This is a genomic window from Mesorhizobium sp. M0514, assembly GCF_040321145.1.
Taxonomy (GTDB): Bacteria; Pseudomonadota; Alphaproteobacteria; order Rhizobiales; family Rhizobiaceae; genus Mesorhizobium.
Genome location: NZ_JAMYQZ010000047.1, coordinates 1 through 48,182 on the forward strand (window position 1 = coordinate 1; position 48,182 = coordinate 48,182).

Here is a 48,182-nt window from a genome sequence, read left to right on the forward strand (position 1 = left end):
CGTCTGCTCGCCGGATTCGCCCCGGAGCTTTCCAGATATGCACGTCTGCGCCTTGAAAGCCTGGGCGTCGAGGTCGCGCTCGGCAACCGGGTCGAGGCGATCGAAGCGCATCAGATCACCGTCGGCGGCCAGGTGATCCCGGTGGCCTTGACGCTCTGGGCCGCCGGGGTGGCGGCTTCTCCGCTGGTCGCCCAGCTTGGTGTCGGGCTCGACCGCGGCGGTCGGGTGAAGGTCGAATCCGACCTGCAGGTCGTTGGCCATCCCGATGTCTTCGCGCTTGGCGACGTCGCACTGGCCCTCGATGGGAATGGCCAGCCATTGCCGGGTCTTGCCCAGGTCGCCAAGCAGCAGGGCGAGCACCTCGGCAAGGCACTGGCACGCCGGATAGATGCTGGCGATACGCTGCCCGCTTTTGTCTTCAGCAATCGAGGCAACACGGCCATTGTCGGCCGCCACGCTGCCGTGTTCGAATCGGGTAGGCTGAAACTGAAAGGCTGGTTCGCCTGGTCTGCCTGGGCGCTCATCCATGTCTACCTGCTCGTCGGTTTTCAGCACCGCGTTCAGGTCTCGATCCAGTGGCTCTGGCGCTACCTGACCTATGAGCGTGGCGCCCGGCTCATCGCCGAGGAGCGAGTCGAACCGGGTTCGAAATCATCGCCGGGAGCGGCCCCGAGAGAGCCGCTGCCAACCAAGGCAGACGCCGCCCCGGCATTGCACGCCCGCACTGACTAGATTGCCGGGTGCTCAGTTCGGAGACAGTGGCGATGCGGGCGTCAGCTCTGGATTCCGCCACGGCCCGTCGTCCCACGGCAGCCCGAACCTCGATAGTTGAGGCGGGTGGTTCCCAGCTTGTATCCGGTGCCGGCCTGATGGATCCGGATGGCACCAACGACGTTGCGTCCCTATATGAACAAATGAACACAGGCTCCTCGAAACGGGATCTGTTGAACCCCTCCTCTTCAGAGACAGCTCGTCATGACGTCACCTGCGACTGCTGAACAACCCCCGGTCATTCAGACGGGGCTTCCCGCCCTGAGCAACAGCTATGCGCAATTGCCGGAGCGCTTCTTCGCGCAAACAGATCCGAAGCCGGTGTCCGAACCGCGGCTGATCCGGTTCAACCGGCACCTCGCGGAGGAACTCGGGCTCGATGCCGACCAGCTTACCAGCCCGGATGGAGTGGCGATGCTTGCCGGCAACAGATTTCCGGAAGGGTTGCAAGCAATCGCCCTGGCCTATGCGGGCCACCAGTTCGGAAACTTCGTGCCTCAGCTTGGCGACGGGCGCGCCCTGCTGCTTGGCGAAGTGGTGGACGTCAACGGCGTTCGCCGTGACATCCAGCTGAAAGGATCGGGACCAACGCGGTTCTCGCGCAACGGCGACGGCCGCGCCGCACTCGGCCCTGTCCTGCGCGAATATGTCGTCAGCGAAGCGATGGGGGCGCTCGGCATTCCGACGACGCGAAGCCTTGCGGCGGTGCTCACCGGCGACCCGGTCTATCGCGAGGTCCGGCTGCCCGGCGCCGTCCTGACACGGGTGGCGGCAAGCCATATCAGGATCGGCACGTTCCAATATTTCGCCGCGCGCCACGACACCGAGGCGCTCAAGATACTGGCCGACTATGCCATTCAGCGTCACTTCCCACAGCTGGCGGGGGAAGCACGGCCGTACCGGGCTTTGCTGGAGGCCGTTGTCGCCGCACAGGCGGACCTGGTGGCGCGCTGGATGCTGGTCGGCTTCATCCATGGCGTCATGAACACCGACAACATGTCGATCTCGGGCGAGACGATCGACTATGGCCCATGCGCCTTCATGGACGCTTACGACCCCAGCGCGGTGTTCAGTTCGATAGACCGCGCCGGTCGCTATGCCTATGCCAACCAGCCTCGTGTCGCCACATGGAACCTTGCGCGCTTTGCCGAGACCCTGCTGCCGCTCATGAGCACGGACGAGAATGAAGCAGTGTCTGAAGCGGAAGAGGTGCTGAGGTCGTTCCAGGCCTCCTATGAGGCTGTGTTGCAGCGCGGCTTCCGCAGAAAACTCGGACTGCTGACCGAAGCGGAAGGCGACTTGCAGCTCGCTGCCGACTTTCTGGATGTGCTGGCTCGCGGCGAAGCGGATTTTACGCTCGGCTTCCGGCGCCTGGGCGATGACCTCGACGCTGCGGACGGCCAAGGCACGGCGCGGCAGTTGTTTAAGGATCCAGGCTCATTCGATGCCTGGTCGGCGCGGTGGCGCCAGCGCATTGCAAGCGAAGCAGCCGACACGGCCACGCGCCGGGCAGCCATGCAATCCGTCAATCCCAAATTCATCCCCCGCAATCATCGCATCGAGGCGATGATCCAGGCGGCGTTGGGCGGCGACTTCACACCGTTCGAGGAGATCTTGACGGTCGTCAGCCGTCCCTTCGATGAGCAGCCGGGAATGGAACGCTATGCTGAGCCGCCACGCCCGGATGAGCGCGTCCTGCAGACATTCTGCGGTACCTGAGACATTCGTGATGGTCGCTTAACATGTGCAAATGCGGAAGACCCATTTGCAAGCTATCGTCACGGGTACTCTCGTAAGGGCTGAGCTATGACGATCATAGAATTGGCATTCGAATTGCTGGCACGGAAGCTCGTAGACCGTACCGGAATATCAGACGAAGATGCTCGAGACCTTGTCGCAGCCATGGGAGCTGACTGGTCATCGCTCGTGCGAGCAGCGAGGGCGATCAAAGAGACTTAGGTCTTTTGACGTCGTTTTAGCTGCCATCAGCTGCAGGGAGAGCGGACCTGAGGCTGCTGCCGCGATCCAGGCGCGACACCATCACCGATCATGTCAGCAACGTGGTCAAGCACTGTATTTCGGTCGCTCGAAATCGACCGGATACAACACGCTGCTCTCCTGAAAGCCACTGAAGCCCGCTACGCAAGTCGCCGGAAGCTCGCAATAAACTGCGATAGCAGCCCAGTCTTGAGGTTTATATTGCAGGCCCGCATCACTGGCGGGGCGACGCGGGCCTGCCCAGAGATTGCCTGTCCTCGACAAGCAACGCAGGCCCTGCCGTTCGTTGAAATCCGCGTTGGGACTCAGATTCCGTCGGCACCGAAATCACAGGTGCTGACGAAGCAGACGGAACTTCCCCCCACGATCACGGTTTGGAGTCACGAGACCAACCCAAGGAGATGCAGATGTCGAGCAAAATGCCGCCCGTGCCGCCTGAGAACCAGAGCCAGAAGGGTCGAGGAGAAGGGCGACAGGTTAGCCACGATGATGCCCAGCACGGCACTCACGGAGCGCCGGATCCGGAGCGCCAAGGGCAGCAAGCCAACACCAAGGTCAACACCACTCATCAGGGCCGTCAGCAGGATCGGTGATCATGTCCACATCGAAGAAACACCCGAACACGATCCGGCAGGGCGGGCCAGGCGCATCGCACGAGAACGCCAGAAAACCCCTGCAGGTCAACAAACCCCCGGCGGATGAAGACCGTCGATCCAAAAGCCGAGTTTCAGGGGGTGGCGGTGAAAAGGACAGTCATCATTCGCACAATCCAGCCAAGAAGGGTAGCAACAGTTGAACCCACGGCTTTGTGAATGATTGTGCTAAAGCGCGCCGCGTGTGCATGTCATTGTCTCACAACCGAGCCTTTTTTTGAGTGACATGCATAGCCGGACCAGGGTGAGGATCAGCGAGTCCAGACGCCCGGAAAAACCGGAGGCCGTGGGCCCGCACCACTGGCGGAGCGATGCGGGCCCGGCCAAGGGTTACGGCCCTCGACCAGCAGCGAGGGGCTCGCTGCCGCATGCAGAACAAGCCCCGTAATTTCAGGTTCCGCTAATATACAAAAAAGCCGGCCACCTTTCGGCAGCCGGCCAGTTCCAACCGAACAAGGGAACGTGCACTGATGGGGCAGTGCAACGCCCGAAGTGTTTCGAGGCGACGATGTTCCACCGGAAATCCACAGATTCGCCGTTTCGATCTACATTGGCCGGATTGAAAGATCTTTGACGATCTCCCAAGTTCTCGGGGAGCCCAGTCCGACGTGTGGCGCCCGGTCTGCGCCTTTGCCCTCTATGCGGCCAGCAAGCTCATCCTTGAAGAATGCCCGCCGCGGCTGCCGCACGCGTCAACACCGGCGTGCAATTGGTCGAGCGCGCGGCAGACCGGGGACTGTCAATGCGAGCGTCTGTCGACGTAGGTGTAGACGCCGGCCCCAATGGCGACCGCGCCGACCGTGATCACGATCGATGGCGCGCCCATCAAACTGGCAAGGACCGCCCAGATGAGGGCGATGACGATAGCGCCGAGTGTTCCCAGGATCAGTTTCGGCATTGTCTACCCCTCCACGTTCGGACCGCCCGTCGATGGTCGTCACCCACCGGTCATGCGAAACGCCGCATGAAAGCACAGTGTGGCCCATGAGGTGAAGGGCGCGCCGGAATACTCCGGTGCGAAAAAGATGATGCCCGCGCCGCCAAAGCCCGGGTGTTCAATAGCCAAATGGCTGGACCGGCGCCTAGCGCCTCAGCGCGTGGACTTCCGCCATGCTTTCGCCGCCCATCGGCAGGGCCATCTCATCATCGAGCAGCCGGGTGATGCGGGCAAAGCCCGTAAACGCCTTCCTGGCTGCTTCGGCCGACATTCTGCCCGACAGGGCCGCGGAGCAGCAATTCACGGCGCATTGATACACAGGCCCACGCCGTCCCAATGGCCATTTCTGCAAAAAGACCATCGCTTCGGCAACGCTATCGACTTCCTCGACGGGGTGTCCCTGCCCGCGCGCAATGCGCACGGGCGTAAAGAAATGCAAGCGGTCCATTTTGTTCTCTCCCTGGTCGGCCGCAGCGCGAACCAACCCTACTAAATTCGCGGATGGCGCGTTTGTTCCGCTTATTGCAAAAAAATCTGCGCTGGTGGGCTTGGGTTGCCGACGCCCGCTTTTGTCCGGAACGTTAGGCCGGCTGATGCATTTCGCTCTCGTGATTGCCTTGAGGGACACGTTCAAACCATGCGCATAGCCCATGTCGCCCCTTTGCACGAATCGGTGCCACCCCTTCTCTATGGCGGCACCGAGCGCATCGTTTCCTATCTGACCGAAGGGCTGGTCGAACTCGGCCATGAGGTGACGCTGTTCGCCAGCGGCGACAGCCGGACGTCGGCCAGACTGATACCAGGTCGCGAACGCGCGCTACGCCTCGATCCGCGCCCGCTGAAATCGGACACGGCGGCGCATCTTGCGATGCTTGCCGATGTGAGGAACCGAGCCCACGACTTTGATATCATTCATTTTCATCTCAGCCATTTCCTCCATTTCTCGTTCTTCGAGACCATGCCGGACAAGACGGTGACGACGCCTCATGGCCGGCTCGATTATGTCGATCTGGCGCCAGCCTATGAGCGTTTTCCGCGCTTTCCGCTGATCTCGATCTCGCATAGCCAGAAGACCGGGCTTGCGAATGCCAATTGGCTGGCCACCATCCATCACGGGCTGCCGACGGGTCTCTATCAGCCGACCTTCGAGACGGCGGCGGGCGAACCATACCTTGCCTTTCTCGGCCGGCTTTCGCGCGACAAGCGGCCGGACCGGGCCATCGACATCGCCTTGCGCTCGGGCATGAAGCTCAAGCTGGCGGCCAAGATCGGCGACGATGATCGCGCCTATTTCCATGAGACGATCGAGCCGTTGATCGATGGCGACCGCATCGACTATGTCGGCGAGATCGCCGAGAGTGAGAAGACTGAATTCCTCGGCAATGCCGCTGGTCTGCTGTTTCCGATAGACTGGCCCGAGCCGTTCGGCCTTGCCGCGATCGAGGCGATGGCGTGCGGTACGCCAACCATCGGCTGGAACTGCGGTGCGTTGCCGGAAGTCATCGACCATGGCGTTACCGGATTTGTCGTCGATTCTCTCGACGCCGCGGTCGCCGCGGTGCCGGCCTTGCTGCAACTCGACCGGCGAAAGGTGCGCGCCGTCTTCGAAAGTCGGTTCTCCGCCAACAGGATGGCGCGCGACTATCTCACTGCCTATGCGCGTCTCATCGGCGCCCCGGCTGAATCGAAAGCGTCGTGAACGACGACGGCGGACGTTCCGAGCCCGAAACAGAGATTTGTGACTGATGACCGAACTTGACGAGCGCAAGCTCGACCCTGCCGTGGCCCTTGCCTCCCTGGACGAAACCGCGCCGCGCGAGCCGCACCGGCTGTTTGCCCTGAAGCAAGGCGACTGTTTTGCCGTGGCCGATGCCTACGGCGATATCAGGGGTGCGGGCGACGGTTTCTTCCGTGACGACACCCGGGTGCTGTCGGAGTTCAGGCTCACCGTCGGCGGCCGGCAGACATCGCTGCTCGGCGCCTCGCTCAGCCAGGACAATGTGCTGTTCACCAGCAATATGACCAATTTGCCGATGCAAAGCGTCGGTGGCCGCGACATCCCGCAGGGCGCCATCCATATCGAGCGCGTCAGGCTGTTGTGGCAGGACCGGCTGTTCGAGCGCATCACCCTTTCCAACTACAGCCAGGAGCATTCGGCAATCCGCGTCTCGCTGCATTTTGCCGCCGATTTCCGGGACATGTTCGAGGTCCGCGGTTCGACCCGGCCGAAGCGCGGAATGGCGCATGCAGCGGAGATCGAGCCTGCCTCGGTGCTGCTGCGCTATGACGGACTGGACGGGCTGGCGCGGGTGTCTGCGATCTCGTTCTCGCAGCCGCCGGACCAGCTGAGCGCCGAGCGCGCGGATTTCCTCATCGCAGTGACCAAGCGCAGCAGCAAGATGCTTTACGTCGAGGTCGGCGCGGAACTGACCGAAACGCCCGACCGCGACCGCTTCCGGGCGGCCGCGGCGCGCGCCCGTTTCGGCATGCGGGCCAAGCGCCGCCATGGAGCGACGGTGCACAGTTCGGGTCGCGTCTTCAACGATTGGGTCGAACGCGCCCGCGCGGATGTCGCCTTGCTGACCACCGAGTTGTCGACCGGCCCCTACCCCTATGCCGGCATCCCCTGGTTTTCGACGGCCTTCGGCCGTGACGGCGTCATCTCGGCGCTGCAGATGCTATGGCTCAACCCCGGCCTGGCGCGCGGCGTGCTTGCCTTCCTCGCCCAGCACCAGGCGACCGAGACATCGCCTTTCAGCGACTCGCAGCCCGGCAAGATCATGCACGAGACGCGCAAGGGCGAGATGGTGGCGCTGCAGGAACTGCCTTTCGGCCGCTACTATGGCGGCGTCGATACCACGCCGCTCTACATCCACCTCGCCTGCGCCTATGCCGAACGCACCGGCGACATGGACTTCATCGCCAGCCTGTGGCCGTCTCTCTGCGCCGCCGCCAAGTGGACGGAAGAGGCGAGCCGCGCAACCGGCTTCGTCACCTATCAGCGCGCTGCCGAATCCGGCCTTGCGAACCAGGGCTGGAAGGACAGCTTCGACTCCGTCTTCCACGCCGACGGGCGCATTCCCAAGGGGCCGATCGCGCTGGTCGAAGTGCAGGGTTATGTCTTCGCCGCCTTCAGGGGCCTTGCCGCTCTCGCCCGCCGCCGGGGCGAGTTCGCGCAGGCCGAGCACTGGGAAAATCGCGCCGAAGAGATGCGGATCGCCGTCGAGCGTGATTTCTGGCTGGACGATCTCGGCTTCTATGCGCTGGCGATCGACGGCGCCGGAGAGCCGTGCAAGGTGCGCACCTCGAATGCCGGACACCTGCTCTATGTCGGCCTGCCCGAACCGGCGCGGGCTAAGATGGTCGCCGACCAGTTGCTTTCGGCCTCCTTCCACTCCGGCTGGGGGGTGCGAACGCTTTCCGACGATGCTGTGCTGTTCAACCCGATGTCGTACCACAATGGTTCCATCTGGCCGCATGACACGGCGATGTGCGGCGCCGGCCTGGCGCGGTTCGGCGAGCGTGACAGCGTGGTGCGGCTGATGAGCGGTACGTTCGAATCGGCAGTGCATTTCAACATGCGACTGCCGGAACTGTTCTGCGGTTTCACCCGCTCGCCGGGCGAAGCGCCGATCGCCTACCCCGTCGCCTGCCTGCCGCAAGCGTGGTCGGCAGGCTCGGCCTTCATGCTGATGCAGGCGTGCCTCGGTCTGGAAATCGACGGCTGGAACGGCGAAATCCACGTCACTCGACCCCGTTTGCCGATCGGCATCGATACGCTGACGCTCAGGCATCTGGGTGTCGGCGAAAAGAGGGTCGATCTTACCTTTCAGCGCGTCGGCGACCGCGTCGTCGCCTTTCTCGCCGACCGCCATGAGGGGCTGGTTCCGCTGATCGTGCGGACATGATCGGAACGGCTTTCAACGGGAACCGATCCCAGGGTTTGTGCGTTGCAAAAAACACAGGTTCTCACGGGCGATCGTCGGCTGCGAACACTCAAATGGAACCATGAAGAAAAAGGCCCTGACGGCCAAAATTGAGTTGGAATTGGAATGACTGATTATGGCATGGCCCTGCTCTGGGTCTTGATCCTTGCAAGCCTTGGCCTTTCGATTCTAGCCGTTCTGTTATCGATCTCCAGGCAACGTCGTAGCCATAGCTTGACGGTTGCACCGACTGCCGGCGAGGACGTCGCATCGGAAGCGACGCGCAAGGTTTTGCGGGAGTTCGAGAAGAATGGACAATCTCCCGACGCGGCGCTGGTGAACTGGTCGCCCGACACCTTGCGCAAGATACTTGCCGACGACCTGCCGGACGCGCAGGTCATCGTCGTCTCGAACCGAGAACCCTATATCCACAACATCAAGGACGACGGCGTCGAGCTTCTGGTGCCGGCCAGCGGCCTGGTGTCGGCGCTTGAGCCTATCACCCGCGCCTGCAGCGGCACCTGGATCGCCTATGGCGGCGGAACGGCGGATCGTCTGACGGTCGATAGCAACGATCGGGTTCAGGTGCCGCCGGACAATCCGTCCTATACGCTGCGCCGCGTGTGGCTGAGCGACGACGAATATCAGGGCTACTATCTCGGCTTTGCCAATGAAGGGCTTTGGCCGCTCTGCCATATCGCCTTCACCCGGCCGGTCTTCCGTGCCTCGGACTGGGAGGCCTATGAGGTCGTCAACCGCAAATTCGCCGATATGGTGGTTGCCGAGGCGCGCAATGAGCGGCCGATCGTGCTGGTTCAGGATTACCATTTCGCGCTCCTGCCGCGCATGATCCGCGAGCGGCTGCCGGAGGCGATCATCATCACCTTCTGGCACATCCCGTGGCCGAACTCCGAAGTGTTCAGCATCTGCCCATGGCGCGAACGCGTTCTTGATGGACTGCTCGGGAGCTCGATCATCGGCTTTCACACCCAGTTTCATGCCAATAATTTCACTGAAAGCGTAGACCGGTTCCTGGAAAGCCGCATCGAGCGCGCCGACGCCGCGATCTCGTATGGCGGGCGGACGACACTGGTGCACGCCTATCCCATCTCCATCGAATGGCCGGCCGAACTCCTGGCGAAACTGCCACCGGTCGAGGAAAGCCGCGCCCGCCTGCGTGAGCGGTTCGGCCTGTCGGCGGACGTCAAGCTGTGCGTCGGCGTCGAGCGCCTGGACTACACCAAGGGCATCCTCGACCGCTTCCATGCGCTGGACGAATTGTTTACGCGCCACCCCGAGTGGATCGGCAAGGTAGTGTTCCTGCAGATTGCTGCCCCAAGCCGCGGCACGTTGCCGGCCTACCAGCAATTGCACGATGAATGCCTGCGTTATGCCAACGAGCTCAACCAGCGCTACGGTCATGACGGCTACAAGCCCGTGGTCATGGTGGCTGAGCACCATTCGCAGCAACAGGTCTATGAGATCTATCGCGCCGCCGACATCTGCATGGTCACCAGCCTGCATGACGGCATGAACCTCGTAGCCAAGGAATTCGTCGCCGCGCGTGACGACGAACAGGGCGTGCTGTTGCTCAGCACGTTTGCCGGCGCGTCGCGCGAACTGCTGGAAGCACTGATCGTCAATCCTTACGACGCGGCGATGATGAGCCAGGTGCTGCTGCAGGCGCTAACCATGTCACCGGACGAACAACGCGAGCGCATGCGCCCGATGCGCGAAATAGTGCGCGACAACAATGTCTTTCGCTGGGCCGGCAGCATGCTGCTCGATGCGGCGCGCCTGCGCAAACGCGGCGACCTCGAAAGAGCGACAAGTGTCGCCGAGCGGCCCGCAAACACCGACACCAACATCGTCTCGCTGTTCGACCGCATGCGGAAGGTGGCGTCATGAATAGCCTGTCAAAAGCACCGGGCCTGCCAACCGCACCCGACCTGCCGGAAGGACAATGGGCGCTTTTCCTCGATATCGACGGCACGTTGCTGGAGCACGCGGCGCACCCCGACGCCGTGTCCGTAAGCGACGAACTGCGCAACCTCCTCGGCGTCGTCGACAAACGGCTGGACGGCGCAGTCGCCTTTATCACCGGCCGCTCGGTCGAAGGCGCCGACCGCCTGTTTCATCCGTTGAAGCTGCGTGTTGCCGGTCTCTATGGGCTGGAACACCGGCTGACGCCGGACGGCCCGGTCGTTACCGCTGATGCTCCCGCCGATATCGCTGCCCTTGCCGACGCCATCGAGGCCGAACTGGATGACGGCCTTGTTCATATCGAGCGCAAGGGTCCGATCCTCGCCATCCATACGCGTGCGGCGCCGCATCTGCTGGCCAGGGCAACGCATCTTGTCGAACAGGCATTGACCGAGCTTCCCAAGGGCTATCGGGTTATCCCGGGCAATGCCGGCGTCGAACTCATGCCGCTCGAAGCAGCCAAGGGCGCTGCCCTGCGGCGTTTCATGGCAATCCCGCCCTTTGCCGGACGGCGGCCGGTCTTTCTCGGCGACGACACCGCCGACGAAAACGGTTTCGAGGCGATCAACGAGGCCGGCGGCATCTCGATCCGGGTCAAGCCGCGTGGGCCGACCGTGGCCCAATACAGGCTCGATGATGTCACCTGCGCGATAGCTTGGCTTGCCGCCAATTTCGACGCATCACCGGCCCTCAACCGCAAAGCGTCCTGATCCCTGCCGTCTGCGGGTCGAATCAAGATCGCCGCGATTGCGCCGACCTTCGCCAAAAGCCGATCGATAAGCGCTGTTCTCATTGAATATCTTTGAGGCCAAAGCCGGCAAATGGATTGCTTGCCGGTTCCCCTGCGTCAGGCATAACCTGCGCAGTCGACGCGTGAGGGCGCGTGCGGCATCAAGGGGAGGACATCGCAATGACCATACAAGGCGCATCACCCGATCTATACAATGAGGATTTGGCTCCGGCCAAAGTCCGAAACTGGGGGCCGTTCTCGATCTTCAACGTCTGGACGTCGGACGTCCACAGCCTCTGGGGCTATTATCTCGCCGCAAGCCTGTTCCTGTTTTGCGGCGGCTTCGTCAATTTCATCATCGCCATCGGCATCGGTTCGCTGATCATCTACGCGCTGATGAACATGGTCGGCTATGCCGGCGTGAAGACCGGCGTGCCCTACCCCGTGCTGGCGCGCGCGTCCTTCGGCATCTGGGGCGCCAACATTCCGGCCCTGGTGCGCGCCATCGTCGCCTGCTTCTGGTACGGCGCGCAGACGGCAGCGGCATCGGGCGCGATCGTGGCGTTGCTGATCCGCTCGCAATGGTTCGCCGATTTCAACGCCAACACGCATTTCCTCGGCCATACGGGTCTGGAAGTGATCTGTTTTGTGGTCATCTGGGCACTGCAATTGCTGATCATCCAGAACGGCATGGAAACGGTGCGCCGCTTCCAGGATTGGGCCGGACCGGCGGTGTGGGTGATGATGTTGATCCTGGCGATCTATCTCTGTGTAAAATCCGGGAGATTTGCCTTTACCAGCGACATCCCGATGGATGTGCTGCTCGACAAGACAAAGGATGCCGGCGTACCCGGAACCCCTGGCTCCTGGACGTCGCTGTTTGCGGTGGCCGCGATCTGGGTCACCTATTTCTCGGCGCTCTATCTCAATTTCTGCGATTTCGCCCGCTATGCCCCAGACAAGGCATCGCTGCGCAAGGGCAACATCTGGGGCCTGCCGATCAATCTCATCCTGTTCTCGCTGGTCGCCGGCGTGACCACCATCGCTGCCTTCGACGTCTATGGCGAAGTGCTTCTGCATCCCGACCAGATCTCGGCGAAATTCGACAGCTGGTTCCTGGCAGCGCTTGCAGCCCTGACTTTTGCCGTGGCAACGCTCGGCATCAATGTGGTGGCAAACTTCGTCTCGCCGGCCTTCGACTTCTCCAATGTCTTTCCCCGGCAGATCGACTTCAAGAAGGGCGGCTATATCGCGGCCGTGATCGCGCTGGTGCTTTATCCCTTCGCGCCGTGGGAAGGCAGTGCCGCGTCTTTCGTCAACGTCATCGGCGCGACGATGGGGCCGATCTTCGGGGTGATGATGGTCGACTACTATCTGATCCGGAAGGGCGAAGTCGACGTCGAGGCACTGTACCGCGAAGATGGCGAGTTCCGCTTCCAGGGCGGCTGGCACGTCAACGCCTTCATAGCCGCCGGCATCGGCGCCATCTTCTCCTCGGTCCTGCCGAACTTCACGAACCTGCTGCCGGCATGGTGGGGCGTTTATGGCTGGTTTTTCGGCGTCGGCATTGCAGGGGTCATCTACTACGTCCTTCGCACCGCCGCCCTTGGCGCAGGGGCCAGGACGGCGAAGGCGTGAAATGAGAGATAGGGAGTAGGGAGTAGTCAGTAGTCAGTAGTCAGTAGTCAGTAGTCAGTAGGGAATAGTATAACCCCTACTCCCTACTCCCTACTCCCTACTCCCTACTCCCTACTCCCTACTCCCTACTCCCTACTCCCTATTCCCTATTCCCTACTCCCTACTCCCTACCATCTCAGCCAACCTCCGCACCGTGTTCCAGTTGCGTGCGGTGCCGATGCCCATGCGCTTGTGGTTCATGGCAGCGAGCAGCCGCGAGCTTGGCCGCTCGCGCGAAAAGACGACCCAGATGTCGCCGTCGACCGAAGCCACCTTCTCGTCCTCGGCGGCATAGGCCTGGAGCGCGGCCACACCATCCGCTGGCGCTGGCTTGCGCATCACCCGCACAGCCACCTGATCGCCTGCCTCGGCAGAGTCGGCCGGGAATGGGTTGCCGGCGGCAAGTTTCAGCCAATCCTCGGCAGTGCGCACGATGATGACGACATTGCGGCCGAAGGTTTTTTCGAAGGCCGTTTCCAGCCGCTGTTCCAGCTTGGCGATGCCAGTCGCCCGTGTCTCGAAGACCAGATTGCCGGTCGCCACCAGGGTGCGCGGGTTCTTCAGCCCAAGCTGTTCAGCCATCGCCTTGAGGTCGGCCATGACGACCCGGCGGCCTTCGCCGAGGATAATGCTGTAGAGCAGCGCAACATAGGTCTGCATCAGCTGCGAAACCTCACCGTGGCCCTAGACCAGTCGCGACTGGTCCACCGCGGCCGAGATGAAGCTGGCGAACAGGGGATGCGGCTCAAGCGGCCGGCTCTTCAGCTCCGGATGGTACTGGACGCCGATGAACCAGGGATGGTCGGGGTATTCGACCGTTTCCGGCAGCACGCCGTCGGGCGACATGCCGGCAAACACCAGGCCGCAATCTTCCAGCCGCTCCTTGTAGTCGATATTGACCTCGTAGCGGTGGCGATGGCGCTCGGAAATCTGGGTGTCGCCATAGATGTCGGCGATCTTCGAACCCTTGGCGAGTTCAGCCTGATAGGCGCCAAGCCGCATGGTGCCGCCGAGATCGCCCGTTTCGCGGCGCTTCTCCAGCATGTTGCCTTTCAGCCATTCGGTCATCAGGCCGACGACCGGCTCGTCGGTCGGACCGAATTCGGTCGACGAGGCGTGTTCGACGCCGGCCAGCGAGCGCGCTGCCTCGATGCAGGCCATCTGCATACCGAAGCAGATGCCGAAATACGGCACCTTGCGCTCGCGGGCGAATTTCGCCGCCAGGATCTTGCCTTCCGAGCCGCGCTCGCCGAAGCCGCCGGGCACCAGGATGCCATGCACCTTTTCCAGCCACGGCGTCGGGTCTTCCTTCTCGAAAATCTCGCTCTCGATCCAGTCGAGCTTGACCTTGACGCGGTTGGCCATGCCGCCATGCGACAAAGCCTCGATCAGCGATTTGTAGGCATCCTTGAGGCCGGTGTATTTGCCGACAATGGCGATCGTTACCTCGCCTTCCGGATTGTGGATGCGGTTGGACACGGCCTGCCAGGGCTCCATGCGCGGCTTCGGCGCCGGATCGATACCGAAGGCGGCCAGCACTTCCGAATCGAGCCCTTCCTTGTGGTAAGCCATCGGCACGTCATAGATGTGGGGCACGTCGAGCGCCTGGATGACGGCACTTTCGCGCACATTGCAGAACAGCGACAGTTTTCTGCGCTCTTCCTTGGGGATGGCGCGGTCGGCGCGGACCAGCAGGATATCGGGCGCGATGCCGATGCCGCGCAGTTCCTTGACCGAATGCTGGGTCGGCTTGGTCTTCAGCTCGCCGGCCGTGGGGATGTAAGGCATCAAGGTCAGGTGGACATAGACGGCGTTGTTGCGCGGCAGATCGTTGCCGAGCTGGCGGATCGCCTCGAGAAACGGCATCGCCTCGATATCGCCAACCGTGCCGCCGATTTCGCACAGCACGAAATCATAGTCGTCATTGCCGTCGAGCACGAAATTCTTGATCTCATCGGTGACATGCGGAATGACCTGCACGGTGGCACCGAGATAGTCGCCGCGCCGTTCGCGCTCGATGATGTTCTTGTAGATGCGGCCGGTGGTGATGTTGTCCTGCTGGTTGGCCGAGCGGCCGGTGAAGCGCTCGTAATGGCCAAGATCGAGATCGGTCTCGGCGCCGTCATCGGTGACGAAAACCTCGCCATGCTGGTAAGGCGACATCGTTCCGGGATCGACATTGAGATAGGGATCGAGCTTTTTGATGCGTGCGCGATAGCCTCGCGCCTGCAAGAGAGCCCCAAGGGCCGCTGCAGCGATGCCTTTTCCAAGTGAGGAAACCACGCCGCCTGTGATGAATACATATCGCGCCATGGGAGTCATCGCTTAACGCGGCCGAATTGATTCCGCCAGAGAAAAAACCGCCGCTGAGGCTTTTTCCAGAGAAGGCGCGATAGTCCCGAGGTTCGAGACTGGTGTTTTGGTCAAAACAAAAGGGCCGGCAAAAGCCGGCCCTTTCGGCAGGTTTGTGAAAGCGTCAGATGATGACGACCTTGGTGCCGACCCTGACGCGGCTGTAGAGGTCCATGACGTGCTCGTTGATCATGCGGAAGCAGCCATTGGAAGCGCTGGTTCCGATCGACTGCGGCGCGATGGTGCCGTGGATGCGCAGATGCGTGTCCTTCTTGCCGTCGTAGAGATAGATGGCGCGGGCGCCGAGCGGGTTCTGGCCGCCGCCGGGCATGCCGTCCTTGTACTGGCCGTAATGCTTGGGTTCGCGCTTCTGCATGTCGAGCGTCGGGATCCAGCGCGGCCATTCCTGCTTGTCGCCAACGGCAACCTTGCCCTTGAACTGCAGGCCTTCGCGGCCGACCGCGATCGCATAGCGGCGGGCGGTGAAAGCCGATTCGACGAGGTAGAGGCGGCGCGCGCTGGTATCGATGACGATCGTACCCGGCTCATAGCCGCTGAATTCGACGTCCTGCGGCACGAATTCCGGCTTCACCTTGAACTGCTTCTTGGCTTGCCGCTTGGCGAGAGCCTGGTCGAGCGCGCGCGTTTCGGGGAGATAGGCAATCGACGAGGCAGAGGACGTGCCGCCGAACAGGCCGGCGAACAGTCCGCCACTCGTCGGCTTCTGGCCCGGGGCCTCGCTGCGCAATTCGCCATTGTTGCCGGTCAGCGCGATATTCATCGCTTCGGCCGGAAGCGGTTCAGCCGATTCGATCGGCTCGATCGGCGCGATCGGGTCAACCGGAGCGATGATCTTGGTGGTCTTCTTGCCTGGCTTGGCGTCGGCAACCACGACCGGCTTGCCCTTGCTTGCCAGGAACGCCTGGCGCTGGGCATCGGCCCTGGCTTTCGCCGCATCGCGCATCGCCAGCTTGCGGGCCTCGAGCGCCTTGACGCGGGCGAGATCCCTGTCGGCGGCGATCTTGTCTTCGAGCTTGCTGATCTGAGCCAGATCATCCGGGCTCGGGTTTTTCTTCTTCTTGAGAAGCTTCAGCTGCGTCGCATCGCTCTTTGCGGCGACGTTGATGACAGCGGTTTTGCCAACCGCCTGCGGTGAGGTCATTGCCGGAGTGCCGGCGAAGGCCGCGGAGCTCATGCCGAATACGGCACAAAACCCCATGAAAATGAAGCTGCGAAGCTGCATGGCGAAGATCCGATCGTTCAATGCTTGTTGCCCACGGCGTCGCCCGGCGCCCCCCAAGGGCGCAGAAAGTGCCGCCGGCAATCTATAATCGAAGTGGCGTACGGGCCTCAAGCACGGGGTGCGGTCGAATCTTCGTGATCGTGTGCCATTTGCCGCGACTGTGTTGAAACAACAACAGATCGCGGCATCCGACCCTACCGACTACTGGTTCGGAACCTGCGGCGTGACCGGCAAGGTAACGCCATTGGTAGCCGGCGGCGCAGCCGAATCGGTTGCAGATGGCGTCGCCGGAGATGGAGCCGTCGCCGGGGCCGTGGTGGCGGGCGGCGTGGCGGCGCCGTTGGCCGCGGGCGCGGCCGGTGCGGTGTTGCCCGAAGGCGGCGTCGGCGCCGTCGTGCCGGGCAACTGATTGAGCACGCCGTTGCCGCTGTCGGCCGGCACGCGGTCGAGAATGTCGATCGGTTTTTCGCCATAGCGGGCAACGATCGAGAGTGTCAGCGACGTCACGAAGAAGGCGGCGGCCAGGATCGCCGTCGCCCGCGTCAGCGCATTGGCGGCGCCACGCGCGGTCATGAAACCGGAACCGCCGCCAATGCCGAGACCACCGCCTTCGGAGCGTTGCAGCAGCACCACGCCGACAAGGGCGAGCACGACCATGAGATGGATGACGATCAGTACGGTTTCCATATTTTATCCTGGCAAGCCCTGCCGCTCCCTGGCGATCAGGGCCGGTGATTTGGAGGCGGCTCCATACAATGCTTTAACGGCATTTCCAAGCCCGTGGCCGGAATATGGGAAGCAATGCGCCCTTTGCAACGATTTCCGCCGAACTGCTGCGTTCATAAGTCTATGACCGAACTAGTCGGCAACGAAATTCCGGGGCCTATGCGATATTCTGGTATGCCTCGGCGATGGCGAGAAAGTCGGACGCCTTCAGGCTGGCGCCGCCAACCAGCGCGCCATCGACGTTTTTGACGCCCAGCAGTTCGACTGCGTTGGACGCCTTGACCGAGCCGCCATAGAGAATGCGCATCTTGCCGGCCACGACTGCGCCGAGCGCTTCCGCCAGTTTTTGGCGGATATGTGCGTGCGCCTCCGCCACGTCTTCGGCGGTCGGCGTCAGGCCGGTGCCGATAGCCCATACCGGCTCGTAGGCGATAACGGTGTTGGCGGGCGTTGCGCTCGGTGGCACCGAGCCGGCGACCTGCCGCGACAACACGTCGAGTGCTGTGCCCGCTTCGCGCTCCGCCTTGGTCTCGCCGATGCAGATAATGGCGACGAGCCCTGCCCGCCACGCCGCCGAGGCCTTGGCGAGGACGATGGCATCGTCCTCGCTGCGCTGTTCGCGGCACTCGGAATGGCCGACAATGACGTGGCTGGCGCCCGCATCCTTCAGCATCTCGGCTGAGACACAGCCGGTGAAGGCGCCGCTTTCCTTGATGTGGCAGTCCTCGCCACCAGCCCGCACCGGCGTGCGCGACAGGATTTCGACGGCGCGCGACAGCAAGGTCGCCGGTACGCAGACCAATGCTTCGGTCTCGGCGTCGAGCCCGCTCATGAAGCCGTTGCCGATCATCCTGAGCTCGTTCAGCGAAGCGCTGGTGCCGTTCATTTTCCAGTTGCCGGCAACGAGCGGTCGAATTCCTGGCGTCATGGGGATCTGGTTCTCCGGGCGACATTGGGGTCTCGCCCTCCCTATCAAAATCAGGCCACAAAGCAATCGACAGTGAGCCGGAAGGGCGCTATTGCGCTTGTTTCAGACTCGGGCGCACGCAAAACTGCGCAAAAATCGGAAGTAACAATGCTTGGTATATTAAGAAGCGCGGCAGGGACCTGGGTCGCGAAAGCCCTGCTGTCGCTGCTGGTGTTGAGTTTCCTTGCCTGGGGCGTCACCACGCGGATGACGGGCGGCTTCCTGGCCGGCCATCATGCGGTGATCACCGCCGGCAGCACCACCGTGTCGATCACCGAGTACCGCCTAGCCTACGATCGCCAGATCGCCATGCTGCAACAGCAGATCGGCCAGCGCATCAGCCGCGACCAGGCCAAGGCCTATGGCATCGACAACCAGGTGCTGGCTCAGTTGGTGTCCGGCGCCGTCCTCGACGAACAGGCGCGCAAGCTCGGGCTTGGCTTCTCCAAGGACAGGCTGGCCGAACTGACGCGGCAGGAACCCGCCTTCCAGGGCCCGAATGGCCAGTTCGACCGCCGGCTGTTCGAATCCCGCCTGCGCGAACTGGGAATGCGGCCGGAGGATTATCTGAAGAACCGGGCTCAGGTGGCGGTGCGCCAGCAGATCGTCGAAGCGGTTTCGGACGGGCTCAAGGCTCCGGATACCTTCTTCAAGGCAGTTGCGCTCTATCGCGGCGAAGACCGCACCATCGACTATCTGATCTTGCCAAAGGCGTTGGTGGAGCCCATCGAGGCGCCATCCGACAGCGTGCTTCAGGCTTATTTCGAGGCCAACAAGAAAACCTACGCGGCGCCAGAATACCGCAAATTCTCCTATGTCCGGCTCGAGCCCGAAGACATCATGGATGTCAGCGCCGTAACGGACCAGCAGGTCAGCGACGACTACAACAAGAACAAGGGCCGCTACACCACGCCGGAAATGCGCACCATCGAACAGCTGGTGTTTCCTTCCGCGGACGCCGCCAAGGCGGCATCCGATTCGCTGAAGACGGGCGCCACTTTCGACAAGATCGTCACCGCGCAGGGCAAGACCCCGGCCGACACGCTGCTCGGCACGCTCTCCAAGGATAAGATCACCGACAAGGCGGTCGCCGATGCCGCATTCGCGCTTGCCGTCAACGAAGTCAGCCCGGTCGTCCAGGGCGCGTTCGGTCCGGTGCTTTTGCGCGTTACCGAGATCAAACCGGAAACGGTGAAGCCGCTGGCGGAAGTGTCAGACCAGATCCGCAAGGATCTGGCGCTTGGCGAAGCAAGCCGCATCCTGCTCGACGTGCACGACAATTACGAAGACACCCGCGCCGCCGGCAGCACGCTGGCCGAAGCCGCCGCCAAACTCAAGCTCAAGGACGTTACCGTCGAGGCCATAGACCGCACCGGCCTCAAGCCGGACGGCACCATCATCAAGGACCTGCCGGCATCGCCGGACCTCATCAAGGCGGTGTTCGAGGCCGAGCCCAACACCGAGAATCAAGCCCTGACCACGCCTAACAACGGCTTCGTGTTCTATGAACTGACATCGATCACGCCGGCTCGCGACCGCACGCTGGACGAAGTCCGCCAGCGCGTGGTGGCGGACTGGACGACAGAGGAAACGACCAAGCGGCTGACCGCGAAAGCAGACGAACTCGACAAGCGCCTCAAGGCTGGCACCACACTCGACGTCATCGCCGGCGAACTGAAGCTTGAAAAGCAGACCAAGCGCGGCGTGAAGCGCGAGGCCGACGATGTCGATTTCGGCAAGGAGGGTGCTGCTGCGATGTTCGGCGTCGGCGAAGGCGGCACCGGGCTGATCCCCTCGCCCACCGGCGACGGCCAGATCCTGTTCAAGGTCGCCGAAGTGTTCGAGCCGGCCGGAGCCGACGCCAGCTCGGTACCCGACGATGCGCAAAAATCCTTCACGCAAGGCATGTCCGACGATCTGCTCGACCAGCTGGTGGCGCAGTTGCAGACGCAGTACGCCGTCAGCGTCGACCAGGCCGCCGTTGCCCAAGCCCTCGCCCAATGAATGGCCTTAGCCCAATGAACGTCTTGGCCCAATGAGCGCCCTGAAGACCCATATCGCCAAGGTCGCCACGGGAACCGGGCTTACCTTCGAGGAAGCGCGCGAAGCTTTCGACATCATCATGTCTGGCGACGCGACGCCGGGCCAGATCGGCGGCTTCCTGATGGCGTTGCGCGTGCGCGGGGAGACCGTGAGCGAGATTTCCGGCGCCGTCGCCACCATGCGTGCCAAGATGCTGCGCGTCGAAGCTCCTGAGGGCGCCATCGACATCGTCGGCACCGGCGGCGACAATTCGCATTCAGTCAACATCTCGACCGCTTCGGCCTTCGTCATTGCCGGCTGCGGCGTGCCGGTCGCCAAGCACGGCAATCGCGGCCTGTCGTCACTGACGGGCGCTGCCGATGTGCTGGTCGCGCTCGGCGTCAAGATCGATATCCCGCCAGAGGTAATCGGCCGCTGCATCCAGGAGGCCGGCGTCGGCTTCATGTTCGCACCTGCGCACCACCCGGCGATGAAGCATGTCGGCCCGACCCGCGTCGAGCTCGGCACGCGTACCATCTTCAACCTGCTCGGACCGCTGTCCAATCCGGCCGGCGTCAGCAGGCAGATGGTCGGCGTGTTCCTGCCGGAATGGATCGTGCCGGTGGCCGAGACATTGAAGGCGTTGGGCACCGAGCATGCCTGGGTGGTCCATGGCGACGGCTATGACGAAATCACCACCACCGGCGAAACGCAGGTGGCGGAACTGGCCGGCGGCGAGATCCGCCATTTCACGCTCACCCCGGAAGCCGTCGGCCTGCAGCGCCACACCAAGGACGAGTTGCGCGGCGGCGACGCCGCCTACAATGCCACGGCGTTGCGCGACATGCTGAGAGGTGCTGCCGGGGCCTATCGCGATACGGTGCTGATGAACGCCGGCGCCGGCATGGTGGTGGCCGGCAAGGCGACGACGCTTGCCGACGGCATGGCCGCGGCCACACAGGCCATCGACAGCGGCCGGGCGCTGGGCGTGCTCGACAGGCTGGTCGAGATTTCGAACGGATGAGCCGTGGCTGACATTCTGCGCAAGATCGAGGCCTACAAACGCGACGAGATCGCGGCGGCGAAGGCGCGGATACCGTTGGCCGAGATCAAGGCGCGAGCCAGGGATGCCGACGCACCGCGTGGCTTTCTGAGGGCGCTTGAGGCGAAGCGCAGATCGGGCAGCTTCGGCCTGATCGCCGAGATCAAAAAGGCAAGCCCATCCAAAGGCTTGATCCGTGCCGATTTCGACCCGCCCGCACTGGCGCAGGCCTATGAGAAAGGCGGTGCCGCCTGTCTTTCGGTGCTGACCGATGCGCCATCCTTCCAGGGCGCGCCGGAATTTCTCACCAATGCACGGAAGGCAGTGTCCCTGCCCGCGCTGCGCAAGGATTTCCTGTTCGACCCTTACCAGGTCTACGAGGCTCGCGCATGGGGCGCCGATGCCATCCTGATCATCATGGCCAGCGTCGATGATGCCTTGGCGAGCGAATTGGAAGCGACCGCGTTCGAACTCGGCATGGACGCGCTGATCGAGGTGCATGACGAGGCCGAGACGCAGCGCGCGGTAAAACTCTCGTCGCAGCTGATCGGCATCAACAACCGCAATCTCAGAACATTCGAGACCAGCCTCGAGACCTCGGAACGGCTGGCATCGATGGTGCCGGGCGGCCGATTGCTGGTCAGCGAGAGCGGAATTTTCACCCACGACGATTGCTTCAGGATGCAAAAGACCGGCATCAGCACCTTCCTCGTCGGCGAGAGCCTGATGCGGCAAGAGGATGTCGCTGCGGCAACGCGGCTGCTTTTGACAGGCAAGGCGAAAGCAGAGGCCATCTGAGGATGGCAGCCGCCCTCACCCATCTCGGCGCCAAGGGCGAGGCCAACATGGTCGATGTCGGCGAGAAGGCGGAGACGACGCGCACGGCGGTCGCCGAGGGCTTTGTCTCGATGCGGGCCGAAACCCTGAAGATGATCCTCGACGGCGACGCCAAGAAGGGCGATGTGCTGGGTACCGCGCGCATTGCCGGCATCATGGCTGCCAAGAAAACGCATGAGCTGATCCCACTCTGCCATCCGCTGCTTTTGACCAAGGTGTCGGTCGACATCGAACCGGACACCACGCTGCCCGGCCTCAGGGTCACCGCGCTCGCCCGCGTCACCGGCAAGACCGGGGTCGAGATGGAGGCGCTGACCGCGGCATCTGTCGCGTGCCTGACCATTTACGACATGGCCAAGGCGGTCGACCGCGCCATGGTGATTTCCGGTATAAAGCTGGTGGAAAAGACCGGCGGCAAGTCCGGCGACTACAAGGCGGGTTCGTAAATGGCGCTGGTTCCGGTCGCCGAGGCGCTTCAACGCCTACTCGACGGCGCTGTGGCGTTGCCCGGTGAAAGCGTCGCGCTGGCGGATTCGGCCGGCCGGGTGCTGGCGGAGCCGGTCGTGGCGCTGCGTACCCAGCCGCCTTTCAATGCATCTGCCATGGACGGCTATGCCGCACGGGCGCGGGATGTGGCGACCCTCCCGGCGAGGCTTTCGGTGATCGGCAAGGCGCCTGCAGGGCGAGGCTTTGACGGCGCTGTAGGTAAGGCGGAAGCTGTGCGCATCTTCACCGGCGCGCCGCTGCCGGAAGGCGCAGACACCATCGTCATCCAGGAGAATGTCCGCGATCTCGGCGGTGGCCGGATCGAGGTCACCGAACCGACGGCGAAGAACCGTAACATCCGCCGCCTTGGACTGGATTTTGCCCAAGGCGACGTGCTGCTGGAGAAAGGCCGCGTGCTCGATCCGGCTGCATTGTCGCTGGCGGCGTCGGCCAATCATCCCCGGTTGAACGTGGTGCAACGGCCGCTGGTCGCCATCATCGCCACCGGCGACGAATTGCTGCCACCGGGTAGCGAACCTGGCCCCGACCAGATCATCTCGTCCAACGCCTATGGCGTCGCTGCTGTGGCGCAGTCGGTCGGCGCTCGCGCGCTCGATCTCGGTATAGCGGCCGATCGCAAGGAAGCGATCGCGGCGCTGGTGAAAAAGGCGGTCGATGCGAAAGCCGACGTCATCGTCACGCTCGGCGGCGCCTCGGTCGGCGACCATGATCTCGTCCATGACGTGCTGACTGGCGAAGGCATGAACCTCGACTTCTGGAAGCTCGCCATGCGCCCGGGCAAGCCGCTGATGTTCGGGCGGCTGGGCGATATCAGGTGCATCGGCCTGCCCGGCAATCCGGTGGCGAGCCTGGTCTGCTCGCAATTGTTCCTGAAGCCGTTATTGGCGCAGCTCGGCGGCCGTCCCCACCGGCAGGACATCCGCCAGGCTCAGCTTGGCGCCGCGATGCCGGCCAATGATCTAAGGCAAGACTATGTGCGCGCCGTGGTCCGGGAAGAAGCCGGCGCATTGGTGGCGACGCCGTTTGGCATCCAGGATTCCTCGATGCTGAGAATGCTGGCCGACGCCAACGGCCTGATCGTGCGCGAGCCCTTCGCTCCGGCGGCAGAAGCAGGCGCTGCTTGCAGCGTTCTGATGTTGCGCTGAGGTCGCGCATTTAAGCCTTTAAATCTAACAGATAAACTGTTTGTTACTACGCCAGCAATGTCCGCGTCAGCGGATGTGTCGGATCGGCAAGCCCGTCGACGATGCTGAAATGATGCCGGTCCGGCTCGACCACTGTGCTGGTCGTGGCGCCGAGGCCGATCCAGATGTTGGCAAGCAGCGCATTCTGGCGCAGGAACTCCGCCCGCTCGCCGCCGCCGGCCCAGCAGGTGATGCGCGCGCCCTGCATGGGGCGCAGCAGAACCGGGCTTTCGGCCAGTGCTTCCGCTTCATCGATGGCCAGTGTCGCGTTCATCCCCGTGCGCATGATCGGCCGCAGATCATGAACCCCGGAGATCGAGACGACATTGCGTATGCGGCCGGCCACATCGGCGGCCAGAGGCGTCGTTGTCGTCACCATCCTGGAGGCGAGATGGCCGCCGGCGGAATGCCCGGTCAGGATCACCGGCCCGCCGACCATCGTCGCCGCTTTGCCGATCGCCGCCGCGATTTCCCTGACGATGCCGGAAATGCGTATGTCGGGACAAAGCGTGTAAGTCGGCATTGCCACGGCAAAGCCATTGGCAACCGCGCCGTTGGCCAGATGCGACCATGGCTTGTTGTCGAACGCCTTCCAGTAACCGCCATGGATGAAGACGACGAGCCCTTTGGGCATGACATCGGGAAGGAACAGATCGAGCCTGTTGCGTGGACTGTCGCCATAGGAGATGTCGAGCTTGGCCCGACCGGACGCCGACATTGTGTCGCGAAAAGCCTGTGCCGGTGTGTCCCACGCGGCCGGCCAGCGATTGCTGCCGGCAATGTTGTCGCCGTTGGCGTAGGCATTGTCCCAATCGGCAACACGATGTTCGAGCATCTGCATCCCTCCCGGATGGCTTCAGTTCAGTCGACAGGAATGGCCGCCGAACAGGGCGGCGTCAATGCTGCGACCTAAAAACATTTTAGGCTTGAAACAAATTTCGACTGGTGCGATCCTGCGCCTTGTTCAGCCATGGGCGCGAGGCAGACAGGGGCAGCCGAAAATGCTTGGGCCATCAGCGCATATCGACACATTCACGCGTGACAACCTGCCGCCGCCGGAGCAATGGCCGGAGTTTTTGCTCGACGGCTTCGACTATCCCGACCACATAAATGCCGGCGTCGAATTGACCGACAGGCTGGTCGAAAAAGGCTTCGGCGACCACACCGCGCTGATCGGCAATGGCCGCCGCCGCACCTACAAGGAACTGTCCGACTGGACCAACAGGCTCGCCCATGCGTTGGTCGAGAATTACGGTGTCAAGCCGGGCAACCGGGTGCTGATCCGCTCGTCCAACAATCCGGCCATGGTCGCCTGCTGGCTGGCCGCCACCAAGGTGGGCGCGGTGGTCGTCAACACCATGCCGATGTTGCGTGCCGGCGAACTCGCCAAGATCGTCGACAAGGCGGAAATCACGGTCGCACTTTGCGATACGAGGCTGATGGACGAGATGACCGCCTGCGCCAAGGGCAGTGCGTATCTCAAGCAGGTCATTGGCTTCGACGGCACGGCCAACCATGACGCGGAACTCGACCGCGCCGCCCTCGACAAGCCGGTCACCTTCACTGCCGTCAACACCGGCCGCGACGATGTCGCCCTGCTCGGCTTCACCTCCGGCACCACCGGCGTGCCGAAGGCGACGATGCATTTCCACCGCGACCTGCTGATCATCGCCGACGCCTATGCCCGCGAAATCCTGGAGGTGACGCCCGACGACATCTTCGTCGGTTCCCCGCCCCTTGCCTTTACCTTCGGTCTTGGCGGGCTCGCCATCTTCCCGCTGCGTTTCGGCGCCGCGGCGACGCTGCTGGAACAGGCGACGCCGCCCAACATGATCCACATCATCGAGACTTACAAAGCGACCATTTCCTTCACCGCGCCGACAGCCTATCGCGCCATGCTCAAGGCGATGGATGAAGGCGCTGACCTGTCCTCGCTGCGCGTCGCGGTTTCGGCGGGCGAGACGCTGCCGGCGCCTGTCTTCGAGGAATGGACGCGGAAGACCGGCAAGCCGATCCTCGATGGGATCGGCGCCACCGAGATGCTGCATATCTTCATCTCCAACCGCTTCGACGACATGAAGCCGGCCTCCACCGGCAAACCCGTCGGCGGCTATCAGGCACGCATCGTCGATGACGAGATGCGGGAGTTGCCGCGCGGCTCTACTGGCCGGCTGGCGGTGCGCGGCCCGACCGGCTGCCGCTACATGGCCGATGCCAGGCAAAAGGACTATGTCCGCGACGGCTGGAATCTCACCGGCGATACGTTCACGCAGGACGAGGATGGCTTCTTCCACTTCGCCGCGCGTTCCGACGACATGATCGTCAGCGCCGGCTACAACATCGCCGGCCCCGAGGTCGAAGCGGCGCTGCTCTCGCATCCCGACGTCGCCGAATGCGCGGTGACCGGCGCCGAGGACGGTGAACGCGGCCAGATCGTCGAGGCGCATATCGTGCTTGTGCAAGGTGTTTCGCCGGACGCATTGACCGTCAAACGCCTGCAGGACCACGTCAAGGCAACGATCGCGCCCTACAAATATCCGCGTTCGGTGAAGTTCATCGACGCCTTGCCCAAAACCCAGACCGGCAAGATCCAGCGCTTCCGGTTGCGCGCGGAGAAGAGCAATTGATTAAGCCGCACGATCCGGCGTCCGATGGCGCGCAGATGTCGTTCAAGGAGCGGATGTCCTACAGCGACTATCTGCAGCTGGACAAGGTGCTCGATGCGCAGGCGCCGCTGTCTTCGGCCCATGACGAGATGCTGTTCATCATCCAGCATCAGACATCGGAATTGTGGATGAAGCTCGCTTTGCACGAGATCGGCGCCGCGATCCGCTCTATCCGCGCCGACCGCCTCGAACCGAGCTTCAAGATGCTGTCTCGCGTCGCGCGCATCTTCGAGCAGCTCAACAATGCCTGGGACGTGCTGCGCACGATGACGCCAAGCGAATACACCGAGTTTCGCGACGCGCTCGGCCAATCCTCGGGCTTCCAGTCGTGGCAGTACCGCGCCATCGAGTTCATGGCCGGCAACCGCAACCTTGCCATGCTCGGGCCGCACAAGCACCGGCCCGACCTTACGGACAGGCTGGAAGCCATCCTGGCCACGCCGTCGCTCTATGACGAGGCGCTTCTGCTTTTGGCGCGCAATGGCTTCGACATCGGCGCCGACGCCAGTCGCACGGACTGGCGCGAGACGCGCGTCGAGAACGAAGAAGTGCTGGCTGCCTGGCAAACCGTCTACCGCGACCCGCAGCGCTACTGGATGCTCTACGAACTGGCCGAGAAGCTGGTCGACTTCGAGGATTATTTCCGCCGCTGGCGCTTCAACCACGTCACAACGGTCGAGCGCATCATCGGCTTGAAGCGCGGCACGGGCGGCACCTCAGGCGCCTCCTACCTGAAGAAGATGCTGGAGGTCGTGCTGTTTCCGGAGCTCTGGACGGTCCGTACCCGGCTCTAGAGCATTTCGCCGTTTAACGTAAACGGCGAAATGCTCTAGCTCTTTGATTTGACGCAATTGCGGACGGAAAACCGCTTCACACTTTTCCTGAAATTGCTCTAGTTTCTCAGGTAACCGCGGTCTTCACCGCGAAGCGGGCGTCCTGCCAGGCGCCGGTGCGCAAAATATCCTCCAGCGCTTCGACCGCCTGCCAGACATCGCTATAACCGACATAGAGCGGCGTGAAGCCGAAACGGATGGTCGACGGCGCCCGAAAATCGCCGATCACGCCGCGCTCGATCAGCGCCCGCATCACCTGGTAGCCATGCGGGTGGAGGAACGACACCTGGCTGCCGCGCTGGCTGCCGTCGCGAGGACTTTCCAGTTCAAGCCCGTAGGCGCCGCATCTGGCTTCGACGAGCTGGATAAACAGGTCGGTCAGCGCGATGCTTTTTCTGCGCACCGCCGCCATGTCGACGTCGTTCCAGATATCGAGCGCGCCCTTGAGCGCCCGCATCGACAGCACCGGCTGCGTTCCGCATAGGAAGCGGCGGATGCCGCTGCCGACGGCAAAGCCCTGCTCGAAGGCAAACGGCCGCGCATGGCCCCACCAGCCGCTGAGCGGCTGGCTGATGTCACCATGGTGGCGCTCGGCCGCGTAGATGAAGGCCGGCGAGCCCGGGCCGCCATTGAGGTATTTGTAGGTGCAGCCGACAGCGAAATCGGCATTGGCACGGTCGAGTTCGACCGGCAAGGCGCCGGCGGTGTGGCAGAGATCCCAGATGATCAGCGCGCCGGCGTCATGTGCCTTGCGCGTCAGCGCCGCCATGTCGCGCAACTGGCCGGATTTGTAGTTGACGTGGTTGACCAGGATGACGGCAACGCTGTCGTCGATCAGCTCCTCGATTGCGGCCGCGTCGACGCCCTCCAGCCGCAGCCGCGTTCCCGGCCGGGTCGAGGCGACGCCTTCGGCCATGTAGAGGTCGGTCGGGAAACTGTCGCCCTCGGCAACGATGACCGACCGAGCCGGCCGCATGCCGAGCGCGGCGTGCAGCAGCTTGTAGACGTTGATCGAGGTTGTGTCGCAGACCACCGTCTGCCCGTCAGCCGCGCCGATCAGTCGTCCGAGCTGATCTCCCAGTTCCACCGGCATGTTGAACCAGCCAGCCGTGTTCCAGGCGCGAATGAGGTCGTGCGCCCATTCCTGCGTGGCGGCCTGCTGCAATTCGCTGAAGACGGCTGGTGACGCGGCACCCAGCGAATTGCCGTCGAGATAAATCACGCCTTGCGGCAAGACAAAGCGTTCACGCATGGAGCGCAGCGGATCGGCGGCATCCATTGCTTCGATTGTAGCGAGATCGGGTGTCGTGCTCATGATCCGGCGCCCCTCCATGGACAAACGCGCGCGGCGGAGCCTGCCGCCCAAACATGCCGGCGACCTTGAGTGGTCGCCCTTGAACTGTCAAACATTATATATAATTCACCCATTGAAAGGCTTTGATATATAATGATCCGCCGAGCGTTTATGTCTGATGGATCACGATGCTGGATGACGAGCAGACCTCGAAGACGGAAGTGGCCTATCGCCTGCTCAGGCGCGATATTCTTGCGACCCAGCTGGCGCCTGCCGCGCCGTTGAAGCTGAGCACGCTGCGCAACACCTACGGCATCGGCTGGACGCCGTTGCGCGAGGCGCTGTCGCGGCTGGAGGCGGAACGGCTTGTGACCGCCATCAGCAACCGCGGGTTTGCGGTCGCTCCCGTCTCTCGGGCGGAGCTCGAGGATTTGGCGCGTGCGCGGCTGGTGGTCGAACTGCCCCTGCTGGTGGAATCGATCGAGAAGGGCGACCGTGAGTGGGAAGACGCGGTCGTTGCCGCCCACTATCGTCTCTCACGGTGCGGGTCTGTTCTCGACGATCCATCGGATGATGCGGTCGACGCGTGGTCCGAAAAACACGATGCCTTCCATGCGGCGCTGCTCAGTGCCGCGACATCCAGCTGGCTGCTGCGCTTCAATGCGACGATTTCCGACCAATTGCATCGCCATCACCGCTTTCTGGGTCTGGCCCCGACGCTGCGCGCCGCCGCCGGCCGCACGGATGGACACCGGAAGGCCGTGGCGGCCCTGCGCGACGCCGTGGCGATCGAACACCATACCGCCCTGATGGAAGCGGCCCTCGATCGCGACGTCAAACGTGCGAAAACTCTGATGACCGCTCACATCGGCTACACGCTGCAGGTCTATGCCCAGAGTGAACCCGGCGCGGATGCTGCGCAGCCCCGTCCGAAAAGGAAGCGGCGATCGTAGCCGACGACGCAGGGCACTTTGTCTTCGTTTCACCCCGTTGCTGGCAACTGGGCGCAGGCGGCGCTCGCAGCGCCGAACGTTACGCTGAACAAAACGTCAACACATTCATTAAACTTTAAAAGGTTGCGGAACACAACTGGAACAGATAGTGTTTGTTCTGGGTTTGTTTTTTCTGATTCTGGTTTCAGAACCCTTGGGGGCCGCGATGCTAACGCGCAAACAACATGAGCTTCTGATGTTCATCCATGAACGCCTGAAGGAGAGCGGAATCCCGCCGTCCTTCGACGAGATGAAGGAAGCGCTCGACCTCGCCTCCAAGTCCGGCATCCACCGCCTGATCACGGCGCTTGAGGAGCGCGGTTTCATTCGCCGGCTGCCGAACCGGGCGCGCGCGCTGGAAGTGCTGCGGCTGCCCGACTCGATCGCACCAGGTCTCAATGCGGCGAGGAAGTTTTCGCCGAGCGTCATTCAGGGCAGTCTTGGTCAAACCGGGCAAGGGCACGGCGGCCAAGGACAAGGCGCGATGGGCCAAGGCGGTCTCGGCCGCCAGATCAAGCCGGGCTCGCCGTCGCGTTCGATGTCGGCCGGCAATGACGATGCCGTTTCCGCGATTTCAATCCCGGTTATGGGACGCATCGCCGCCGGCGTGCCGATCGACGCCATCCAGCATCAGACCCATTCGATCTCGGTGCCGCCCGACATGATCATGGGCGGCGAACACTACGCGCTCGAGGTCAAGGGCGATTCTATGATCGAGGCCGGCATTTTCGATGGCGACACGGTCATCATCCGCAATGCCAACACAGCCAGCCCCGGCGAGATCGTGGTGGCGTTGGTCGACGATGAGGAAGCGACCCTGAAACGCTTCCGCCGCAAGGGCGCCTCGATCGCCCTGGAAGCCGCCAACCCGGCCTACGAGACCCGCATTTTTGGCCCCGACAGGGTCAAGGTGCAAGGCAAGCTGGTCGGGCTGATCCGGCGCTACTGAGCCGGCTTGGGTTTGTACTTTTCACGCTGGTTGTAAGGCGGCAGGCCGCGCGCTTCGCGGGAGAAGCGGCGTTGCTCGTGCCAGGGCCGATACGGCTTGTCGACGGCGAAGCGGATGGTTGGCGCTGCCGCTGCCGATTGCGGATCGAAGAAGACAGCGGCGCTGCCGTCGCGGGCCAGCTGCTTCTTCGTCACGACCAGGACCAGCGGGTCGCGGCACGGATTGTAGGCGGTGGCGTCATCGATGACGATCAGGCTCGCGAAGGCACAGGCCGGCCGCGCCGTCTTGCGGTCTTTGGCAAGGGCTACAATGGCTCCGGAAGGGTGTCGGGCGATACAGAGATCGCCCATGCAATAGAAGGGCGACCCGGGCGGCAGATCGAGCGGATCGAGATCGAACCGCGTATCTGTTGCCTCGAAAATCTCGGGCGGGATAATGGTTTCGGCCCGCAGCGCCCGTTTCCAATTGTCCGTGGTGAATTCGTTGGAGCGTTTGCGGTTGAGGGCGAGTTCGCCGCCACCTATCGGCATGGCCACCAGATGTGCGTCCTCGGATATGAGCACGTCGGGCGTAAGCACCTGCGGCACCGTCAACAGGCCGGCCAGCGCGAAAGGCACGGCCGCCAGCCTGAGCCAGGTGGTGGCCATGGTGGCGATGACGAGGGCGACCGCCACCAACAGCACCGAGCGGATGGAGATCAGCCCGACGGCGTCGACCGGCGAGCGCTCGGAAATCCAGGCCGATATAGCGATCATCGCCATCAGACCCTTGCCCATCACATAGAGGAGCGGCCCGTCGGCGCCGAACGGCATCGCCAGTGCGCTGAGCACGGCAAAGGGCATGACGATCAACGATACAATCGGCATCACGGCTAGATTGGCGATCAGGCTGAGCGGCGACACACGCTGAAAATGCCAGATGGCGAACAGCAAGGTTGCACTGCCGGCGATGATCGAGGTCATGGCGAGGCCGCCCATGGCCAGCGCGAATTTTCGCGACAGGAAGCCGACGAAGGAGCGCTTTGCCGGTGGCGTTCTCACCTTGTCGGCGCGGTAATCGGCCCAGCCGGCATAGGCGCCGACAAGGGCGGCAGTGGCGGCAAACGACATCTGGAAGCTGGGACCGACGACTTCATGCGGCGACACCAGGATAACGGCGATGGCCGAGATCGCCAGATTGCGCATGGTGAGCGCGGCACGATCGAAGAGTACCGCGACCAGCATGACCGCCAGCATGATGAAGCTGCGCTCGGCGGCGACCACGACGCCTGAAATGACGAGATAGGCGGCGATCGAGACAAGCGCTGCCGCGGCCGCATATTTCTTGACCGGCCGGCGCGAGGAGAAATCGGGAAACAGCGCAAAGGCGCCACGCAGCAACGCCATGATGGTGCCGGCAACCAGCGCCATGTGCAGGCCGGAGATGGAGATGATGTGGTAGATGCCGGTGCGCCGCATCGCTTCGTTGACCTCGTCCGGGATGCCGGCGCGCACCCCGACAATCAACGCCGCGGCAATCTCGCCTTCGGCGCCGCCGATCTTGCCCCTGATATGGTCGGCAATGTTTTCGCGCGCGTTCTCGATTGCCGAGGAGAGCCGCGCGGCCAGCGGCGGCGGTCCCTGCGTAGCAATGGTTTTCGGATTGCCGAGAAAGAAGCCGCTGCCGCCGATACCGGTGAAATAGCTGTCGAAGGAGAAATCGTAGCTCTCCGGCCGCACCGGACCGGTCGGCGGCAACAGCCTGGCATAGCCGGTGATCAGGGAGCCGGCGGTCATATCGGCGGGAACGGTCCGCGCCGAGAGCCTGACCCGCTCCGGGGCGTAGCGCAGCTTGGGGTAAGCGGTCGAAACCACGTCGAGCCCAGCCTGATGCGCCCGCTCTCCATCTGTTCGAGACTGACGACGCGGCCGGTCAGCCGTGTCTGGATCTCGGAGCCGAGCATCTGCGTTCCGGCGCGCCAGGTCTCGACCTTGGCGGCGACGACGCCGAGCGCGCACAGCATCGCGGCCATGCAGAACAGATGCGTCCTCGGCCGCGATCGCGTGGCGACAGCGCAACATGTCGCCAGCACCACAATGGCGATTGGCTGCGCAAAGCCGGGCTCGCCGGCCAGCGAGAAATAAATGATGACGCCGGCCGCCAGGAAAACCGGCACCAGCAGGAAGGCGACGCCCCGGTCGAGCTCCGTGTTGGCGGCCACGGCAAGGCTGCGGCGGAGCGCGGGCCATGACGGACGGCGAAGCCGTCTGCGCAGACGGGCGATAGATCCGGGCGCTGTGACTTGCGCCGGCAACGCGTGACCGGGCAGCGCAGGCGCGACGCCGGGATGCGGCTCAGGCAGCGGCTCGGCATAGGGACTATCGGCAAACAGCGAGCGTTCGCTGACGCTTGCCTCGGCGCCTTCGCCTTCCTTCGTGCCCCGGCCACGTCCAGCCATCGGGTCTGCCCCTTGCGCCCCAGACCCCTATGCTACATGAACGCGCAAAGCGCGAAAGTCCGCGTGATCACGTCCACCGCGCCGGAATCGACCATCACCTGGCAAGGACGCTCAATCCTCAATCATATCCTGGCCCTCCGCTCTCAGGCGAGCAAGCCCATCGTGCATTGCCTTCAATTGTTCCGGTGTATGACCCTGCCATTCACCGAGTTCACCCAGGATGAGCAACGGATCACGGGAGCGGTAGGATTTCGTCGGATTACCGGGAAATTTTTTGTCGGTCAGGTTAGGGTCATCCATAAAAAACTCCGTCGGCTTTACGATGTAAATCCTTTGACGACCGTCACCCGTTGCAAGCTCTGCTCCCCAGATGACGGCTTCCAGTGTCTGGGTGAAATAGATCCATGACAGTGGTTTACCTCTGAAATTGGAAGGGTGGCCGACGCTCAGCAGATCCCCGGGTTTCAAATCCGCCCGGGTACCATGGTAGAACGGATCACCCTCCGTATGGTCGGCGTTTTCGGTCATCGGTAGTCCTTCTTTCAATCATGCCTCCTTCGTGGCGAGACCGGCCTGCACACAGTTGCGGTGTTCACGATAATGATTGCAGAAAGGTCAATATGCGTGACCAAGCCAACGCTGTCACGGCGGCGTTGTAGTCGGGCAGTGCCGCATCCGTGAAGAAATGTCCGCTCGTCAGAGGGGGCTACCACCGTCGCAGCGATGTTCCAGGCACTGTGACGGACGCTGCAGCCGAATGAAACCCAGACATTGACGCTGCTGCCAAATGAGGTTGCGCGGAGGTGCGAACAGATTTTGTGCTACAAGGCTCCGGCCTGTTGACGCAACCGATAATTGCCGACGTGCCCCGGCCTCGTCCAGCCATCGGGTCTGCCCCTTGCGCCCCAGACCTCCTATGCTACATGAACGCGCAAAGCGCGAAAGTCCGCGCGATCACGCCCCGCTTTCCAAGCTTCCCGAGAGTTCCATGTCCGACACGGTCGTCACCCGTTTTGCCCCCTCGCCCACCGGCTATCTGCATATCGGCGGCGCGCGCACGGCGCTGTTCAACTGGCTGTACGCCAAGCACACCGGCGGCACGATGGTGCTGCGCATCGAGGACACCGACCGCGAACGCTTCAACGAGGCGGCGACACAGGCCATTCTGGATGGGCTGACCTGGCTCGGCCTTTCCTGGGACGGTGAGGCCATATCGCAGTTCGAGCGCGCGCCGCGCCACCGTGAGGTGGCCGAGGAGCTGGTGCGCCTGGGCAAGGCCTATTACAGCTACGAGACGCCTGCCGAGCTCGAGGCGATGCGCGAGGCCGCACGCGCCAAGGGCCTGCCGCCTCGCTACAACGGCCAGTGGCGCGATCGTGCCCCCTCGGAGGCGCCTCCCGGCGTCAAGGGCGCCATCCGCATCAAGGCGCCGACCGAGGGCGAAACCGTGGTGCACGACCGTGTGCAGGGCGAGGTGCGCTTCCCCAACAAGGACCTCGACGATTTCATCATACTGCGCTCGGACGGCAATCCGACCTACATGCATGCCGTCGTCGTCGACGACCATGACATGGGCGTCACCCACATCATCCGTGGCGACGACCATCTGACCAACGCCGCGCGCCAGACGGTGATCTACAACGCGATGGGCTGGGACGTCCCGTCGATGTCGCATATCCCGCTGATCCACGGCGCCGACGGCGCCAAGCTGTCGAAGCGGCACGGCGCACTCGGCGTCGAGGCTTATCGCGCCATGGGCTATCTGCCCGAGGCGCTGCTCAATTATCTGGCACGGCTCGGCTGGAGCCATGGCGACGACGAGATCATGTCGATCAAGGACATGATTTCGTGGTTCGACATCGGCGATGTCAACAAGGGTGCGGCGCGCTTCGACTTCGCCAAGCTCGAGTCGATCAACGGCGCGCATATGCGCAAGATGGCCGATACCGAGCTGTTCGACATTTTCGTCGCCACTCTGCCATACCTCGAAGGCGGACCGGCTATCGCCGCCCGTCTCGACGATGCCAGGAAGGCGCAGCTGCTGGCCGCCTTGCCGGGCCTGAAAGAGCGCGCCAAGACGCTGGTGGAACTGGCCGATGGCGCGGCCTTCCTGTTCGTCGAGCGGCCGCTGCCGATCGACGAGAAGGCGGCAGCACTGCTCAATGCCGACGCGCGCGCGATCCTGCGCGGCGCACATGCCGCTTTGCAGACTGTTTCGGGCGATTGGTCGGCTGCCGCGGCTGAAGCCGCGGTGCGCGAGTTCGCGACGGCAGGCGGCCACAAGCTCGGCGCCGTGGCCCAACCGCTCCGGGCGGCCCTTACCGGCCGCAGCACCTCGCCCGGCGTGTTCGACGTGCTCGCCGTGCTTGGCCGCGAGGAAAGCCTGGCGCGGATTGCGGATCAAATCGATTAGGAGCGAACTGGCCCAAGAAGATTGGCATTGAAAGGCGGGTTTCGCAGTGCAACATTAGGCCTTGGCCCAATCTGGCACGCACCTCCCAAAATGCGGTGGCGAGTTCGCGCATTCCGGTGATTTCGACGTGTCGTTTGCAGGAATTGCCTTGCCGGCATGAGGAACATGAAGGAGTTTGAGAATGAGCGAAGCTGCGACAAGACTGGAAACCGGCAGCAAGACGACGCACCCGTCGACTGCCACGCTCGAACTGGCCGGCAAGACGCATGAATTCAAGGTGCGAAGCGGCTCGGTCGGGCCCGACGTCATCGACATCGGTGCGCTCTACAACACCACCGGCGCCTTCACCTACGATCCCGGCTTCACCTCGACGGCGAGCTGCGAGTCGGCGATAACCTTCATCGACGGCGATGCCGGCATCCTGCTTCACCGCGGCTACCCCATCGACCAGCTGGCCGAGCATGGCGACTTCCTCGAAGTCTGCTACCTCCTGCTCTACGGCGAACTGCCGACCAAGGCGCAGAAGGACGATTTCGACTACCGGGTAACGCGCCACACCATGGTGCACGAGCAGATGTCGCGCTTCTTCACCGGCTTTCGCCGCGACGCGCATCCGATGGCTGTGATGTGCGGTGTGGTCGGCGCGCTGTCGGCCTTCTATCACGACTCCACCGACATTTCGGACCCATACCAGCGCATGGTCGCCTCGATGCGGCTGATCGCCAAGATGCCGACGATTGCGGCCATGGCCTACAAATACCATATCGGCCAGCCCTTCATTTACCCGAAGAACGAGCTGAACTTCGCCGCCAACTTCCTGCACATGTGCTTTGCGGTGCCGTGCGAGGAATACAAGATCAATCCGGTGCTGGCGCGCGCCATGGAGCGCATCTTCATCCTGCATGCCGACCACGAACAGAACGCCTCGACCTCGACGGTGCGGCTTGCCGGCTCGTCGGGCGCCAATCCGTTCGCCTGTATCGCCGCCGGCATCGCCTGCCTGTGGGGCCCGGCGCATGGCGGCGCCAACGAAGCGGCGCTCAACATGCTGGGCGAGATCGGCCACGTCGACCACATCCCGGAATTCATCGCCCGCGCCAAGGACAAGAACGATCCGTTCCGGCTGATGGGCTTCGGCCATCGCGTCTATAAGAACTACGATCCTCGCGCGAAAATCATGCAGAAGACGGCGCATGAGGTGCTGGGCGAACTCGGCATCAAGGACGATCCGCTGCTTGACATCGCCATGGAGCTGGAAAAGATCGCGCTGACCGATTCCTACTTCATCGAGAAGAAGCTCTATCCGAACGTCGATTTCTATTCCGGCATCACGCTGAAGGCGCTGGGCTTCCCCACCACCATGTTCACCGTACTGTTCGCGGTCGCCCGCACCGTCGGCTGGATCGCGCAGTGGAAGGAAATGATCGAGGATCCCCACCAGAAGATCGGCCGTCCGCGCCAGCTCTACACCGGCGCGCCGGAACGCGACTACGTGCCGATTGCGAAAAGGTGAAAGAGAGTGAATGGTGAATGGTAAGTAGTGAATAGCAGGTAGTAAGTAGCAGCTTGATTATAGGCGAGAGCGCGTTAATCCTATTCACTATTCACTATTCACTATTCACTATTCACTATTCACTAAGGCCTATTCGCTCTCCCGATGTGGCGAAGAACGACATCGGCGGCGATGTCGCCGGAGGGCCTGTCGGTGGCCATGCGTCTGGCAACCTCGCCAAAGCCGTCCTTTTGCCAGGCGCGGTAGGCGGTGTCTGAAAACAGTGCCTCGAGCTGCCGCGCCAGATAGTGCGGCCGCACATACTGGTTGTAGCTTTCCGGCACGACCGGCCGGTCGGCAATAAGGTTGGGCAAAGCAGCGCTCCACACCGTGATCAGGCTCTGCGCCATCAGCATGATCGGATCGAACTTGTAGCAAGAGATCATCGGTACACCCGACAACGCCAGTTCCAGCGACACCGTTCCTGACGCGATCAGCGCCGCATCGGCCTTGCCGAAGGCCTGCCACTTGCGCTCGGGATCGAGGATGACTTCCGGCTCCTGATCCCAGCGCGCCACCGATGTTTTGACCAGTTCGGCGACATGCGGCACCGTCGGCAGCAACAGCCGCAGCCGGTGGCCACGCGCGCGCAGCGCCGACACCGTCTCGCCGAACGGACCGATAAGCCGGCTCACCTCGCCGCGCCGCGACCCTGGCAGGACGAGCAGCGTCTTGACGTGATCGGCCGAGAGATCGCGTGGCTGGGCTTGCGCCCTGGCCGCGCCCAGCACGCCTGGATCATGCGTGAGGCGATGTCCGACGTAAGTGCCGGGCGGGCCGCCGAGACGGCTGAGCTCCTTTACCTCGAAAGGCAGGATGCACAGTATGTGGTCGACATACGGCTTCATCGCGGCCGCCCTACCCGGCCGCCACGCCCAGACGCTCGGGCAGACATAATGGACGATCGGGATCGACGGATCGGCGGCGCGGATCTTTTTGGCGACGCGCAACGAGAAATCGGGGCTGTCGATGGTGATCAGACAGTCGGGTTTTTCGGCGGCGACAGCACTTGCCGTCTGGCTGATCCGCCGCATCAGGCGCGGCAAGTCACGCAGGATGGCGCTGAGCCCCATCAGCGCGATCTCGGCGCCGTCGAACAGCGGCGCCAGTCCGAGCGCCTGCAGATGCCGCCCGCCAGTGCCGACGAGTTGCACCTCGCGCCCGGTCATGCGCTTCAGCGCCTGCACGATGTCGGCGCCCAGCAGGTCGCCGGATTCTTCGCCGGCGACGATGGCAATCTTCAGCGGCTTCTCAGCTGCCATGGACAGACTCCGCAGCCGGCAGGCCGAACACGAACAGGCCGAGCGCATTGGCGCGCGCGACAACGGCGGGGCCTTCGAGGATGAGCGAACGGCCGGCTTCGACGGCAATGCCGGCGAGCCCCGCGGCATGCGCCGCCTCGACGGTCCGGGGGCCGATAGATGGCAGATCGGCACGCAATTCCTGGCCAGGCTTGGCGCATTTGACCAGGACACCGCGCGTCTTGCCGGCCAGCCTGCCATGGCCGCGCAACTGCTGCGTCCGCTCGAGCAGTCCGTGGGTGCCCTCGACGCCTTCCAGGGCAACAGTGCGGCCACCGATGGCAATTGCCGCCTGACCAATGTCGAGCGCGCCGATGGCCTTTGCCGCCGCGTGTGCCGCCTCGATATCGCGCCAGTCGGACTTTCGCGGCGCTGCTTTGGTCAGCGGCCCTTCGGCCGCGACGAGCCGGGGCACGACTTCATGCGCACCGACAACCTTGACGCCCCGTGCCTCCAGGCCGCGGGTCAATATCTTCAACAGCCCGTCATCGCCGCGGGCAAGCGCCATGGCGAGCGAGGGTATAAGTGCCAGTAGCCCAAGGTTCGGACGCATGTCGACCAACCGCGGCCTGCGCCTGATCTCGCCGGCAAGCACAAGATGGGTGATTCGCCGGCGCCTCAGCAACGCAACCAGCGAGCCGATGTCTTCCAGCGCAAGGCTTTCATGCTCATAGATTGTGAGGTCGGACTGACGGTCGGCCTGACCTTCGACCAGGATGATGACGGGCGGATGTCCGGCCTCCGCCAGGCCGGCGGCAACTTCGACCGGCAAGCTACCGCCGCCGGCAATGATGCCGACCCTGGCGTCCGGCGCAAGATCGAGGCCCGTTGAAGTGGCCTCAGCCCTCGTCATCGGCATCGTCGCCGTCGCCACCCTTAAGCGACGGGACGGCAAAATGCCGCTTGCCGCGACTGGTGATGAAATCGATGATTTTCATGGCCGTCGGCGACGACGCAAACTCGGCCTTGGCGAATTCGATGTTCTCGCCGACAGTGCGGGAGCGGTCGAAGATGGTCTTGTAAGCCTTGCGCAGCAGGTAGATTTCGGCGCGCGGCAACCCCGCGCGCTTCAGGCCGATGATGTTGAGTCCACGCAGGCTGGCGCGATTGCCCACAGCAATGGCGTAGGGAATGACATCGCCGACAAAAGCCGAGCAGCCGCCGAGAAAGGCGTTGTCACCAACACGCACGAACTGATGAACGGCGCTGAGGCCGCCAATATAGACGCTGTCACCGACCTCGCAATGGCCGCCCAGGGTCGCGCCATTGGCGAAGGTGGCGTTTTTACCGACGACGCAATCATGGGCAATGTGGGCATAGGCAAGGAAATTGCCGTTGTCGCCGACGGTCGTCTCGCCGCGGCTGGAATCGGTGCCGAGATGCATGGTCACGCCTTCGCGGATCGTGCAGTTCTGGCCGATGACCAAAGTGGTGCGGCCGCCCTTGTGCTTGGTGTTCTGCGGCGGTCCGCCCAGTGTCGCCATTGGATAGACCTTGGTCGCGGCGCCAATGGTTGTCGCGCCCAGCACCGAGACATGGCTGACCAGTTCGACGCGGTCACCGATCACGGCGTCAGCGCCGACATAGCAGAAAGGTCCTATTGCGGCGCCTTCGCCGATCTGCGCGCCGGCCTCGATGACGGCCGAGGGGTGGATTGAAGTCTGTATTTTCATGAGCATTTCGAACCGTCAGCCGGTAACCATCATTGCCGAGATCTCGGCTTCGGCGGCCTTTGTGCCCTCCACCATGGCCTCGCAGGCGAATTTGAGCAGGTTGCCGCGCATCTTGATTTTCTTGACGTGGATTTTCAACTGGTCGCCCGGGACGACCGGTTTGCGGAATTTCGCATTATCGATGGTCAGGAAATAGACCAGCGACGGCTTTTCCGTGTTGAGGTTACGGATGCAGATCGCCCCGGCGGTCTGCGCCATGGCCTCGACGATGAGCACGCCCGGCATCACCGGCTGATCCGGGAAATGGCCCTGGAAATGCGGCTCATTGATGGTCACGTTCTTGATGCCGATGGCAGAATCATTGCCGTCGATTTCGATGATGCGATCGATCATCAGGAAGGGATAGCGATGCGGTAAAAGCTTCATCAACCCCAATATATCGACCGCTTCGAGCGTCGCCGGCACCATCTCAGCTACTTCCCCCTTCGCCCTGCTTGCGCGTCCTGGCGAGCTTCCTCAGCATGGCGATCTCGCGCATGGCTTCCGCCATCGGCTGCGCCGGATAGCCTCCCCAGATCTCGCCCGCCGGCACGTTGCTCATGAACCCGCTTCTTGCAGCAAGCTTGGCCCCTGATCCGATGGTCAAATGATCGGCAAGGCCAACGCCGCCGCCCATGGTGACACCGTCGCCGACGGTGACGGAGCCGGAAATACCAGAGAGCCCGGCAATAATGCAATTGCGGCCGATGCGAACGTTATGGGCGATCTGCACCAGATTGTCGATCTTGGTGCCCTGACCGATGACCGTATCCGACATGGCGCCGCGATCGACGGTCGTGTTCGAGCCGATTTCGACATCGTCCTGGATGATGACGCGGCCGACCTGCGGCACACGCTCAGGGCCTTTGGCGCCGCCGACAAAGCCGAAGCCGTCCTGGCCTATCCTGGCGCCGCCATGAATGATGACGCGGTTGCCGATCAGCGCATACTGAACACTGACACCCGGCCCAATGTAGCCGTCACGGCCGATCTGGCATGACGGACCGATAACGGCGTGGGGGGCAATGACCGTTCCGCTGCCGATGGAAGCGCGGGGGCCGATGACCGCTCCGGCCTCGATGATCGCCCCGGCCTCGATATGCGCCGTGGCATCGACATGAGCTTGCGGCGAGACCCCGGTTTCGCTGGTCATCGGCCCCGGCGTAGCCGCTGTCGGGAACAGCAGCCGGCCGATCATGGCGAAGGCCTGCTGCGGGCGCGAATGCACCAGAACCGCGATGCCGGCCGGCGCCTTGCCCGCGAACTCGGCGGGACAAAACACGGCCGCCGCCTTCAGCGACTGCATCAGCGCGAAATTGCGCTTGCCGTCGACGAAGACGAGCGCACCCTCGCCGCCTTCGTTCGCTGGCGCCAACGCATCGATCGATATGTGGGCAAGATCGGAATCGACAAGCGATGCGCCGGTCAGATTCGCGACTTCGCCGGCCGTATACCGGCGTGATGGCGCGAAGAACACCGGATCGGTCATTCCAGAAGCAATATCCAGCTAGGTCGGATCAATTCTCTTCCGGACCCCAACGGCCCGGAAGCATCGTTACCGCAAGATCAGAAGCGGCTCGACATGCCGAAGTTGAATTCCTGCACGTCGTCGGTCTTTTCCTTCTTGACGGGCATCGCATAGTCAATGCGGATCGGGCCGAAAGGGGATGACCACAACAAGCCGACACCAACCGAGGCGCGCAGCTTCATATCAACCGAGGCCTGAGTGACGCCGGCGGTGTCGATCTTGCTGCCGTAAAGCGTTGCAGCATCAGCAAACACAGCACCGCGCACGCCAAAGCTTTCCGGAATGACCGGTATCGGGAACTGAGCTTCCGCCGAAGCATTGAAATAGGTGGTACCGCCGAGGTGATCACCCGTTGCAGTATCCACAGGGCCGATACCGCCATACTCGAAGCCGCGGATCATGCGGTCGCTGCTCTTGAACTGATCGAAGATGCGCAGGCCATTATCGCCATAGCCCGCGATATGGCCCGCTCCGCCCGAGATCAGGCCGACCAGATCCAGCTGTTCGGACAGGGTCTGATAGACAGTGCCGCGACCAGTAACCTTGACGAATTTGGCATCGCCACCAAGACCGGCCACTTCCACAGTCGTGGTGGCGTAGATGCCTTCATGCGGGCTCTTCATGTCGTCGATGGTGTTGTAGACCAGTCCAAGGCTGACTGAGGACTTGAGCCATGGGCTGTCTTCAACGCCTTCCTGTATTGCCTTTGAGACATCACATTCCAGCGGAGGGCCGGGGTCGATTATGCCGTTTCCGTTCTTATCGCAGTCTTTGTCGAACTTATACTTTTCCTGCGCGATATTGTACGCTAGCTGCGTCGAGATATTGTCGGTGATCGGCAGGCCGAAGCGAACGGTCGCACCCAGCGTCTCGCTCTCGTAGTCCGAATAATTTCGGGTCTGCTGGAAGATGTCGAAGCCGGCGGCGATACGGCGCCCGAGGAAATATGGCTCGGTAAAAGACAGGCTGTAGTCGCGCGAATTCTTGCCGCCACCCGCCGAAACCTTGATGTACTGGCCGCGACCGAGGAAGTTGCGCTCCGCGACCGAACCTTCGACAGACGGACCGGCAGTGTCGCCACCGGTCGAATAACCTGCGCCGACAGAGAACTCGCCGGTCGATTTCTCAACCACGTCAACCACGAGCACGACCTGGTCAGGCTCGGAACCGGGAACAGTCGAGATGTCGACTTTCTCAAAATAATCCAGCGCTTCCAGCCGCTTCTTCGCGCGCTGGATAAGAACCTGGTTGAAGGCGTCGCCTTCGCTGACATCGAACTCACGACGAATGACATAGTCGCGTGTGCGGTCGTTGCCGCGGATTTCGATGCGCTCGATATAGGCCTTGGTGCCCTGGTCGATCGTATAGACGACCGAAATGGTGTGGTTCTCGAAGTTGCGATCACCGCGAGGCGTCACCTGGGCGAAGGCATAGCCCGAACCCGCGACCTTTTCGGTCAGCGCGATGATGGTGTCCTCGACATCCTTGGCGTTGTAGACGTCGCCCTTGTGGGTCTGAACCACCGATTCCAGCGCCTTCGAGTCGACTTCGGGAATGGTGCTCTCGACGCTGACGTCGCCGAACGTATAGCGGTCGCCTTCCTGGACGGTGATGGTAACGGTGTACTGGTTGGTCGTGTCGTCGAGCTCGCCGACAGCTGAGACCACCTGGAAGTCGGCATAGCCGTGATTGTAATAGAAGCGGCGCAGCGATTCCTGGTCGGCGCGGAGCTTGTCCTCGTCATAGACGTCGTCACGCAGCACGAAGGACAGGAAGCTCGAGCGCTTGGTGGCGATGACGTCAGACAGGCGGCGGCTCGAATAGGCGCTGTTGCCGACGAAATTGACAGCGGCGATCTTGGTGCGGCCGCCTTCGTTGATGTTGAAGACCACGTTCACGCGGTTGTCGCCGAGATCCATGATCTGCGTCGTGACAGTGGCGTCATCGCGGCCAATCCGCCTGTAGGCAGCCTTCACCGCCTCGACATCGGAGTCCAGCGTTGCCTGCGAGAACGTCCCGCGCGGCTTCAACTGCACGGCGACTGCCAGCGCATTGTCCTTGAGCTTCTTGTTGCCCTGGAACAGAACCTGGTTGACGACCTGATATTCGGCAACCTTGACCACCAGCGTCGAACCGACCTGATTGATCTGCACGTCCGAGAACAGCCCGGTGCCGAACAGCGCCTTGACCGCATCGTCGATATCGGCGCTGGAAAACGCCTTGCCCGGCTTGATGGTGATGTAGTTGCGGATGGTGTCGGCGTCGACACGCTGGTTGCCGCTGACCTCGACTCTCGAGACAACGGCTGCCTCCGCCGCAGATGTGGCAACGAACTGCACGGCGAGCGCACCTGGTACAACCAGAGCGGCGGACATAGCCACCGCGGACGCGGCGCTCAAAAATTTGGATGCTGCCTTCATCGGGCTTTTGTACCTTTTCTCGAAGTCCCCACGGCGAGAAAACCGGACGTGCGGTAATTTCTCCTACCGTATTAACCGGATTTTCCCTACACGCAAGGCTTCAGGTTAATTTGTAATTACTTAACCCTGATGCGTGGCTTTCGCGTCACGCATACCCCCGTGCATGGTAAACGGCGTCTCAACATTGCCGGTGCTGAAGCCAAATTTCTTCATGATTTCAGCACCCAAACAGATCGTTCCAGAAGACGAAGCCCATAAATCCCAGCACCAGAAAGAGGCCGGCCCGGTATCCCATTTCCATCATCCGCTCCGATACCGGACGCCGGAAAACGGCTTCGAGTGCGTAGAACAGGAGATGGCCGCCGTCGAGGGGGGGAATCGGCAAAAGGTTCAGAATTCCGATCCCGACCGACAGCCCGGCGACGAGTTGCACCAGCCATAGGAAGCCCAGCTTTGCCGCCTGCCCCGACATCTTGGCGATCTTGATCGGGCCGCCCAGCTGGCATTTGTCTTCGCGGCCGACAACGAATCGCTGCAGGAACTGGCCGGTGCGCTGAATGACGTGCCCCGTCTCCTCGACCGCGGCGCCGACTGCTCCGACAGGGCTGTAGGTGATCAGCCTGGGCTGGCCGACATCCTTGTTGTTGACGACGCCGATGACGGCCACCTTGACCTTGTTGCCCAGCGCGTCCAGCTGCTCCATCGGCTCCGGCGTCGCGACGACGGTGACCTCCTTGCCGTCGCGCAACATGGTGAAGGTGATGGCGTCGCCGCCGCGGCCTGAGACCAGACGTTGGACGTCGGCGAAGGTCTCAACCTTGCTGCCGTCGACGGCGACGAATCGGTCGCCTGGCAAAATGCCGGCCCTTTCGGCTGGACTGCCGGCGGTGACCGCCGCCACCATCGGCTCAAACACAGGGCGGCCATAGAGGGAAAACAGCACGGCAAAGACGGCAATGGTCAAAAGGAAGTTGAACAAGGGTCCGGCCACCACCGTGGCGGCGCGTTTCCAGATGGGTTGCGTGTGGAAGGCGACCTTGCGTTCAGCGTCAGTCAGCGTTTCCAGATCTTCCGAACTCGGCTGGCTCGACGTGGCGCTCATGTCGCCGACGAATTTGACATAACCGCCGAGCGGTATGGCGCAGAGCTTCCAGCGCGTGCCGTGGCTGTCGTTGAAGCCGAGAAGTTCGGGGCCGAAGCCGATCGAAAAGGCCTTCACGCCAATGCCGCACCAGCGGCCGACCAGGTAATGGCCCATTTCGTGAATGAAGACGACCACGGTCAGCACGAACAGAAACGGCACCAGCGTGCCGAGGACAAAGCCTTCCGTGCTGAAAAACGCGTGAAGAATTTCGTTCAAGTCATGCCCTCAAATTCACCCGCGGCAAAAGGTGTCGCCGCGACTGTGACATCAATCCAGGCGAATCCGTGGCGTGCGCCATTTCTTCGCCGTGAAAACACTCAAGCCGGAAACAGCCCCTGCGCCGGATGATCGGCGCCCGCCGAAATCCAGCCGATCACGTATAGGGCAAAAGCCGCCGCGACAAGCCCGTCCACCCTGTCCATGACACCGCCATGCCCGGGTATCAACGCGCTTGAATCCTTGCGGCCGTGGCGGCGCTTGACCCAGGATTCGAAGAGATCGCCAGCCTGGGCAACAATCGACAGCACCAGCGCAACCAAGGCGAGGACGCCAAGATTGCCGGCCCCGGCGGCGGCAGCCAGAAGCACGCCGGCGGCCACGCCGCCGACAGCGCCGCCAAGCGCGCCGCTCTGCGTCTTGCCGGGGGATATAGATGGCGCGAGCTTGGGCCCACCGACGGAGCGGCCGACGAAATAGGCGAAGATGTCGGTCGCCCAGACCACGGCGAACAGAAACAGGATTGCGACTAGGCCGGGATGGTCGCCGCCCCGCAGCAGCGCCAGCGATAAGCCGGACAAAGCCGCGTAGGCAAGACCGGCTGCATCCCATTGCGCCGCTCCACGCATACGGGCGCCGATAGCAGCGACCACAACCATGGCCAGGACAAGAGACAGAAGCCACGATGCCGGCACGCCTGCAACCAGGGCGACGACGAAAACCAGAAGCAGCGCTTCGGGAATGAAGCCGAGGGTCGCACCGGCCAAGGGGCGCGACATGCGCGCCCATTCATAGAAGATGACCGCCGATATCCCGGCGCAAAGCAGGCGGAACCACAGCCCTCCCAACCAGGTCAGGCCAAGCGCTATTGCGGCCAGCACCAGCGCCGAGACGATGCGAAGCTGAAGATTGTTCATCCCGCCGCCGATCACGAGGCAGCGACATCTTGAGCGGCAAGCCCGCCAAAACGGCGCTCGCGGCCAGCAAAATCGCGCAATGCGTCGGCCAGGTGTTCGCGGCTGAAGTCAGGCCAGTAGCAAGGCAGAAAAACCAGTTCGCTGTAGGCTGCCTGCCACAGAAGGAAGTTCGACAGCCGAAGCTCGCCACTGGTGCGGATGACCAGCTCCGGATCGGGAATGCCTGCGGTGTCGAGGGCGCCGGCAAAAGTGTCTGCCGTGATCGCCTCGGCGTCGATCTCGCCGCGCGCCACTGCGGCTGCGAGCTTGCGTGCCGTGCGCACGATCTCGTCGCGCCCGCCATAGTTGAAGGCGATGACCAAGGTCAGCGATTCATTGCGCGCAGTCAGCGATTCGGCCTCTTCCAGCAGGCCCCTGATGTCCGGCTGCAGCCCCGCCCTGTCACCGATGATCCTGACGCGCACGCCGTTCTGGTGCAGTTCGGCCAGATCGCGGCGGATGAACAGTTTCAAAAGCCCCATCAGGTCGCTGACTTCGGCCTTGGGCCGCGACCAGTTTTCCGATGAAAAGGCGTAGACGGTCAGGAAGGAAATGCCGAGACCGGGCGCGGCGCGCACCGTCTTGCGCAGCGCTTCGACGCCGGCGCGATGGCCGGCAAGCCGCGGCATGCCGCGCGCCTTGGCCCAGCGTCCGTTTCCATCCATGATGATCGCGACATGCGCGGGCGTTGCCATTGTCTCGCTTTCGGGCCGGTGTGGGCCGACCCTAAACCTGCATGATTTCAGCTTCCTTATCGGAAAGCAGGTGATCGATGGTGCTGATCGTCTCGTCGGTCAGCTTCTGGACCTGATCGGAGCGCTTGCGCTGATCGTCCTCGCTGATGTCGCCGTCCTTTTCGGCCTTCTTCAAGAAGTCCATGCCGTCGCGACGGACATGGCGCACCGCGACGCGGGCGTTCTCGGCGTAGCCATGCGAGATCTTGACCAGTTCCTTGCGGCGCTGCTCGTTGAGCTCGGGCAGCGGAATTCTGAGATTGGTGCCGTCGACGATCGGATTGAAGCCGAGATTGGATTCTCTGATGGCACGGTCGACCGCGCCGACCATCGACTTATCCCATACCGAAACCGAGATCATGCGCGGCTCCGGCACCGACACGTTCGCCACCTGGTTGATGGGCATGGTGGTGCCGTAGGCCTGGACCTGGATGGCGTCGAGCAGATTGCTGGAGGCACGGCCGGTGCGCAGCGAAGCCAGATCGTGCTTGAAGGCGGCGATCGCGCCATCCATGCGCCGCTTGAGGTCGTCGAACTCACCACTCATCTTAGTCTCCTCGACCCGTTTGATCCGGGTTCACTGCTTAGGGCCTATATCCGGACCCTCTTTCGAAAACTGATCCTTTTTAGGAGAGTATACTCCGGATTATTCGTCGGCGACGATCGTGCAACGGCCGCCGCCCCGCAGAATATCGCCGAAACCACCTTTTTCGTGGATCGAATAGACGATTATCGGGATGTTGTTTTCGCGCGCAAGTGCAATTGCGGCGGTATCCATGATCGAAAGGCCCTTGTTGATGACTTCGGCATGGCTGATGCGCTCGAAGCGGGTCGCATTCGGATCCTTCTTGGGATCGGCCGAATAGACGCCGTCGACCTGGGTGCCCTTGAACAGCGCGTCGGCGCCGATCTCGGCGGCGCGCAAGGCCGCGGCCGAATCGGTGGTGAAGAACGGATTGCCGGTGCCGCCGGCGAAAATGACGACCTTGCCCTGGTTCATATAGGCGGTGGCCTGGCGCTGGGAAAAACTCTCGCAAAGTTCGGGCATGGCTATGGCTGACAGCACGACGGCGTCGACGCCGATCTTGTTCAGCGAGGTGCGCAGCGCCAGCGAGTTGATGACGGTGGCCAGCATGCCCATGTGGTCGCCGGTGACGCGGTCGCCGCCCTTGGATGCCACCGCCACGCCGCGAAAGATATTGCCGCCGCCAATGACGACGCCGACCTCGATACCAAGTGCGCGGGCTTCGGCGATGTCGGCGGCGATTCGGTCGACCACCGAGACATCGATGCCGAAATGCTGCTCGCCCATCAACGCTTCGCCCGACGCTTTCAGCAGGACACGTCGATAGAGGGGCTTTGCCGTCATCTGGACCTCGTCATTGTTGCGTGTGGCAGCCTGGGCAGGCCGCCCTCGCGCGGGCGCCGCCGCTGGCGCGATGCCGAGTTCCGATACACGAAGGGCGCCGCGATGTCACGC

41 protein-coding genes and 1 pseudogene are annotated in these 48,182 nt (G+C 62.8%); 20 read left to right on the forward strand and 22 right to left on the reverse strand.

Going from position 1 to position 48,182, the window contains the following annotated elements:
* The 4 genes from NKI61_RS19440 to NKI61_RS19455 form a co-directional block, all read left to right on the forward strand.
* On the forward strand, positions 1–732 hold a 732-nt coding region (locus NKI61_RS19440; protein ID WP_352840303.1), incomplete at its 5' end, for an NAD(P)/FAD-dependent oxidoreductase.
* A gap of 243 nt (positions 733–975) precedes the next feature.
* Positions 976–2,490 carry a protein adenylyltransferase SelO gene (locus NKI61_RS19445; protein WP_023738734.1) on the forward strand — a complete coding sequence of 505 codons (1,515 nt, stop codon included), beginning with the start codon at positions 976–978 and terminating at the stop codon, positions 2,488–2,490.
* Between the two features lie 686 nt (positions 2,491–3,176).
* Complete coding sequence (locus NKI61_RS19450; protein ID WP_023688550.1) at positions 3,177–3,362, forward strand: hypothetical protein; 186 nt, start codon at positions 3,177–3,179, stop codon at positions 3,360–3,362.
* Between the two features lie 2 nt (positions 3,363–3,364).
* The gene (locus NKI61_RS19455) at positions 3,365–3,565 is read left to right on the forward strand and encodes a hypothetical protein (RefSeq protein WP_081725396.1); all 201 of its coding nucleotides are present in this window, start codon (positions 3,365–3,367) and stop codon (positions 3,563–3,565) included.
* A gap of 596 nt (positions 3,566–4,161) precedes the next feature.
* On the opposite strand, the gene NKI61_RS19460 is transcribed toward NKI61_RS19455, so the two are convergent.
* Positions 4,162–4,320, reverse strand: a complete 159-nt coding sequence (locus tag NKI61_RS19460) for a hypothetical protein (protein ID WP_352840304.1) — start codon at positions 4,318–4,320, stop codon at positions 4,162–4,164.
* Positions 4,321–4,504: 184 nt separating this feature from the next.
* On the reverse strand, positions 4,505–5,011 hold the full coding sequence (locus tag NKI61_RS32935) for a DUF982 domain-containing protein (RefSeq protein WP_502896639.1): 507 nt from the start codon (positions 5,009–5,011) through the stop codon (positions 4,505–4,507).
* Here NKI61_RS32935 and NKI61_RS19470 point away from each other — a divergent pair.
* From NKI61_RS19470 to NKI61_RS19490, 5 genes are all read left to right on the forward strand, one after another.
* Positions 4,997–6,058, forward strand: a complete 1,062-nt coding sequence (locus tag NKI61_RS19470; protein WP_023672687.1) for a glycosyltransferase family 4 protein — start codon at positions 4,997–4,999, stop codon at positions 6,056–6,058. The two genes, NKI61_RS32935 and NKI61_RS19470, sit on opposite strands and share 15 nt — an antisense overlap.
* A 46-nt stretch (positions 6,059–6,104) precedes the next feature.
* A complete protein-coding gene (locus NKI61_RS19475; RefSeq protein WP_023688553.1) occupies positions 6,105–8,267 on the forward strand; it encodes an amylo-alpha-1,6-glucosidase in 2,163 nt (720 codons plus the stop codon).
* A gap of 144 nt (positions 8,268–8,411) precedes the next feature.
* A complete protein-coding gene (locus NKI61_RS19480) occupies positions 8,412–10,193 on the forward strand; it encodes an alpha,alpha-trehalose-phosphate synthase (UDP-forming) (protein WP_023707492.1) in 1,782 nt (593 codons plus the stop codon).
* On the forward strand, positions 10,190–10,978 hold the full coding sequence (gene otsB, locus NKI61_RS19485; protein ID WP_352840305.1) for a trehalose-phosphatase: 789 nt from the start codon (positions 10,190–10,192) through the stop codon (positions 10,976–10,978). The genes NKI61_RS19480 and otsB overlap by 4 nt, the downstream gene beginning before the upstream one ends.
* 200 nt (positions 10,979–11,178) lie before the next feature.
* The gene (locus NKI61_RS19490) at positions 11,179–12,636 is read left to right on the forward strand and encodes an NCS1 family nucleobase:cation symporter-1 (RefSeq protein ID WP_023688556.1); all 1,458 of its coding nucleotides are present in this window, start codon (positions 11,179–11,181) and stop codon (positions 12,634–12,636) included.
* A 153-nt stretch (positions 12,637–12,789) separates the two neighbouring features.
* Here the strand turns inward: NKI61_RS19490 and NKI61_RS19495 are convergent, their stop codons facing one another.
* The 5 genes from NKI61_RS19495 to tpiA form a co-directional block, all read right to left on the reverse strand.
* The gene (locus tag NKI61_RS19495) at positions 12,790–13,335 is read right to left on the reverse strand and encodes a DUF1697 domain-containing protein (protein ID WP_023743360.1); all 546 of its coding nucleotides are present in this window, start codon (positions 13,333–13,335) and stop codon (positions 12,790–12,792) included.
* A gap of 24 nt (positions 13,336–13,359) precedes the next feature.
* Positions 13,360–14,997, reverse strand: a complete 1,638-nt coding sequence (gene pyrG, locus NKI61_RS19500; RefSeq protein ID WP_081725397.1) for a CTP synthase — start codon at positions 14,995–14,997, stop codon at positions 13,360–13,362.
* Between the two features lie 154 nt (positions 14,998–15,151).
* The gene (locus tag NKI61_RS19505; protein ID WP_027049440.1) at positions 15,152–16,270 is read right to left on the reverse strand and encodes a L,D-transpeptidase; all 1,119 of its coding nucleotides are present in this window, start codon (positions 16,268–16,270) and stop codon (positions 15,152–15,154) included.
* 201 nt (positions 16,271–16,471) lie between these two features.
* The gene (gene secG, locus NKI61_RS19510; RefSeq protein ID WP_352840307.1) at positions 16,472–16,957 is read right to left on the reverse strand and encodes a preprotein translocase subunit SecG; all 486 of its coding nucleotides are present in this window, start codon (positions 16,955–16,957) and stop codon (positions 16,472–16,474) included.
* A gap of 196 nt (positions 16,958–17,153) precedes the next feature.
* Complete coding sequence (gene tpiA / locus NKI61_RS19515; RefSeq protein ID WP_023819952.1) at positions 17,154–17,924, reverse strand: triose-phosphate isomerase; 771 nt, start codon at positions 17,922–17,924, stop codon at positions 17,154–17,156.
* A 147-nt stretch (positions 17,925–18,071) separates the two neighbouring features.
* Between tpiA and NKI61_RS19520 the strand changes: the two genes are divergently transcribed.
* Genes NKI61_RS19520 through NKI61_RS19540 form a run of 5 tightly spaced genes read left to right on the forward strand, consistent with a single transcriptional unit; the run spans position 18,072 to position 23,516 of the window.
* Positions 18,072–19,967: a peptidylprolyl isomerase gene (locus NKI61_RS19520; protein WP_023738725.1), complete on the forward strand. Its 1,896-nt coding sequence runs from the start codon at positions 18,072–18,074 to the stop codon at positions 19,965–19,967.
* Between the two features lie 31 nt (positions 19,968–19,998).
* On the forward strand, positions 19,999–21,009 hold the full coding sequence (gene trpD, locus NKI61_RS19525) for an anthranilate phosphoribosyltransferase (protein ID WP_023712346.1): 1,011 nt from the start codon (positions 19,999–20,001) through the stop codon (positions 21,007–21,009).
* Positions 21,010–21,012: 3 nt separating this feature from the next.
* Complete coding sequence (gene trpC / locus NKI61_RS19530; RefSeq protein ID WP_027049444.1) at positions 21,013–21,825, forward strand: indole-3-glycerol phosphate synthase TrpC; 813 nt, start codon at positions 21,013–21,015, stop codon at positions 21,823–21,825.
* 2 nt (positions 21,826–21,827) lie between these two features.
* Positions 21,828–22,310, forward strand: a complete 483-nt coding sequence (gene moaC / locus NKI61_RS19535; protein WP_023684710.1) for a cyclic pyranopterin monophosphate synthase MoaC — start codon at positions 21,828–21,830, stop codon at positions 22,308–22,310.
* The gene (locus tag NKI61_RS19540) at positions 22,311–23,516 is read left to right on the forward strand and encodes a molybdopterin molybdotransferase MoeA (protein WP_023832091.1); all 1,206 of its coding nucleotides are present in this window, start codon (positions 22,311–22,313) and stop codon (positions 23,514–23,516) included.
* A gap of 46 nt (positions 23,517–23,562) precedes the next feature.
* On the opposite strand, the gene NKI61_RS19545 is transcribed toward NKI61_RS19540, so the two are convergent.
* Positions 23,563–24,396 carry a hormone-sensitive lipase gene (locus NKI61_RS19545; protein ID WP_502899907.1) on the reverse strand — a complete coding sequence of 278 codons (834 nt, stop codon included), beginning with the start codon at positions 24,394–24,396 and terminating at the stop codon, positions 23,563–23,565.
* A gap of 160 nt (positions 24,397–24,556) precedes the next feature.
* Here NKI61_RS19545 and NKI61_RS19550 point away from each other — a divergent pair, with 160 nt between their 5' ends.
* Both NKI61_RS19550 and kynA read left to right on the forward strand, forming a co-directional pair.
* Complete coding sequence (locus tag NKI61_RS19550) at positions 24,557–26,182, forward strand: AMP-binding protein (RefSeq protein WP_352840311.1); 1,626 nt, start codon at positions 24,557–24,559, stop codon at positions 26,180–26,182.
* Positions 26,179–27,015 (forward strand): tryptophan 2,3-dioxygenase, encoded by an 837-nt coding sequence (kynA, locus tag NKI61_RS19555; RefSeq protein ID WP_027049448.1) that lies wholly within the window; start codon positions 26,179–26,181, stop codon positions 27,013–27,015. Before NKI61_RS19550 ends, kynA begins: the two co-directional genes overlap by 4 nt.
* A 106-nt stretch (positions 27,016–27,121) precedes the next feature.
* Here kynA and kynU read toward each other — a convergent pair whose 3' ends face one another.
* On the reverse strand, positions 27,122–28,369 hold the full coding sequence (gene kynU / locus NKI61_RS19560; protein WP_352840313.1) for a kynureninase: 1,248 nt from the start codon (positions 28,367–28,369) through the stop codon (positions 27,122–27,124).
* A 167-nt stretch (positions 28,370–28,536) separates the two neighbouring features.
* Here kynU and NKI61_RS19565 point away from each other — a divergent pair, with 167 nt between their 5' ends.
* Together NKI61_RS19565 and lexA are read left to right on the forward strand one after the other, a co-directional pair.
* Entirely contained in the window at positions 28,537–29,301 is a 765-nt protein-coding gene (locus NKI61_RS19565) for a GntR family transcriptional regulator (RefSeq protein WP_352840315.1), read from the forward strand.
* 205 nt (positions 29,302–29,506) lie between these two features.
* A complete protein-coding gene (lexA, locus tag NKI61_RS19570; protein WP_352840317.1) occupies positions 29,507–30,289 on the forward strand; it encodes a transcriptional repressor LexA in 783 nt (260 codons plus the stop codon).
* Here lexA and NKI61_RS19575 read toward each other — a convergent pair.
* Positions 30,283–32,726 (reverse strand): annotated as a pseudogene (locus tag NKI61_RS19575) (ComEC/Rec2 family competence protein). The gene lexA and the pseudogene NKI61_RS19575 overlap by 7 nt on opposite strands.
* A gap of 111 nt (positions 32,727–32,837) precedes the next feature.
* The gene (arr, locus tag NKI61_RS19580; protein WP_352840326.1) at positions 32,838–33,254 is read right to left on the reverse strand and encodes an NAD(+)--rifampin ADP-ribosyltransferase; all 417 of its coding nucleotides are present in this window, start codon (positions 33,252–33,254) and stop codon (positions 32,838–32,840) included.
* A gap of 460 nt (positions 33,255–33,714) precedes the next feature.
* Here arr and gltX point away from each other — a divergent pair, with 460 nt between their 5' ends.
* On the forward strand, positions 33,715–35,139 hold the full coding sequence (gltX, locus tag NKI61_RS19585) for a glutamate--tRNA ligase (RefSeq protein ID WP_023715818.1): 1,425 nt from the start codon (positions 33,715–33,717) through the stop codon (positions 35,137–35,139).
* A 181-nt stretch (positions 35,140–35,320) separates the two neighbouring features.
* Entirely contained in the window at positions 35,321–36,652 is a 1,332-nt protein-coding gene (gene gltA / locus NKI61_RS19590) for a citrate synthase (RefSeq protein WP_023671037.1), read from the forward strand.
* Positions 36,653–36,774: 122 nt separating this feature from the next.
* Here the strand turns inward: gltA and lpxB are convergent, their stop codons facing one another.
* The 11 genes from lpxB to pyrH all read right to left on the reverse strand — a co-directional run bounded on the left by lpxB (position 36,775) and on the right by pyrH (position 48,071).
* Positions 36,775–37,953: a lipid-A-disaccharide synthase gene (lpxB, locus tag NKI61_RS19595; protein ID WP_023684699.1), complete on the reverse strand. Its 1,179-nt coding sequence runs from the start codon at positions 37,951–37,953 to the stop codon at positions 36,775–36,777.
* Entirely contained in the window at positions 37,943–38,845 is a 903-nt protein-coding gene (locus tag NKI61_RS19600; RefSeq protein ID WP_352840319.1) for an LpxI family protein, read from the reverse strand. Before NKI61_RS19600 ends, lpxB begins: the two co-directional genes overlap by 11 nt.
* Complete coding sequence (gene lpxA, locus NKI61_RS19605; protein WP_023706235.1) at positions 38,832–39,665, reverse strand: acyl-ACP--UDP-N-acetylglucosamine O-acyltransferase; 834 nt, start codon at positions 39,663–39,665, stop codon at positions 38,832–38,834. The genes NKI61_RS19600 and lpxA overlap by 14 nt, the downstream gene beginning before the upstream one ends.
* A gap of 15 nt (positions 39,666–39,680) precedes the next feature.
* On the reverse strand, positions 39,681–40,133 hold the full coding sequence (gene fabZ, locus NKI61_RS19610; RefSeq protein ID WP_023684696.1) for a 3-hydroxyacyl-ACP dehydratase FabZ: 453 nt from the start codon (positions 40,131–40,133) through the stop codon (positions 39,681–39,683).
* 1 nt (position 40,134) lies between these two features.
* Positions 40,135–41,193: a UDP-3-O-(3-hydroxymyristoyl)glucosamine N-acyltransferase gene (gene lpxD / locus NKI61_RS19615; protein ID WP_352840321.1), complete on the reverse strand. Its 1,059-nt coding sequence runs from the start codon at positions 41,191–41,193 to the stop codon at positions 40,135–40,137.
* Positions 41,194–41,270: 77 nt separating this feature from the next.
* Entirely contained in the window at positions 41,271–43,652 is a 2,382-nt protein-coding gene (gene bamA, locus NKI61_RS19620) for an outer membrane protein assembly factor BamA (protein ID WP_352840323.1), read from the reverse strand.
* 217 nt (positions 43,653–43,869) lie between these two features.
* On the reverse strand, positions 43,870–45,012 hold the full coding sequence (gene rseP / locus NKI61_RS19625; RefSeq protein WP_023688578.1) for an RIP metalloprotease RseP: 1,143 nt from the start codon (positions 45,010–45,012) through the stop codon (positions 43,870–43,872).
* A gap of 101 nt (positions 45,013–45,113) precedes the next feature.
* Positions 45,114–45,929, reverse strand: coding sequence for a phosphatidate cytidylyltransferase (locus tag NKI61_RS19630; RefSeq protein ID WP_023738711.1), 816 nt, complete (start codon positions 45,927–45,929; stop codon positions 45,114–45,116).
* A gap of 11 nt (positions 45,930–45,940) precedes the next feature.
* Complete coding sequence (locus NKI61_RS19635; RefSeq protein WP_023748403.1) at positions 45,941–46,663, reverse strand: isoprenyl transferase; 723 nt, start codon at positions 46,661–46,663, stop codon at positions 45,941–45,943.
* Positions 46,664–46,694: 31 nt separating this feature from the next.
* Positions 46,695–47,249, reverse strand: a complete 555-nt coding sequence (gene frr / locus NKI61_RS19640) for a ribosome recycling factor (RefSeq protein ID WP_023671027.1) — start codon at positions 47,247–47,249, stop codon at positions 46,695–46,697.
* Between the two features lie 99 nt (positions 47,250–47,348).
* Positions 47,349–48,071 (reverse strand): UMP kinase, encoded by a 723-nt coding sequence (gene pyrH, locus NKI61_RS19645; RefSeq protein WP_023671026.1) that lies wholly within the window; start codon positions 48,069–48,071, stop codon positions 47,349–47,351.
* Positions 48,072–48,182: the final 111 nt, after the last annotated feature.

What these genes read in the sequence shown, in the direction of transcription:
- NKI61_RS19445 (WP_023738734.1), top strand. Translation starts at nt 976, where the DNA reads ATGACGTCACCTGCGACTGCTGAACAACCCCCGGTCATTCAGACGGGG.
- NKI61_RS19450 (WP_023688550.1), top strand. Translation starts at nt 3,177, where the DNA reads ATGTCGAGCAAAATGCCGCCCGTGCCGCCTGAGAACCAGAGCCAGAAG.
- NKI61_RS19455 (WP_081725396.1), top strand. Translation starts at nt 3,365, where the DNA reads ATGTCCACATCGAAGAAACACCCGAACACGATCCGGCAGGGCGGGCCA.
- NKI61_RS19460 (WP_352840304.1), bottom strand. Translation starts at nt 4,320, where the DNA reads ATGCCGAAACTGATCCTGGGAACACTCGGCGCTATCGTCATCGCCCTC.
- NKI61_RS19470 (WP_023672687.1), top strand. Translation starts at nt 4,997, where the DNA reads ATGCGCATAGCCCATGTCGCCCCTTTGCACGAATCGGTGCCACCCCTT.
- NKI61_RS32935 (WP_502896639.1), bottom strand. Translation starts at nt 5,011, where the DNA reads ATGGGCTATGCGCATGGTTTGAACGTGTCCCTCAAGGCAATCACGAGA.
- NKI61_RS19475 (WP_023688553.1), top strand. Translation starts at nt 6,105, where the DNA reads ATGACCGAACTTGACGAGCGCAAGCTCGACCCTGCCGTGGCCCTTGCC.
- NKI61_RS19480 (WP_023707492.1), top strand. Translation starts at nt 8,412, where the DNA reads ATGACTGATTATGGCATGGCCCTGCTCTGGGTCTTGATCCTTGCAAGC.
- otsB (WP_352840305.1), top strand. Translation starts at nt 10,190, where the DNA reads ATGAATAGCCTGTCAAAAGCACCGGGCCTGCCAACCGCACCCGACCTG.
- NKI61_RS19490 (WP_023688556.1), top strand. Translation starts at nt 11,179, where the DNA reads ATGACCATACAAGGCGCATCACCCGATCTATACAATGAGGATTTGGCT.
- NKI61_RS19495 (WP_023743360.1), bottom strand. Translation starts at nt 13,335, where the DNA reads ATGCAGACCTATGTTGCGCTGCTCTACAGCATTATCCTCGGCGAAGGC.
- pyrG (WP_081725397.1), bottom strand. Translation starts at nt 14,997, where the DNA reads ATGACTCCCATGGCGCGATATGTATTCATCACAGGCGGCGTGGTTTCC.
- NKI61_RS19505 (WP_027049440.1), bottom strand. Translation starts at nt 16,270, where the DNA reads ATGCAGCTTCGCAGCTTCATTTTCATGGGGTTTTGTGCCGTATTCGGC.
- secG (WP_352840307.1), bottom strand. Translation starts at nt 16,957, where the DNA reads ATGGAAACCGTACTGATCGTCATCCATCTCATGGTCGTGCTCGCCCTT.
- tpiA (WP_023819952.1), bottom strand. Translation starts at nt 17,924, where the DNA reads ATGACGCCAGGAATTCGACCGCTCGTTGCCGGCAACTGGAAAATGAAC.
- NKI61_RS19520 (WP_023738725.1), top strand. Translation starts at nt 18,072, where the DNA reads ATGCTTGGTATATTAAGAAGCGCGGCAGGGACCTGGGTCGCGAAAGCC.
- trpD (WP_023712346.1), top strand. Translation starts at nt 19,999, where the DNA reads ATGAGCGCCCTGAAGACCCATATCGCCAAGGTCGCCACGGGAACCGGG.
- moaC (WP_023684710.1), top strand. Translation starts at nt 21,828, where the DNA reads ATGGCAGCCGCCCTCACCCATCTCGGCGCCAAGGGCGAGGCCAACATG.
- NKI61_RS19540 (WP_023832091.1), top strand. Translation starts at nt 22,311, where the DNA reads ATGGCGCTGGTTCCGGTCGCCGAGGCGCTTCAACGCCTACTCGACGGC.
- NKI61_RS19545 (WP_502899907.1), bottom strand. Translation starts at nt 24,396, where the DNA reads ATGCAGATGCTCGAACATCGTGTTGCCGATTGGGACAATGCCTACGCC.
- NKI61_RS19550 (WP_352840311.1), top strand. Translation starts at nt 24,557, where the DNA reads ATGCTTGGGCCATCAGCGCATATCGACACATTCACGCGTGACAACCTG.
- kynU (WP_352840313.1), bottom strand. Translation starts at nt 28,369, where the DNA reads ATGAGCACGACACCCGATCTCGCTACAATCGAAGCAATGGATGCCGCC.
- NKI61_RS19565 (WP_352840315.1), top strand. Translation starts at nt 28,537, where the DNA reads ATGCTGGATGACGAGCAGACCTCGAAGACGGAAGTGGCCTATCGCCTG.
- lexA (WP_352840317.1), top strand. Translation starts at nt 29,507, where the DNA reads ATGCTAACGCGCAAACAACATGAGCTTCTGATGTTCATCCATGAACGC.
- arr (WP_352840326.1), bottom strand. Translation starts at nt 33,254, where the DNA reads ATGACCGAAAACGCCGACCATACGGAGGGTGATCCGTTCTACCATGGT.
- gltX (WP_023715818.1), top strand. Translation starts at nt 33,715, where the DNA reads ATGTCCGACACGGTCGTCACCCGTTTTGCCCCCTCGCCCACCGGCTAT.
- gltA (WP_023671037.1), top strand. Translation starts at nt 35,321, where the DNA reads ATGAGCGAAGCTGCGACAAGACTGGAAACCGGCAGCAAGACGACGCAC.
- lpxB (WP_023684699.1), bottom strand. Translation starts at nt 37,953, where the DNA reads ATGGCAGCTGAGAAGCCGCTGAAGATTGCCATCGTCGCCGGCGAAGAA.
- NKI61_RS19600 (WP_352840319.1), bottom strand. Translation starts at nt 38,845, where the DNA reads ATGACGAGGGCTGAGGCCACTTCAACGGGCCTCGATCTTGCGCCGGAC.
- lpxA (WP_023706235.1), bottom strand. Translation starts at nt 39,665, where the DNA reads ATGAAAATACAGACTTCAATCCACCCCTCGGCCGTCATCGAGGCCGGC.
- fabZ (WP_023684696.1), bottom strand. Translation starts at nt 40,133, where the DNA reads ATGGTGCCGGCGACGCTCGAAGCGGTCGATATATTGGGGTTGATGAAG.
- lpxD (WP_352840321.1), bottom strand. Translation starts at nt 41,193, where the DNA reads ATGACCGATCCGGTGTTCTTCGCGCCATCACGCCGGTATACGGCCGGC.
- bamA (WP_352840323.1), bottom strand. Translation starts at nt 43,652, where the DNA reads ATGAAGGCAGCATCCAAATTTTTGAGCGCCGCGTCCGCGGTGGCTATG.
- NKI61_RS19630 (WP_023738711.1), bottom strand. Translation starts at nt 45,929, where the DNA reads ATGAACAATCTTCAGCTTCGCATCGTCTCGGCGCTGGTGCTGGCCGCA.
- NKI61_RS19635 (WP_023748403.1), bottom strand. Translation starts at nt 46,663, where the DNA reads ATGGCAACGCCCGCGCATGTCGCGATCATCATGGATGGAAACGGACGC.
- frr (WP_023671027.1), bottom strand. Translation starts at nt 47,249, where the DNA reads ATGAGTGGTGAGTTCGACGACCTCAAGCGGCGCATGGATGGCGCGATC.
- pyrH (WP_023671026.1), bottom strand. Translation starts at nt 48,071, where the DNA reads ATGACGGCAAAGCCCCTCTATCGACGTGTCCTGCTGAAAGCGTCGGGC.